Origin of the sequence: Cellvibrio sp. UBA7671 (assembly GCA_002483145.1) — a bacterium.
Lineage (GTDB): Bacteria > Pseudomonadota > Gammaproteobacteria > Pseudomonadales > Cellvibrionaceae > Cellvibrio > Cellvibrio fibrivorans.
On sequence record DLHJ01000002.1, the window covers coordinates 346,029 to 403,699 of the forward strand.

The following is a 57,671-nucleotide window of genomic DNA, read 5'->3' on the forward strand; positions in this document are numbered from 1 at the left end:
GCGCGTTCAACGGCTTCGGTTAATAACTCGGCGAGTTTAACGGTGCCGCCGGTGCGGGTTTTGAAGGGTTTTCCATCGCTGCCCATCATGGTGCCGAACGCCAAATGCTCAAGGCTTACTGTTTCATCCACAAATTTTGCTTTGCGTGACAGGGTAAATACTTGTTGCATATGCAGCGATTGGCGCGCATCAATAAAATACATAATGCGATTGGCTTTCAGTGTGTTCACGCGATAGCGCAGTGCGGCCAAATCGGTTGTTGCATACAAAAACCCGCCGCCTTGCTTTTGGATAATCATCGGCGATGGATTGCCTTCTTTGTCGGCGAGTTCTTGCAGGAATACGACTTGCGCGCCGTCACTCTCAACCGCGAGGCCTTGGTCTTGCAATTCTTTTACAACAGGCGCGAGATCGTTGTTGTAAAAACTCTCGCCGCGAACATCAGTGTCTTTCAGTGTGACGTTGAGCTGTTGGTAAATTTCGGTGCTGTGATGCAGGGAAATGGTTTTGAATTGTTCCCAGAGCTTTAACATTTGCGCATCGCCGGATTGCAAGCGCACAACATACTCGCGCGCTTTATTGGCAAAGGTTTCGTTGTCATCAAAATGTTTTTTGGCTTGCTGGTAAAACACTTCCAAATCTTTGAGTGCCATGGCTTCATCGCCTTTGGCTCCCAATTGTTCTTCCAACTCGGCGATCAGCATACCGAATTGTGTGCCCCAATCGCCCACGTGGTTTTGGCGGATGACATTGTGCCCTTGGAACTCGAGCAAGCGGGCGAGGGAGTCACCGATGATGGTGGAGCGCAAATGGCCGACATGCATTTCTTTGGCGAGGTTGGGGCCGGAATAGTCAATTACCACATTTTGTGGTGCGGCGACTTGTTCAACTTGCAGGCGCGCATCGCTTTGCGCTTTAGCGATCTGCTCACCCAGCCATTCGGGGTTGAGGTCGATGTTGATAAAACCGGGGCCGGCGATTTCTACTTTTTCAGCGATTCCGGCCAGATCCAGTGCGGCGACAATTTTGGCCGCCAGTTCGCGCGGGTTAGTGCCCATGGCTTTGGCTGCGCCCATCGCGCAGTTGGCTTGGTAATCGCCAAAACCGGCTTTTTTACCGGGGGCAATCAGGGCGGGCAGGTCGGTGGGTACGCCCACTGTTGCCATGGCATTGAGGACTTTTTGGTTCAGTAATTCACGGATATTCATAGGGTAAATTCGGTCGCTGCAGCTAAATACGGAAGGTGGCGAATTGTACCCGCCGAGGGTGGGTGATGCCATCTTTTATAGGCTTGTGACTGCTCACCAGCGCAGGCTGGATGAGTTTGTCTATACTCATACGACTCTTGAATCCAACCCTGTATCTGTACTTTCCACTTCTGCCCAAGAAGGATCCGATAATGATAACTAGCCCGATTCCCCAGATTCTTGCCCAGCTCGATAGCCGTGTCTTGACACTGAGTTTTAATCGCCCCGAGCGCAAAAATGCCCTGACGCTCGCCATGTATGGCGCGCTAGCCGATTTGATTAAAGCGGCTGATGCGGATAACGAGGTGCGCGTTTTAGTATTGACCGGCACCGACGAATTTTTTACCAGCGGCAACGACCTGATGGATTTTATGAATGAACCGGAAATTCATGATAACCATCCGGTAGTGCGTTTTATGGAGGCTTTGCGCCACTGTGGCAAACCGGTAGTTGCTGTGGTGCGCGGCCATGCCGTCGGCATTGGTACCACCATGCTCTTGCATTGCGATCTGGTTTACGCCGCTGATGATGCGCGTATGCAGTTGCCTTTTGTGAATTTGGGATTGTGCCCGGAATACGCGAGTAGCTATTTGGTGCCGCGGTTGGTGGGACAACAAAAAGCAGCGGAATTGTTTTTACTGGGCGAACCCTTCTCTGGTGCCGATGCAGCTGCATTAGGATTAGTGACCAAAGCCGTTCCCTGGGATGAATTGACGGAGTATTCGCGTGCGAAAATTGCGCGCCTCGCCTCGCAGCCGCCGGGTGCTGTGCGGCGCACCAAAGCCCTGCTGCGCGCGGCAACCAATGTTGCGGTGGATGCATCCTTAAGTACTGAATATGCCGGGTTTGCTGCAGGTTTGGCATCCGACGAATGCAAAGAATCTGTCACCGCATTTTTTGAAAAACGCGCACCAGATTTTTCACGTTTTTAATCTTAGTAAAACAGCTGGGAAAAATAATATGAGCATGCCCTTTGATTTTAAAAATAAAAATGTCCTTGTTGTTGGCGGTACCAGCGGCATTAATCGCGGTATTGCAGAAACCTTTGCCAAAGCAGGAGCCTGTGTCGCCGTCGTGAGTCGTGCTCAGGAAAAAGTGAATGATACAATTCAATCGCTAAAAGCCTGTGGTGCTGCTGGTGCACGCGGATTTGCGGCCGATGTACGCGAAGCTGAAGCGATAAAAAATGGCGTTGCCGAAATCGCAGCCGCTTGGGGAAAATTGGATGTGGTGGTGTCAGGTGCAGCGGGAAATTTTCCAGCGCTCGCGATGGGCATGTCGCCTAATGGTTTTCGCTCGGTCATCGAAATTGATTTGCTCGGTACATTTCATGTGATGCAAGCGGTGTATCCGCATCTGCAAAAACCGGGTGCATCGATTATCAATATATCGGCGCCGCAAGCAGAAGTACCCATGGCAGGGCAGAGCCATGTGTGTGCGGCTAAAGCTGGTGTAGATATGATTACACGCACCCTGTGTTTGGAATGGGGCGCAGAAGGCGTTCGTATCAATTCAATTATTCCTGGCCCGATTGATAACACTGAAGGTATGAAACGTTTGGCGCCGAATGAAGCGATTCGCGCCGCGGTAAAAAAATCTGTGCCTCTGCAACGCATGGGTTCAACGGATGATATTGCCAATGCCTGTTTATTTTTAGCATCCGATTTTGCCAGTTATATCACCGGCGCCGTCATTCCTGTTGATGGTGGGTGGGCGCAGGGTGGGGCGGCTTTAGTAGGTGCAGGATTGGCAGATATGTTAAAAGCGATGCCAAAATAAAATTACTTTTCACAACTATTTTCCATAGGCGAAAACTCCCCGAGATAACCGGCAGAAATTGCAGGCTACTTCGCAATTCTGCTGGTTGAATAAATTCTAAATCGATTGCGTCTTTCTTCTTATCAATGCAAGCTGTTGCGCGCCCATAATAAAATTTACTAAGATAAATTGGTTGCCATTCCTATCCTAACAATAATTATCAGGCGTTCTGTTTAAGCATCAATATATTTTTATTTGACGGTGAGAGAGCCGGGTCTCGAGCAGCGCGCCATGTTATTGGGTTACCCAATAATGTTTGGCTTGCTGGTATGTGACCTTTTAAAAATAACATACCGATCAATCATCAGCTGTTTTCAAAAGGAAATGCTATGAAAAACTGTTCCCCGAAAAAGCGTTCACTGATAATAAAATCGTTAGTCGCCGCTGTCGCTATGCTTTCCTCTGCTGCCTTCGCGTTGTCTCCTGCTGTTAACCCGTGGAGTATTCAGGGTGGAAAATTACTAGACCCTAATGGTAAGCCATTTATTTTTCGTGGCGTTACTATTGAGCATGCATTGGCTCCTGAAAAGACAGTGCAAGCAATTAAAGATGTTGCCGCATTAGGTGCTAATGCCGTGCAAGTGGAAATTAATGCGAATCTCTATAATCAAGCGACATTGATTACGGGTAATCAGTTGAGCGAAATTATCCAGGCATGTAAAGCTAACAAAGTAATTTGTGTCTTAGAGCCAAATGATGTCGCTGGTTATCCGGATTTTGCTAATGCAGGTATCCCCTCTACGGCGACAAGCTTTTGGGCTTGGCCAGGTATTCGTGAGGCAATACTTGGCCAACAAAGTTACATCATTCTTGGCTTTGGTAATCAGTATCTATCCCCTATGAGTTCGTCTGAATATATTGCACGCATGCAGTCTTATCTCAGTGATTTTGGCCAAGGGTCTTTGCGTAGTTTTGTGATAATGATTGACGGTAGTGGTTGGGGGCAGGATCAGAATAAGGGGATGTTGGAGTTTGCGAAACAATATACAAACAACGGTATCTATGGGCCTAAAATTCTTTATTCGGTAGAAATGTTTGACGCTTACACAACCCCTGAGGCTGTGCAGGATTATATTGCCAATTTTGCACAAATTGGTGCGCCCCTGGTTGTTGGTGGTTTCGCTCCCACCTCTTATTATCATCCAAATAACACATCTCCTCGTCCTGCTGTCGTTTATGATCTGCCGGAAGATGCTGTGATGCATTATGCCGAACAATATGGTGCGGGTTATTTTGGTTGGAGTTGGAGTGGTAACCAGAACCCGGCATTAGATCTTGCCAATAATTGGGATGTAAATAATTTAACGGCTTGGGGAAATTTACTTTTTAACGGTGCCAACGGTATTAAATCAACGGCTAAACCTGCATCGATTTTTGTTAATTCCAGTAGTTCGTCGTCCAGTAGCAGCTCAATCGCTAATCAAAATCCTCTTGCAGTACTTGAGGGTGGTGTTCAGCAGGTACGTTGCGGTTATGTTAATGCAGAATTGTCTGCAGCCAACTCGTCTGATCCTGATGGAGATACGTTAACTTATGAATGGGAGGTTTATAATCCCTATTCAGCTACTAATAGTTATTTTTCTGGCCCAACGCTGGCTTATGGAATGCGTCCTGTCACGAATTATCGTTTCACTGTGACCGTGCGTGATGGTAAAGGTGGAGTAAGTACTGCAACTAAAACACTGTCGCATTCATACTCGGATAATTGCATCAGCTCAAGTTCAAGTTCGTCGATAATTAGGTCATCAAGTTCTTCTATTAAGCCATCCAGCTCGTCTGTACCATCGAGCGTATCGTCGAGTTCAATTAGACCTTCCAGCCTCTCCAGTTCTTCGCGCAGCTCCTCAAGCTCTCTGGCGCCTACTGCTATTTGCAGTTACGTTGTGAATAGCCAATGGCAGAACGGGTTTACGGCGGCGATTCGCATTAAAAACACCGGTGCACGCGCGATTAATCGTTGGTCGATCAATTGGCAATACACCGATGGTTCCAAGGTGACTAATTTATGGAATGCCCAGCTGTGGGATAGCGGAATTCCCGGTAGTTATGCAGCGGGTAATTTGGATTGGAATGCCATTATTCAGCCTGGTCAGACGGTAGAGTTTGGTTTCCAGGGAACCAAGCCTCCTAGCGCGGCTCAGGTTCCTGTAGTGCGCGGTAGCCCTTGTCTATAAATTAAAAAAGCCCCGCGAGCAGCGGGGCTTTTTTCAAAAAAATCCTTTGTTGTGTTAATAAATTTGTTAGTGAATTTATTAATGGTGTTGTTAGGGATTTAAAAGTCCAATATGTCATCGTCTTCCAATTCAACCCGGGTAGCTAAAAATACCCCATTGGATTGGGCTACATTCACTTCCACGCGTTTTCCAACTGCCTGTGCAAAAAAAGTATTGGCGCTGATTCTGGTGCGGCTTGCATCGCGGAATTCGGTGTTCTCATCAGTGGTAATAGTGCGCCCAAAAAGCGTAAAAGTATTAACCCCAATACTGATTACCAGCCCCTCAAATTCGCGTTCAAACATTGCTTCATCTGTTTCTTCACGTTCAATTTTGGTGGCGATAAATCCGGTGTCGGTTGAATAACCGGTAATCTCCAGATAATCGCCCACTTGGATTGCGCCGAGGTTAAAGCGTTTCACATTGCTGCGGCCTTTATCCTCATAGCGCGTGTTAATTGTGGTTTGGATGCGCGTGCCATCCAGCTCCAATTGGCCGGTGACTATGCCAATGTTATTGGTAATTTGCAGGCTGGTAACCGTACCGCTGAGTTTGTTGTTGCTGCGCGGTTCAAATTCAATTTTTTCCGCAACTAATTTTCCGGTGCTATCGAGTTTACCTTTGGCTTCTATTTTAGCGCCGATCATCAGGCTGGTTGCACTGCCATTTTCATAGCGGGTTTGGGCGTTGGTGGTAATGCGTGTGCCTGCCACATCAAAATCGGTCATAGAAACAAAACGGGTCACAAAACCTTCAACATCTGCATTTTTTATTGAATTGGAAAACTGGGTGTTGAGTTTGGTAATGCGTGTGGCTTGTAATCTTTTACCTGTGTCCAGCATCCCCATAGCGGTTACCAACATCCCGTTTTGCAGGCGGTTGTTATCAACATTGGTTAATTGTGCTGCAGCAAAACTGACCTGTTGTTGGTTGAGTTTAAATGTGTTGTTGTTTTCATCCAGTTCGCGCACAAAGCCCAGTAGCTGGATTTGGTTTGCGCTAATTGCATCAATGCGGGTGGCGCTGATGCTGCCATCAATAGCCTGCGAACCACTCACAAGAATTTTATTTCCTATCGCTAAACCTGTGATGTTGTTAGGGCTAATGGTTGCATCAAAAATAGTGTTGTTGGTGATGTGCACCTGTTGCCCGAGTAGCACCAGATTATTGCTGGCAAGGTCAATTTGTTCGATGGTGCCAACCAGTGTCGGAGTAAATTCAATTTTGTCAGCCGTAGCCAAGCCATCGGCGGCGATGCTGCCGATAATTCGCACTTGATAACCTACGCGCAGGTTATCTTCCATTGCGGTTTCGCCATTGACCAGTATGTGCGCTTTGTCGGAGTTGTAGCGCAGGCCATTCACAATCACACTGCCAAAACCATCGATAGTGCCGTTAGTGGTGGTGGCAACGGGTTCACCACTACCATCAATACCGGCAGTCTGGCTGCCGCTGGAATTGCCGCAGCCTGATAGCGAGAGTGTCAGGCTGATAATAAATCCTATCAGATAAGTTGCGCGCAACATTATTTGTCTTCCTCATTGCTGGCATCCTCATTGGCTTCAGGCTCAATGGGATTGCTGAATAAATAAGTGCCCACACCTAAACGCAGGTGCGGGGTATTTTTGTCTGGATTGCTGTGTTCGTGTGCGCTGAGCCAAGCGTCAATTTTTTCTAAAAATGCCTGGCCCTCTTGCTCCACAAATTCGCGAAATGCGGCAGCTGTTTCCACGGGCATCAGCGCATTGCTTGCGCGTCGTTCAAAACGCAGTGGCTGCTGTTTCTGCTGGTTGGCTTTGTAAAGGTTGTGATGCAAGGTTGCCCCCATATCATGGAGCACACTACCGGCGCGCAAGAGTGCGCCCGGGTCAGATTGCGCTGGTACAAAATAGCGTTTGGTGGCGATAACTTTGTGTTCACTGGTATCTAGATTGCCATCAACATCTGCAACTACACCCACGCGCTTTAATTCTTTTAATAGTGCGCTTGCAGGCAGGTCGCCACCGTAACGGCGGGCGAGGGCCGCAAAACTGTGCCGGTCTCCGTCAATCGTCAATGCCAGTGGATGATGATCTGCAGTGCTAAAGTCCGGGTCTTGATGCCATGCGGAAAGCAGGCGTGTCAGGCGGTCCTGGTGCTGTTGGTTTTGTTCACTTTGTTCATTGTTTTGCCAGGCATCTTTAATGCGCGCAACTTCTTTGCGGTCGATGCCGGTGAGCATGGCAACACGTGAGAGATTAGTGTGGCGGCCGCGAATACCGAATTCTTCTGAGGCGACCTGAACGTAGAGTTGTTTGCAAATTGACGCGAGTTCTTTGTGAGTGACACCGTTGCGCAGTAGAATTCCGATAATCGGTTGCATAAGTTGCCGACAGGCGGAGAGTACGGTGTCTTTGGTGGTTGTCATACAGGCTTCCGAAAAAATCGCATTTCAGTGTTTCCACAGAGTTGTTAATTGTTCAGTTGCGAAATTTAACAGAAATATATCTTTCTAGCGAAAAAGCCCCGTGTGTCCCAATAGCAGAACACACAGGGAATGCTTAGACCTTAATCTTCAAGTTCAATTTTCAATGCAGTGGCTACACCGTTCATCGTTAGTGCTTTCACTTCAATTGTGGCGCCCAAGGCGGTGGAGAAAAAATCCTCAAGATTAGCGAAGCCTTCAAGGTGCGTCAGAGTGTTCACTTGAATTATTTGGCCAGCAACGGTAATGCTGCTATCCCCTACGGCCTCAACAATTCCTTCCACTTCCAGTTTCCAATCATTGTCACCAAAGGCGTGGGGGTTGTGACGTTCAACACGGGTGGCGATATTGCGCTCAGGGGCAGTTGCTGTAGCAGGGACTTTGTAGCCGCGGATGTGCAGGGTATCGCCAGTTGCCAAATCTTCCAGATCAAAGAAGCGCACTTTGTTGCGGCTGCGGTCGTTGAAGCTGGTATCGCTAGTCACTTCGAAAAGAATGCCGTTGACAGTGAACGTTTGGGCGGTCAGATCAATAGCCTCAACCAAACCTTTGTGGCTAATTTTTGCCTTGTAATTGAGTTTTATTTTTTTTGCGACCAAGTTTTGTTCTGCATCCAGTGCTCCATAAACTTTTACCTGAATGCCATCGATTAAATCGCTCACACTGCCGCCATCAAATCGAGTGTTGGCAGTGATGAGCACCTTGGTATCGTCGAGCGTGAAGCTGGTACCGGTAACCAGTTCTGACACCAATCCACTGAGGGTAATGCCCGTGTGATTTTTAAAATCATCATGGTGTTTAAAGCCCAGGCAGCTAGGGTGAACATTTCCGACTGCTACAAATACATCGCCGCTAAAACTGCCGATGACACGTACTTTTAACCCATTTACCAGGGTTTTATCGGGCAGGGGGGAGAGTGTTGCTTTGCTGTAATCCACCAATGTTCCGTTAAGGGTAAATGTCATGGCTGCGGTGTCCAGGTTTGCAATTTCCCCGGAGAGTTGGAATTTGTTGTTGGCGAGCCCATTTTTTACATCGATACGTGTTGCCACCAAAACGCCATCCGTATTGAGTTGGCCACTGACTTTGATCACCTTGCCAACAGCCAATAGCTCGAGGCTCAGATCGTCATCAAAGAACGTATCGGCTGTCACCAGTATGGTTTGGTCAAGGGCAACCAGGCTGCCTGCAACCAGGTCGATACTGGTAATAGGGCCGACCAATTGCGCCTCGCCTTCCAATTTTGTTGCTGTGCCGTGGATGCCATCGCTGCCTACCTTGCCGGTGATCCGCACTATCTGGCCAACTTCCAGATCAGATTCAACCAATGTTTCTCCATCGACCACTATCTCGGCGTCTTTCACATCGTAATGTACGCCATTCACTATCACGCTGCCGAAACCCGTCACCATACCTTGGGCAATCTCGCCACTGGCAACACTATTGTTGGTGCCGGTATTGTCAGTGCTTGCGCTGCCGCCACCGCCACCACAGGCGGCCAGTAGCAAGCTGATTAACAGGGGGGAAACCAGTTTGTAGTTCATGATTATTACCTCTCAGTAGCGGCCATTGTTAATGACCTTTTGACTTAAATTTTCCATATTTGGTATTTTTTATACCAATTATGGCAATTTTATCGCTGGATAAAAAAATCTAATGTGCGATAGGTCAAGCTTTTGTAAAGCCGGAACAATTCAAGCAGCAATGCGCTTGCAATCGGAAACGGTGAAAAAACAGGTAAAACAAACCACCAGGCCCGTGTTGCGGGCCTGGTGGTTTGGGCGGGAGTGGAGATTAAAGTGGGGGATTAATGGTTGATGCGGACTAAAAACATTTTTGGCCAGTTTTTGCCGGTAATCCAGAATGCTTGCCGTTTTTCGTCCCAGGCAATGCCGTTTAAAACCTGTTCGCTGTTCTTTAATGCTAATGCATGCTTGAGCTGACTGAGGTTTAACTCGCCGACAACCTCGCCCGTGGCCGGATCAATTTTAACAATGCGGTCGTCGTGCCAGATATTGGCCCAGATAAAGCCTTGTGCAAATTCCAGTTCGTTGAGTTTGCTTACCGCTAGATCATCGTTGGAAACCTTTAGCGTTTTTATAACAGCAAAGGTGTCTGTGTTATGAAAATATAGTGTGTCGCTGCCATCGCTCCGGATCAGTTGTTTACCATCACTGGTCAAACCCCAGCCTTCGCCTTGGTAGCTAATACTTTTTTGATAATTGAGCGTGGCTTTGTCGTAGACCAGCAGGGTTTGTTCCTGCCATGTCAGCAGATAAAGTTTGTCGCCCAACAGTGCCAGGCCCTCGGCAAAATAGCGCGAGGGGACTACTTGTTTTTTGGTAAAGGGTGCCGATATTTTTGCCCAGGTACCGGCTGGTTCTGCGATGGGGTAGGTCACTAGTAGCGATTGATTGTACAGCCCGCTGCTCTCATAAAAGTGATCACCATCGACTAATAAACCTTGGGTGAACAACGTGGGTTTATGGGTGCGCTCGGCGAGTACTTCAAATGTAATCGGGGTTGCCGCGCAGGCTGTTGCCGGCAGCAGGTTCGCTATAAAAAATAGGCTGGTGCACAATAGTGCGCAGATAAACTGGTTCACTCGTTAATCCATCGTTATTAAAAGGCTCCAATCATGAAGCGTTTGCGTTCGTTTGTCAGCATCACCCTGATCGGTGGATTTATGGTAATCCTGCCGATTGCGATCTTTTTATGGTTGGTGGAATGGCTGTTGGGTGTGGTGCGTTCGATTATCCAACCGCTGAGCCATTGGTTGGTTGAGCAAACGGCATTTACCAATCACATGGCCGATGTGCTGGGTGTTCTCTTACTGCTCTGCGCGTTTTTTCTGATCGGTTTGTTTATTAAAACCAGTGTGGGCGAGTGGGTACATGATCAGTTGGATGAATGGCTAACACGCCTTGCCCCGGGTTACAAAACGATCCGTGAAGTGGTTTCGCAATTGTTAGGTGGTGAGGGCAATACCTCGTTGTTAAAAGGTGAAGTGTGCCGCGCCTATTTGATGGGCCGCGCGGCGGGGGTATCGGTAACCGCAATCGTCACGGCGAAACATGCCAATGGTGATTACACGGTATACGCACCAACTGCACCCATCCCCACATCCGGTTTTGTCTATCACTTGTCGGCCGAGTGTGTAGATTTATTGCCGCACGTGAGCGTGGAGGAGGCGATGCGCACCGTGATTGCCTGCGGCAGTGGCTCGCAGGTGATTTCAGAGATACCGCCGAATGCGGCCAAATTGGAATATACCAATAACGAAAAAGGCCATTAATTGGCCTTTTTCGTTTGGATACTGAATGTCGACGGCTACTTTTTCTTGGGTGTTTTTGCTTTGGCTGGTGCCTTTCCGGGTTTGGATCCTTCTGTTTTTTCTGCTGTAACCGCTTTGCCTGCTTTGGCGGGTTTATCCCCCCGGGTGGAAATAAGCGAGACTTCAACAGGCGGTAGTTTAGGGCTTTCGCCGCGCTCTCTGCTCTCAACATAACTCAGTGCATCAGTCACCGCTTGGCTGACTTTGCGTTCGATCTCCACCATATCTTGCGGCGACATAAAAAAAGTCATATCCACATCGTGGCGGATATAGCGCGGCGGCAAGCGGTTCAACGCAACACAGGCTACGTCAGCGAGGAAATCCCGGTCGCCCTGTTGGACTCGCTCGCTCTGGTCGTGCACTTCCTGCACTACCAACCGCTCGTAATAGTTATGCAGAAAATCGACTTCATCGTCCAAAATATAGGCGCGGTTGGTCAGCATGGCGTTACCTCTCATTAGGGAATGTTTAGGAGTATAGACAATTACCGGTAAAGCACACTGAGTAACGTTATTCACCGAGACTAACACGCGACAGCCCCAGATGTTTGCCCTAAGGTTGCGACATCACCTTCACTGTCCTAAAGGAGTTTATGATGGCTAACACGAATCCCCAGCAGCGCGTTGTAATTGGCGCTTTTATATTGATCATCGGCTTGATAGCCTTAATCGATAAACTGAATATTTTTGAATCCCTGCATTTCTTCCAATTCTGGCCCACGGTATTTATTGCCGTTGGTATTCTGAAAATACTCCATTCCAAGGGGCGCTCCAGTATTTTTATCGGCGGTGGTTTGATTTTTGTGGGCGTGGTGTTGACGTTGAAACATCTCGGTCTTCTGAATATCAACTTGTGGGACTGGTGGCCGGCGATATTGATCGCAGTCGGTGCTTACATCATGTTTAAAGATAAGGGGCGGGGCGGCTCAATGGTATTTGGATCTGGTGAACAGGCCTCATCAGATAATTCCTGCCTCGACATCAGTGTCGTGATGGGTGGTAACAAAACGATTAGCAATTCACAAGATTTTAAAGGCGGCGATATTACGGCGGTGATGGGCGGCGTTGAATTGGATTTGCGTGGTGCGTCAATCAGTTCGGATGCCGTTCTTAACCTCTGGGCGACTTGGGGCGGGATTGTGATCAAGGTGCCTGAAGATTGGAGTGTTATTAATCGTGGTACTGCATTGATGGGCGCGATTGAAGATAAAACGATTTCTCCCGCTGGTGCAACCAAGCGCCTGATAGTCACCGGAACGGCGATTATGGGCGGTGTTGAAATCAAAAATTAATAACACATTACTATGCATCCTATTTTATCCCAACCGCGCCGACTGCTCTGGTATGTTCTTGCTTGGATTGTTCCGGGCATTCTATTGGCATGGACATTAGTTGCTGAGAATTCCGTTGCATGGAGCAGCGCGCTATTTTTTGCGTTGCCTGCGGTGCACTTTTATGGATTTATTCTCACCTCCTCCTACTTCGTGTGTCGTTCATTACCCATTCGTCAGCGCACCGCATTAAGAGTTGTATCTGTGTTTGGCTGTGCATCCTTGCTGTCATCACTGTTATGGATACTACTGTGCGTGTTCTGGAGCAAAATTATTGGCGATGCAACCGGGTACCCTGATGGCGTGTTAATCGATCGTCAGTTGACGAGTTTATTGTTTGTGGCGGCGCTGTTGTTGTATCTGGTGTCGCTGCTGGCGCACGATGTTTTTATCGCCTTTGAAAATATCCGCAGCGCAGAGCGCCAACAAATTGCCAGCCAATTGCTCGCGCGCGATGCTGAGTTACAAATGCTGCGCAGCCAAATTAATCCCCACTTTTTATTTAATAGTCTCAACTCTATCAGCGCGCTTACGTCTATTAATGCGGCTGCTGCGCGCGATATGGCGATAGAGTTGGGTACTTTTTATCGCAAAACTTTAGCTATATCTGCGCGGCAACAAATCAACCTTGGCGAAGAAGTTGAACTCTGCAAACATTTCCTGAAGATTGAAAAAATTCGTTTTGGGCAAAAATTACAAGTTAGCTGGGAGATTGATCCGGCAGCATTGACTGCGCAGGTGCCAGCTATGTTTTTGCAGCCGCTGTTGGAGAATGCGATTAAGCACGGCATATGTAATCTCAGTGATGGCGGTGTTGTTCAGATTAAAAGTGTTATTGAAAATAGTTGGTTGCATATTGCAATTAGCAATCCTGTTGATCCCGAATCGCCCAGTGTGATTGGCACCGCAACCGGGCTTAAAAATTTCAAGGCACGCATACACAGCCTTTATCAGGAAAAATCGCGCATTAGCTGGTATAAGGCGCACAATAATTTTTATCTTGATATGATAATTCCTTTTGAGCCGGTCATGGCTGGGAGCCGTAATGATTAAAACTCTGCAGTTATTAATTGTGGATGACGAACCATTAGCGCGAGCATTGACGCGTGAATATTTGGCCAAACACAAAGATATCAACATCATCGGCGAAGCTACCAATGGCCTGGAAGCGGTCGATGCTATTAATAGGCTTGCGCCAGATTTGGTTTTGCTGGACATCTTTATGCCCAAGCTCAACGGGCTGGAAGTGTTGGAGTTAACCGGACGCACTAGCGGTGTGATTTTCACTACCGCTTACGATCAATACGCACTGAAGGCATTTGATCTGCATGCAGTGGATTATCTGCTAAAACCTTTTTCGCAGGCACGTTTTGATGAAGCTATTGTGCGCGCACGAAAGCTACTGGATGCAACACCTGCCAATATCTCTGAGTTAATTGCCGACGCCAAACTGGAGCGTATTGTAGTACGCGACCGTGGCCAGGTTCATATTATTCCACTGGCGGAAGTGGAGTACATAGAAGCGCAAGATGATTACATCAGTATTTACTGGAATGGAAAATCCATAATGAAAACCCAGAGCTTATCAGCATTGGAGGCACAGCTTGATAGTCAGGAGTTTGTGCGCATTCATCGCTCCGTTATTGCCAAGCTCAGTGCGGTGAAATCTTTGGAGCGTATCAGTAAGGATGCACAAGTAGCGGTGTTGCATAGCGGTGTCAAATTACCTGTTAGCCGCGCAGGCTACGAACGACTAAAAGTGTTTGTGTCTCAGCCTTAGCGTTTGTTTTTGATCAGGTCTCGAATTAAAAAGCGCGCTGGATTTAATGCATTGGCAAGCTCGCGCGGCAGTGGTAGTACTTCTTGGTTAATCTGCGACGCCAGCAATTCTGCGCTCAGTGGCGTATAGGCAAGGCCGCGTGAACCGTGGCCAATATTAATAAACAAACCCGGGTGATAAGCCCCTGTTTTATGAATCGCAGCGCGCGCGTTTTTGCGCAGCGGGGCAAAGTCTTCCAACATGGTTTGTTCATTGGGCACAGCACCTACCAATGGTAGGTAATCGGGTAGAGTGCAGCGAAATGCAACGCGCCCGTGCAAATTCTCTACTTCCATGTTTTCCCACTCATCCAATAATTCCGGTAAAGGCGAGCGCAAATTTTCCAGGTTGTTGCGATGGTCTTCTGCGCGCAGCTCGCGTGTATCGTCTTTTAAATTAAAGGTCGCGCCTGTGCAATGTAGGCCATTTACCGCGGGGGCAATGTAGCCCTCACTGCAGACGAGGGTTTTTAGTGCGCTGCTTGCGGCTGTTTGTGGAAGATAAGTAATTTGCCCACGGATAGATTTAATTGGCAAGGGTTGTGTAGCCGCAAACGATTTTGCATCGGTAGCATTGGCGATAATCACCACTGGTGCACGCAATTCAGGGTTGTTATTGATTTGCCAATTACTGTCAACGTGCTCCAAGGCCAGCGCGGCGCAATCAGTGATCACCCGAATGGCGGTATGATCCGTTAAACTTTCACAAAGTTTGCGTGGATTAATCCAGCCAGCTTTGGGAAAGTGCAATGCACTTTGGTTAAGCGTCACACCTGCAATAGCCGTCGCTTGTGCTGCATTTACAAACTCTACTAACTCTTCAGTGGCGGAAAATTTGTCGCGCAGCTGTTCGTGCAATTGCTGTTCGGATTCGCAATGCGCCAGTTGCAATACACCGCATTGCTCACCTATCGCATTCCAACGCGAGCGATAAAATTGCTGCGCAAATTGCAGTGCATGCAAATTAAATTCTGCTTGTGCTTCATTTTTGGGAGATAGTTTTGCGTAGAGCACACCTTGCGGATTACCAGACGCCTCTTGCGCAAGTCCCGCGTGGCGCTCTACCAGGGTAATTTTCCAGCCGCGTTCAACCAATGCGCGCGCGCTGGTACAGCCGGCCAAACCGCCGCCAATAATTAAGGCATGTTTCTCTGTTGGGGGCGTGGCAGCAACATCAATAGTCCAGGGTACGGGATAGGGTGAATAACTGCGCGGTTGCACTGAGTCCTGATAATCAACCAAAGGCTCTTGTTCCATTCGGGCTTTTACCATCTCGCGCTTGCGTCCAAAGCCGGGTACTTTCTGGATGTTAAATCCTGCGAACTTTAATCCTTGTTTAACAATCGCCGCCGCACTAAAGGTTGCTGCTGTTGTGCCCGCGTGACTAAGTTGGCGTATCGCTGTAAATAATTCATCGCTCCACATCTGTGGGTTTTTTGAAGGGGCAAACCCATCTAAAAACCAGGCATCGATTTTCGCGCAATAATTGGCGAACGCGGGATGAGTCGTGGCGAGTAGTTGGGTAAGACCTGCAGCGGCGTCGTTGATAATCAGTGTGAGTTTGATGCGGCCATACATAAAACTCAGGCGATGAAAACCAGTGCTGACAAAAACCGGATAAGCATCGATCAGTTGTTCAGTAAATTCACCCAGTTCCGGCCAGAGCGCCAAGGCGCGTTGTAAATCCAGTTTGGTGAGCGGGAATTTTTCTACGCTGACAAAATGCAATTGTGCGTCCGCAGGTGCAGCGGTTAACCACAATTGCCAGGCAGCTAAAAAATTTAATCCTGAGCCAAAACCGGTTTCGGCAATAGTGAAATGTTCACCGGCATTAAGTTGCTGCCAGCGTTCATGTAATTGGTTGTGCTGCAAAAAAACATGGCGGGTTTCTTCCAATCCATTCGCGCGGGAAAAATACACATCGCCAAAAGTGCTGGAGACGGGTTGGCCATCTTCATCCCATTGTAGTTGTGCATGGTCGATATGCGTTGAATCACTCACAAACCAAACTCGTCAACTATTTGCGTGCACCATTGTTGAATGCGTGCATCACTCAATTGAAATTCGGTTTCATCGTCCAGCGCGAGGCCCACAAAATACTGCTCATCCGGTGTGAGCGCTTTGGATGCTTCAAATACATAGCCCGCGCGTGGCCAATAACCGCAGGGCGTTGCGCCGCGGTGGACTAATTTACTGTGCAAGTAGCCCATGGCATCCAAAAACCATTCCGGGTAACCCACTTGGTCGCCCAGGCCGTAGATGGCAATTTTTTTGCCGCTGAAATCGAGCGAATCCAATTCATCCCAAATTTCTTCCCAATCTTCTTGCAGTTCACCGTAGTCCCAGGTGGGAATACCAAAAATCAGGTAATCATAAAATTGGGTTTGGATAATCGGGGTATCGGCGATATTAAAAAAATCCACGCGCTCTTCGCCGAGCAGGTTGTGGAGTGTTTTGCAGATTTTTTCGCCTGCCATTTCGGTGTAGCAGGTAGAGCTACCGTAAAACAGGCCGATGGTTTTGGTTTCACTCATATTCGATTACTTAGGATTAATCAGTACATCTAATCAGTTGCATTAATTCAGCTAAATCAGCTTCGCCCAATCTTGCACCCAGTCACGCGCCAGTGTCGCTGCATCATCGCCGCTGCTCGCGTCCAACACCAAGGGTTCACCAATGCGCTGAGCACCAAGGTCTTCAAAGGCGGCATCCAGCATGCGCCCGCCCTCGTTAAAGGTGGTGTAGCTACTATCGCCCAGATTCACCACGCCGTAACGGCGCCCTGCAATACGTGGGTAATCGCGGCTCAGGTGTAAGTACAGTGGTTGGATGTTGTCGGGTAATTCACCTGAGCCAGTGTTGGAGTGGCACAACAGGATAACTTCGTCCGGGTCGCGCGCCAGATCTTCTGCGCGCGCGTAGGTATTCAAGCTGACGTCATGGCCGAGCTTGCCCAGCGCTTCCCTCAGGATTTCAGCAACTTCTTCGGCACCGCCATAGACGCTGCCGATAAAAATCTGGATTTTGCTCATGGGTTCTTCTCTTCTTTTTATAGCCAGTGGATAGGCAGCCGTTAAAGTGCGCCAGCATAACCCAATTGGCGCCAGGCTTCATAAACCATCACCGCTACGGCGTTGGATAAGTTCATGCTTCTACTATTCGCGGCCATAGGAATGCGCAGTACCTGATTGGCAGGCAGTGATTCCCGAATACTTGCCGGTAATCCGCGGGTTTCAGGGCCGAACAATAAGTAATCACCGGGCTGGAATTGTGCATCGCTGTGGCAGTGGGTGCCTTTGGTACTGAGTGCAAAAATCCGCCTTGGTTTCTCCTTATCCAAGAACGCATCCCAGCCCTTATGCAGGTTTAACTCCTGTATTTCCGGATAGTCCATGCCGGCGCGATTTACGCTTTTTTCATCCAATTTAAAACCCAGCGGCTCGATTAAATGAAGCTGGCAACCGGTATTGGCGGCGAGCCGGATAATGTTTCCTGTGTTAGGGGGGATTTCCGGCTCAAAAAGAACTATGTGCAGCATTTGGCGTTTTGTACCTTTATGGTCTATGTTCTTTGTTAAAGGTTATGTTTGCGACGTCAATTATAAGCAAGAGTTATTAGCTGTCCTGCACAATATTTTCGTCCGGCTGAACTTACTGTGAGGCACGACTTTCGGTCAGACATCAATAGTGGCAGCACGATTATCGCAGAAACCAGTATTCGAGAGCCCCGATTTGAAACAGCTTGTGGAAAAAGTAACCCGCATTTTGCGCGGAGCAAAACGCCAGAATCAGGTCATAGGCGTGGACTTTAGCACCGCAGGGGTTGCTTTTGCCCACATCCAGCGCCCGGCGACCCAACAACCTTATTTGGTTAATTGCGATTTCATTCCTGCCGAAAACGGCATTGAATCAGCTGATCTCTTGCGCACCCGTTTACTCAAGCTGGGGTTACTGGGTATTCCCTGCAATTTGGTGATGAGCCCTGGGAGTTATCAATTAATTTTGGGTGAAGCGCCCAAAGTTCCTGCAGAAGAATTGGCTGAGGCATTGCGCTGGCGCATTAAAGATTTGGTGCAGTTCCCGATTGCCGAAGCGATTGTTGATGCGTTTTTGTTGCCGGAAGACAGTGCGCGTGGCACCAGCCGTATGGCCTACACGGTGGCAGCCCAACGTAAAAATATTGAAGCAGCAGTGGCTGCAACAAAAGCTACCGGGCTGCAATTAAAAAACATCGATATCCCCGAACTGGTATTGCGCAACTTGGCAGAGGCCTGCTGTGACACTAAACGCGGAGTGGCTATCGTAAAGCTGCAGCAGGGCGGTGGTAGCTTGCAAATCATTCGTGAAGGCAATTTGTATTTGTCCCGACAATTTTCTCTCTCTTATAACGCCGGTTTGCTCGATGATTTACCTGGCGAAGCGCTAGTGTTGGAGCTGCAGCGCTCACTGGATTACTTCGAGCGACAAATGCGCCAAGTTCCCCCCAGCCACATTTATCTCTGTGGCGAAAATGTTACTGCGGATAAATTAACGCCTGAAATTCGCAATGCACTCGCTGTCACCATTAATCTGCTTGATCTCAATAGCGGTGTACAAGTTGCAGGTGCAATTCCCGACCATATCCTATCGCTCTCGCTGTGTGCGATAGGTGCGGCATTGCGCCAAGACCAAGTGGGGCAGGGCTGATATGCAACAGATCAACCTATACCTGCCGGAATTCCAACCCAACCGCGAACCCCTACGCAGCGTGCAAATGTTGTGGGGTTTGGGGTTATTTGTGGTGTTGTTAATGATTGTCAGTGCGCTGAGTGCCAATGCAAACCGTGAGCGAGAGCTTGCTCTCGAACAAAGCCGCGCACAATTACAACAATTGAAAGAACAAATTACCCAATTAGAACAGCAGCGTCCGCGCAACAATTTAGCAGAGTTGGATGGGCAAATTGTGCAATTAACTGACGAGCTTGATCGGCGCGGACAAATTTTCAATGTCATCGCCAATAAAAACCTGGGCAATAACACCGGTTTTTCTGCACACCTGCACGCGTTGGGGCGGCAATCCCTGGATACGGTAAGCCTCTCGGTTTTTTCCTTGCAGCAGGGCGGTAATTACGCTGAGTTTGCGGGAAAAACCCGCGCGGCTGACCAGATTCCTCTCTACATCCAGCGTTTGCGCAGCGAGCCCGTTTTTACCCAGGCAGCTTTCGGGGTGCTGAATATTGAACCCGTACAAAACAACCAAGGGTTGTTCGATTTCTCACTCGCTAAACAACCGGTGGCATCAGGCAAAGACCCTGAAGCTAAAACGGCTGTGCAAATGTTGCTCGAATTGAATGAAAAAGCGCGAGGTGCACGCTAATGCCACCGGCCATTAACAACCTATTGGAAAAAATTGATAGCCGTGTACTGCGCGAGCGAGTGCTGATTTTTCTTACGCTATTGGCGTTGATTTTTTTACTGTGGAATTTTTTAGTCCAAGCCAGATTTGATCGCGAGCGCAATTTTCTACAAGCAGAGGCCACAAAAATTGCCAGTGAACAACAAACGTTGCAAACACAAATGAACACTCTGGCGATGGCTATGGCAAGTGATCCTGCAATCGCCAAAACCAACATCATTCAAAAACTCAATACAGATATTGCTTCCGTTGAAGCGCGTTTGTCTAATTTGTCGCAGGGTCTGATCAGTGCAGAGCAATTGCCCAAAGTATTAGAAGAAGTGCTGCTGCGCACCTCCAGTGTAAAACTTCTACAAGTGCGCACCTTGGCGGCAACTGAGTTGCAGTTAGCAGCGCCAGTACAGGATACAAACACTGAGGGTAAGCCAGCTTCCGGTGGGACCGGGGTGTATAAGCATGGAGTGTTAATCCGTGTTGCAGGAAGCTATTCACAGTTAATTCAATTGATGACGGAAATAGAAGCGCTGCAATGGAAATTTTATTGGGAGTCACTGGATTACACCGTTAAGCAATATCCGAATGCGGAGATTGATATTCGCGTGTTTACCCTGAGTTCAGAGGAGGGGCTGTTAGGTGTATAAAATCATCGCAAGTTCCTTATGTCTGTTGTTGCTCAGTGCCCGAGTATTGGCGAATGACGTCAGTGCGTTGGATGTGCGCGATCCAACCACACCTTTAGGGCATGTTGCCGCTACTGCAAACGCGAGTGGTGTGCAGCAATTTGCATTGAATTCCATATTAATTAGCACGCAGCGTAAATTGGCCATTATTAATGGCAGCACCTTGCGCGAAGGGCAAACCGTGCCGGGCACTGGCAATGTAAAAGTGCAGCGAATTTCGGCTCAGGCCGTTGTCCTGCAACAGGCTGATCAAACCTGGGTGCTGCGGTTATCCCCCAGCATTATGAAGCGGCATTAATCGATTGAACAAAATAACTGAGGCAGTGACGATGTTCACCAACCCAAAAAAAATATCCTGTTTGATGCTGGCAACATTCATATTGAATGCTTGTAGCTCAACAGGTACCAGTGATAAACGTCTGGCTACTGAAAATGCAATGGATCAAGTAGTTGAACAGCAACGCGAGCAAAACGCCGTAGCTAAAACTGTACCGCCAGAAGTGAATAAAGCACTGCTCGATAATCAAACCCTCGCCTCTGGTGGTTTGGCAAAAACTAACTACGAACGCTTTGATGTTTCGGTGCGCAATGTTGCAGCGAAAGATTTCTTCCTCGGTTTGGTAAGCGGCACTGGCGTCAATGTGGTTGTTCATCCTGATGTGGACGGCAGTGTGACGCTCGATTTAAATAATGTGACGGTCGATGATGTGCTGCGTGTTACACGCGATATTTATGGCTATGAGTACAAAAAAGATCGCGGTATTTACACCATTTACGCCAATGCCATGCGCACAGAAGTGTTCCAGATTAATTATTTGGATGTGCAGCGTGTAGGTGTGTCTGATACGAGTGTGATGATTGGCCGTGCGCAAAGTTCAGGCAACGGTGGTAATAACTCGAATTCCAATTCAGGTGGTGGCGGTAACAGCGCTAATGAAAATGCCAATCTGCTTGGCATGATTGAAAATGCGGGCCAGGGTAAAGAGAGTGGCGGTGGCTCAGCGCTCACACCGGGCTCACGTGTACAAACGTTAAATCGCACCGATTTTTGGTCATCACTGGAAAAAACAGTGGTGTCGATTATTGGTGGCGAAACAGAAGATCGGTCGGTCATGATTACCCCGCAGGCTGGTATGGTCGTTGTGAAAGCTATGCCTCATGAACTGAGCGCAGTGCGCGATTTCCTGGAACGCTCTGAATTAAGTGTAAAGCGACAAGTCATCCTTGAAGCAAAAATCCTGGAAGTTCGTTTAAGTGAAGGATTTGAAGCGGGCGTTAATTGGGGGGCGATTAGCGGACAAATTTCTGCGGCAAAAAATCTTCGCGATGGTTTTCCGCTCAATACCGATGGATCAGCACCGGTAGACGAATTTCGAGCAATTAATATTACCCGCACCTATATCGATGCCAATGGTGTTTTGCAAAGCCAAACTATCCCATCGCGCGAGGCAATTGGTGGAACTGTCGCTGGCTTAATTCAAGTAACGGATATTACTAAGTTGCTATCGCTGTTGGAAACGCAGGGGAGTGTGCAAGTGCTTTCAAGTCCGCGTGTTTCTACGGTGAACAATCAAAAAGCAGTTATCCGCGTGGGGTCCGACGAATATTTTGTTACCGGCATTTCCAGCAACCAGACATCCAATGCAGCGACAACAACTAATACGCCGAATATCGAACTCTCATCATTTTTCAGCGGTATATCGCTGGATGTCACACCGCAAATTTCCGAAACCGGTGAAGTTATTTTGCACATCCACCCGGTTGTGAGTGAAGTGACTGACCAGCAAAAAGTATTTACGGTCGGCGATCAGGAATTTGCCCTGCCATTGGCTCTGCGTGGAGTGCGTGAATCAGACAGTATTGTTAAGGCCGCTAATGGGCAGGTAATTGTATTAGGTGGGTTGATGACTGAATCCAGTAATAATGTCGATGGCAAGCGCCCATTGCTGGGGGATATCCCGGGAATAAATGCCCTGTTTCGCACCAAGAACAAAAGCAAATCAAAAACCGAGCTGGTAATTTTGCTGCGCCCCATTGTTGTCGATGATAAAACCTGGGACGCACAGCTCAATGAGGCTCAGAGTAATATGCAACGCATGGGCGATGCATACCGCAACCAGTAAATATCATTTTTAGCGAGTAGAAATAAATCGCAAACATTCAGTGTTTGCATGAGAGGCTTCCCATGTATCGTCAACATTTCGGATTACAGGAGCATCCCTTCTCGTTAACACCGGATACACAATTTTATTTCAACAGTCAAAGCCATCGCGAAGTATTGAGCACACTGTTGCTTGCACTGCGCCACAGTGAAGGGTTTATTAAAATTGTCGGTGAGGTGGGTACCGGCAAAACATTATTGAGCCGAAAATTACTGGCTAGCCTGGGCGAAAATTACATTACTGCCTATATTCCCAATCCGTTTCTCACTCCCGATGAACTTAAATGGTTTTTGGCAGAGGAGATCGGCATAGCTTATTCCCCCGAAATCCCCTCCTACCAATTATTAAAAGATATCAATCTGCGTCTGGTCGAACTTGCGCAGCAAAAGCGGCAAGTCGTATTGATTGTGGATGAGGCGCAGGCGATGCCGCGCGAAACGATTGAAGCGCTGCGCTTACTGACTAATCTTGAAACTGAAAAAAGTAAATTGTTGCAAGTGGTGTTGTTCGGGCAACCGGAATTGGATGAGTTGCTGGATCGCCCGGATTTGCGCCAGCTTAAGCAGCGCATTGTCTTCTCTGAATACTTGCAAACAATTCCGCGCGGGAGCTTGCCGGATTATCTCGCTTATCGTTTAAGCTCCGCCGGTTATCGCGGCGCTTCGTTATTTTCCTATTCTGCAACCTCACTCTTATATAAAGCGTCTGGTGGTGTGCCGCGTTTGATTAATGTGATGGCACACAAGGCCATGCTTGCGGCCTATGGCCAAGCGGCCAACCGAGTTAACCGTAGCCATATGGTGCGGGCGATTACAGATACTGCCGAAAGCCGCTCACTCGGCCGATGGTTAGCGCGGCGCGATTACTGGCTCTGGCCGATGTTGGCCGCTAGCGCAGCAGCGGCAATTGTATTGGCTCCAGGTTTGTTGGGGGGCATGTGATGAGCTTGCTTAACGATATGCTGCGGGATTTATCCCATCAGCAGACAACAGTAGAAACAGCGGCAACTGCGAATCAGGCAGCATTGGATTTTAATGCGCAAGAACAGCGCGAATTATTTTATAACACCCGTGCAGTAAAACCTTTACCGCGTACCCTGGTGCCGAGTTTGGTTGTGTTTGTATTGGTGTTGGCAATACTGGTGCTGTGGAAATTGAATTTTTTTTCGCAGACAACTACGGACACCACAGCTACTCCATCTGCTACCGATCAAACGATTGTTGAACCAGCCCCGGTGAAGCAAATTGAATCCACCACTGTAGAGCAAACAACACAGCAGGTAACCAGCGCAGCAGAACCAGTCCCTGAAGCTATTGATAGCCGCTCAGTTGCGCCGGAACTGGGTGAGCGAATTGCCGCATTGGAATCGGCCATTACCAATTTATCTGTGGTGGTTGCCAATGCAAATAATCAACCGGTCAACCAATCTACCAATGTCGAAACAGCGCCAAATGAGCCATTGGTGCCAGTTGAACAAACAGACGCATTAATTTCTGCAGAAGCGCCGGAATCCGTCAGTATCCAGGAGCCATTTGCAACTGCAGCCACAGAACCTGTTGCAGAATCTTTAGCGATACCCCCGCTTGAGGAGCGTGAGCCGCAATTATCGATTGCACCGAATGTTAAATGGATAGATCAACAGCAGGCGCAACAGGCCAATCAGTTAGTGGTGCAAGGCCAAGTGGATATCGCCATAGCAAAACTACAAAATTTTATCGCGACTGCCAATCAACCGCGTGAATCTGTAAAAACCTTGCTGGATATTTTTGCTACGCAAGAGAACACCGGTGCTATGCAGGCATTGGTTGCACAAGCCGATTATTTATCGGTGGTTGAGCAGACTTTTTATGAGGCGAAGATAGCTTCTATCCAGCAGCAGGATGCACGGGCAATCCAATTATTGGAAGCACATTTGGGTGAGGCTGAGCGCAACGAAAATTATCGCGCATTGCTTGCGGGTTTATATCAGCGCACAGGTATGCATTTAGAGGCCGCCAATCACTACCGCCGTTTGCTCAGTGTGTTTGATGATAAACCTGCCTATTGGTTAGGTTTTGCGCTGGCGCAAGATGCGCTTAATAAACCGCAGGTAGCTGTACAAGCCTATCAGCGTGTAAATCAATATGCCGACTTGCAGCCGCAAGTGCGCACTTATGTCCAGCAGCGCATTGCTGCTTTGCAGCAGTAACAACTGGTTAAAAACCTATGACTAATACATTTACACAAAAACGTATTCGTATCGGCGATTTGCTTGTCGAGAAAAATATGATTTCTGAATCCCAATTGCAGCACGCCTTGCAAGAGCAAAAGCTGACCGGCCGTAAGCTGGGTGCCACTTTGGTAGAGTTGGGTTATGTAGAAGAAAATGCGCTGCTGAGTTTGTTATCCGCACAGCTCAATATTCCTTTTGTGGAATTAAAACAATTCCGGTTTGATCGCCAGTTGGTACAAAAATTACCGGAGACAAGTGCGCGCCGCTACCGGGTGATGCTATTGCGCGAGGATATGGACGGCTTGTTATTGGGTATGGCCGACCCTACCGATATTTTTTGCCTGGATGAGTTGCAGCGTATCCTACAAAAAAATATTAAACCGGCGGTAGTGCGTGAATCGGAATTGCTGGATATTCTTGATATCGCTTACACCCGCGCCAGCGAAATTGCGACCCTTGCTGGTGAGCTGGATGAGGAGTTGCAAGAATCCGCATTGGATTTGGCTGATTTCGCGGTAGACGCAACCGACAGTGAAGCACCTGTAGTAAAACTCCTGCAAAAAATATTTGAAGAGGCGATCAATACCAAAGCTTCGGATATCCATATCGAACCCGATGAAAAAGTATTGCGTATCCGCAACCGTATCGACGGTGTACTGCTTGAGCAGGTAATGAATGAAAAGCGTATCGCATCAGCTTTGGTAGTGCGTTTGAAATTAATGTCGGGCATGGATATTTCAGAAAAGCGCTTGCCGCAAGACGGCCGTTTTAACTTGAAAGTAAAACACCACAATATTGATGTGCGTATTTCCACTATGCCGGTGCAGTTTGGTGAATCGGTGGTAATGCGCTTGCTTGACCAGACCGATGGTGTGCGCCCGTTAAATAATGTGGGCATGCCCCCGCATTTAATTGATCGCTTCCGCAAAGCGATTACACGCCCGCACGGCTTGGTATTGGTAACGGGGCCTACCGGTAGCGGTAAAACCACAACGCTCTATGGTGCCTTGTCTGAATTAAATAAACCCGAGAAAAAAATCATCACCGTAGAAGATCCGGTTGAATACCGTTTGCCGCGTATTAGCCAGGTGCAACTGCATGAAAAAATCGGTTTAAATTTCGCAAGTGTGCTGCGTGCAACCTTGCGGCAAGACCCGGATATTTTATTGGTGGGCGAGATCCGCGATGCAGAGTCAGCGGAGATTGCGCTGCGTGCATCCATGACTGGCCATATGGTGTTATCGACCTTGCACACCAACGATGCAGTGACATCGGCCTTGCGTTTGATGGATATAGGTGTCGATGGCTATTTGGTAGCGACCGCACTTAAGGCAATTGTTGCACAGCGGTTGGTGCGCCGCATTTGCACAAGCTGCATCCAGCCCTATACACCCGATGCCAATGAACAACAGTTGCTGGCGACTATTGGTAAGGGGCGCGATTTTAGCAATGTTCCGTTTAAACAGGGTGCAGGTTGCCCGCATTGCCACAACACGGGTTATCGCGGGCGCATCGGTATTTTTGAAATGTTGGAATTAAACCAGGCGATGGCAGAAGCGTTGCGCATGAACGACATCAACGGATTTACCCGCGCCGCTTACGCAGTTCCCAATTTTGTTACGCTCAGCGAAGCGGCATTAGGTTATGCAATAGAAGGCACTACAACACTCGAAGAAGTGATGACTATTTCAGCGCAAATTGATGATGTCTAAAGCATCAGGTAATAAATAACAATGGCGATTTATGAGTTCAAAGGCCGCAATGTTGAAGGCCGTTTGATTACCGGACAGTTGGATGCATCCAGCCAGGATGCTGCCGTCAATCAATTGCTCGGGCGTGGGGTAACACCGGTCGAAGTAAAAGAGTTTATCGAGCAATTGAGTTTGTCTGAGCGTTTTGCACGCGCCACTAATCGCGGGCGCGTGGAAACCGTCGAACTGATTATGTTTTGCCGCCAAATGCACACCATTACCCGTGCAGGGATTCCCTTGGTAAAAGGCTTGCGTGGTTTATCGGCATCCTTGCGCAATTATGCGTTCCAGCAAGCGTTGAACGATATTGTGGAACGCTTGGAAGCGGGGGTTGAGCTGTCTACTGCAATGCGTGCCCACCCCAAAATATTTAATAATTTATTTGTCAGTTTGGTGAGTGTGGGGGAAAACTCCGGGCGATTGGATTTGGTGTTCAAGCAGTTGAGTGAATACATGGAGCGCGATCTGGCGACCATGAAAAGTATCAAAACTGCACTTCGTTATCCTTCGTTTGTATTGATTGCAATCACGATTGCCATTGCGGTCATTAACATAAAAGTTATTCCCGCATTTGCCGGTATGTTTGCCAAATTTGGTGCGCAGTTACCACTGCCAACTCGCATACTTATTGGTGTCTCTGACTTTTTTGTCAATTATTGGATGTATGTGTTTGCCATGATCGCGGCAGTCATTGCCTGGACTTATCACTATGTAAATACACCAGAAGGCAGCCGTGTTTGGGGGCGCAAAAAGCTACGCTTGATTGTGGTGGGCGATATTATCGAGCGTGCATCCCTCGCGCGTTATGCCCGTTCATTTGGTTTGATGTTGAATGCAGGGTTGCCGCTCTCCAATGCCTTGGAGTTGAGCGCGCGTGCTGTGGATAACCCTTACCTCGGCGATAAAATTCGAGGTATACGCGCTGGTGTCGAACGGGGTGAAGGTTTGTTCCAAACCCATCTGATCAGCGGCATGTTCACGCCGCTGGTATTGCAGATGATTTCCGTGGGGGAGGAGAGTGGCCAAGTGGATGCTCTGCTGGCTGAAGTTGCTGCCTTTTATGAAAGTGAAGTGGAATACGATGTTAAACAACTGAGCGACCGGATCGAGCCAATCATGATTGTGATTATGGCCGGTTTCGTCACCGTACTTGCGTTGGGTATTTTCCTGCCCATGTGGGATATGTATAGCATTCAAAAGTGAGGCGCTTTTGATCCAGAGTTACCAGCATGGGCGATTCGAGTTTTTTGTTGCCGTAATCGTTATCGCGATTATCGCCCTTGCCGCGCTCGGTCGTTATACCTTAATAGCTGAGGATGCGCGAATTTTGAGGCTGGAAATTATATCCCACCATTTTATGACGGGTGCCGCCAATGCGCGCATTCAATATCTAGTAACCAATATTGTCGATAAAAGGAGTGAACAAGAACCGCTAGCCCATTCCGGGCAATCACTTTATTTTTCGGAGCAGGGCTGGCCGGTATCGGTTGCTGGCCCAGTTACCGAAGATTATCAAGTGACCGATGAAGATTGTTATCAGTTATGGCAGCAGCTATTACAAAACCCCGCACCCATTGCCAAGGGGGAAGCTGTAAAAAGCCGCTGGGACTATCGCGTATTTGCCAATGCTAATAACTGTCGCTACGAATTTACCGATGGATCTGCTTATTTTGATTATTACCCTTTAGATGGCAGGTTAATGTTCATTCCAACAGGTCATTAACGCTTAAATATTAATTAGTTTATAAACTGGCGTTCTTGAGAGTTTTAGCTATATTTTGTTTTAACCACATGAGTTTTTGTTCGTAAATACCATAGGCATTTTCGAACCCCAAGGATGTCCAACCTACAAGGCTGGGCTTTATTCAGCCAGCCACACAATGTTTAATGTTTTTTTTAATGGCGCGGAGTCTTGTTTATGAAACAGCAATCTGGTTTTACGTTGATCGAGTTAATTGCGGTAATTGTAATTTTGGGGATTTTGGCTGCGACGGCATTGCCGAGATTTGTAGATTTATCGGATGCGGCAGAGCAGGCAGCTGTTGATGGCGTGGCTGGTGCATTGGCTAGTGCGGCGGCATTGAATCATGCAAACAATATTGCTAATGATGCAGGTCTTCCAACGCAGACTGCTTTAGTCTCCGTGGCTGCGTGCCCTGATGTGGCAGGTGCCCTTGAAGGTGGGTTGCCTTCAGCCGATTATGTCATCACACCTGCAACAGCTATTGCCGAAGGCGCGACCGGGGCATGCGTCGTTACCTTTCAAGGTAGAACCGCCAACTTTACTGCCTATGGCGTTACACCTTAATCTTATAAATCGTAACCATGAAAGTGCATGAAAAATACTCTCCGAGGATTTACATTAATTGAACTAGTTACTGTAATGATTCTGGTAGGAATTTTATCGATTACTCTTTTCACCCGGTTAGGTTCTGCAGGTACAGCAGCAATACAATCAGGCCGCGATGATCTCATCGCGGCCTTATTTTTTGCTCAACAACAAGCAATGATGCGTAGCAATATTTCTGTAGTGCTCACCGCAAACTCTGTAAGCGTCAATGAAAATAATACCCCCATCGCCGTCAGTAACGATTTTTATCCGTTGACGATGCCAGCGGGTGTGAGCCTGCCAGCACTGACATTGAATTACGATAAATTAGGCCGTACTACTGCGACACAAATAGTCCTGACCGGTTCAGGCAATAGCAGCGGTGTTACTGCAACCATTCAAGTTGATGCCAGTGGTTATGCTTATGCGCAATAAATTGCTAATGCATCGCATTCGAATATCAGGTGTTAGCTTGATTGAGATGATTGTTTTTATTGTGGTGGTGAGTATTGCATTGCTGGCGTTGGTGGGTGTTTATCGTCAAGCCACTATCACCAATGTTGATCCGATAATTCGTACTCAGGCGTTGGAAGCCGCACAATCGCTGTTGGATGAAATTCTTTCGCTGAGATATTCTGAAAACACACCCACTGGCGGAATTCCCGCGTGTACTGCGTGTGATGATACGCCCGATGCTAACATGAACGATGTAGATGATTACCGCAATTGGAACGATGCACCTTACGCGGGCTATACGCGTGCCGTTACTGTTGAAACTAATGCGGCGAATTCTATCAAACTCATTACCGTTCGAGTTGCCACGCCGACGGGTGAAACCATTTTGTTAGCGGCTGAGCGAGCGAATTTTTAGTGAAACATTATTTGCTAAAAGCAAAAGGAATTTTACTCACTCCAGGAATCCGCTCGTCAGGTTTTACACTGATCGAATTAATCACGGTTATTGTTCTCCTTTCCATTCTTTCCACTATCGGAACTGGCTTTGTGGTGAAAACTACAGAGGCTTATCAGCGCACCCAAAACCGAGCTTTAATAGTTAATACCTCACGCCAGGCATTGGAGCGGATGACACGACAGTTGCGAATTGCATTACCTTATTCAGTGCGCGTAACCAATGGTGGTAATTGCCTTGAGTTTATGCCGATTGCAGCCGGTGGAAATTATTTTGATCCTGTTCCCGATAATGAAAACCTTGCGGCGCCACGTAACAGTATTCCTGCTTCACCTGTCCCAGTTCCTGCTGATTTTGGAACTCCCATTTTTGTGACTATAGGCGCTATGTCGGCCGCTGAAATATATGGCACTACGGCGGTATCCCGCGAGGGTTATGCCGGGGGTAATATTACCTTGAGTGCCGCCAAACGTTGGCAGCGGAATTCTATCAATAGGCGTTATTACTTACTGGATAATCCCCAAGCGTTTTGTGTGGTGAGTAATGTGCTTCGTTTTTATCAGGGTATTGATGTTGCTAGCGCAAATGTGGATGTGACTGGTGCAAGCGATATTATTGCGCGTAATGTTTCTGCTACTGTTCCTTTTACTTTGGCTGCAGGTACTGAAAACCGCAACACTGCCATTATAATTTCACTGGATTTTTCCAGCGGTGGTGAAACGATTAACTTTACACAGAGGGTGCTAATTCGCAATGTGCCCTAATCAATTTCCGGACTCATCTTATCGTGACCAGCGCGGGTTTTTATTGCCATTGGCATTATTTATTTTGGTGGTTATGGGTGTTTTGGCATTAACTATTTCACGTACAGCGACGCAAACCAATACGTCCACTATTCAGGAATTCATTAATATCCAATCATTTTATGCTGCTGAGAGTGGTGCGCAACGTGGTATGCAGGCGTTATTTCTAACAACGGCCAATCGCCAGGCAACCGATCAAGCTTGCGTTAACATGGCGATCAATCAGAATTTTGCCAATATAGATGGTCTTCAGGCATGCACTGCCACTGTGATTTGTACTTGTATCTATCAGAATAACAGCGCTTGCGCTCCCGCTGTAGGTACTAATTATTTGCAGACATCGGCTGTTGGTGTAACAAGAAGTTTTTACACAATCAGAAGCGTTGGCACCTGCGGACCGGGCGATCATTATCGCGCGGTCCGTACTATTGAAGTCGGCGCTTTCCGGGAGCAGTAATAAATGCGCATAACATTTTATTTATCCCGATATCTAGTGAATCAAAAAATACAATGGATCGTCTTGTTATGGTCAATTGTGTTTCCATCAATTGTGAATGCTGCGACTTATAATCTCACGTCAGGTTCTTATCCTCCATGTAGTACGAGTTGGAGTGTTTCAGGCACTACCTACACCTGTAATGGTAATGGGCGAGTGACTTTGGCATCGGGTGATATCCTGACATCCAATACCACCATTACCATTTCTGCTAACAACGGTTTTTCGCTGAATAACAACACAATTGGGTCCAGTAGCAACCGTATCAACCTCACGTCTACTTACGGCTCTCATGACGCTTCTGCTACTACGACTATTTGGGGCAACTTGACTAGTAGTGGCGCAGTTACGCTGGTTGGCACCACAGTTAATGGCACGGTCACCACCAATGGTGATATTAATTTAACCGGTGGTGGTGTAACCGGGTTGGTGAGGAGTAACAACAATACCATCACCACTAATGGCACGAATTTAGGTGGTGGTGCGACTGCACAATCCGGTATGTCAATTACGGGTGGAACTTTAGCCGGAAACTTTGTGATGACCTCGAACAATCCACTCACGTTATCGGGAGTGGCAATGACGAGCGGCAGTATTTCCGGAGCTAGTACTGTGACTATTCAAAACGGCAGTGTGTTGGGTTCAGGCTCCTCGTCAATCAGTATCAGTAGTACGAGTGGAGCGATTACGGTTAATAATTCTGTTGTGTATGGGAGTTTAACGGCCCCAAATTATTCAACAGTAAATGTGACCAACGGCGGAGCTGTATATGGCACCTGCTCACCGGGTTCAACACCGGCAAATGCATGTGGCTCCGCACCGCCATCGCCGATGAATTGCCCGGCCGGGGTATCCAGCGGAATAACAGGAAATTATTACAACAACCGCACACTCACCGAGCCTTCAACTGCGACACGCAGTGATGCACCGATTGATTTTAATTGGGCCACTGCTGCACCGGGGCCAAGCGGTATTAGCGCCGATAATTTTTCTACTCGATGGACCGGGTATGTACGTGTTACTCAATCGGGTTCGTATCGTTTTCAGACGGTATCTGATGACGGCGTACGTTTGTATGTGAATGGTAATTTGGTGATTGATCGCTGGAATGATCATTCGGCAGCAACGGACACAACGGTTGATATCCCTTTAGTTGCAGGTAGCGCTTATACCTTGGTATTGGAATATTACGAAGCTGGTGGTGATGCAGTTATACGTTTGAATTGGCGATTGCCTGGGGCAAGTTCTTATGTCGCTATTCCCGGTGGCCCATTACCGGCTATGGGGGCGGGTTTATATGAGTGCGCGCCAGTTACCACACCGCCAGTAGCATCATGCCCTACAACCTTAACGGCAGGTATTACGGGCGATTATTTCAATAATCAATCGCTGACTGCGCCTGTGACCAGCAGAAGATCTGATGGCCCCATTAATTTTGACTGGGGCACTGGTGCTCCCGGGCCCACCGGTATTGGTGCCAATGCTTTTTCTGTTCGATGGGACGGCTACGTGCATGTTACGCAGTCGGGTGTTCACCGATTCCAAACCAATTCCGATGATGGTGTGCGATTGACAGTGAACGGTGTTTTACTAATTGATCAATGGAATGATCATGCTGCAACAATACATACGTCTGCTGCAGTGAATTTGGTTGCAGGCAATAGTTATCCCATTAAATTGGAATATTACGAAAATGGCGGCTTTGCAGTAGCGCAATTGCGATGGCAAACGCCGGGCAGTGGATCTTATGTGGATATTCCTCGCGGTACGGGTTCTTCATCAATATCGGCGGCTGGGCTTTATGAGTGCGTTACAACACCGGCCTCTTATTTAATTAATCACAATGCAACTGGAATTACTTGCGCTGCAGAGGCGGTGACTGTGTCTGCACGGAATTCATTGGGTGTTGTTTACAATCCGCCAGCCGGCACCCTGGTTACCCTCAGTACAACTCCTGCAACAGGTGTTTGGGTTGGTGGAAATACCTTTACGTTCACGGGTAACGAATCCAGTTTTACAAAATATTTGCGACAGACAACGCCGGGTACTTTAACGATTAAGGCTGAGAGCGCAACAGCATCGAATACATCAACAATTACGTTTGTTGATACCGTATTGCGGATTGCACTTAATTCGGCACTCGCTGATATTCCTACGCAAGTTGCCAGTGTAAATGGCAGTGCGATTGCAAAGGTGATTAGTACCAACCCAAAAACAGGTGTATGTGAAGCGATAGTTGCATCAAGAACGCTTCAAACAGGATTAGGATTTACCTGTAATAATCCAACCTCTTGTGTAGGCAGCCAAACCTTTAACGTGAATGGGGCACAGATCGCTGCCAACAATAATGCTGTTGCGGTTACTTACAATAATGTGAATTTGACGTTCAATGCGAATGGCGAGGCACCCATGACAATTAATTATTCTGACGTTGGTCAGGTTACATTGCATGGTCGATTAAAAATTGACGCATCTGGAAATAATCCGGAGTTAACAATATCAGCTAGTAGCAACCCATTTGTGGTTAAACCTTACACCTTAGCTGTAACCTCGGTTGCTCAGACAGCCTCACCATTTAAGCCTAATCCTGCTGGTACCAGCGATCCTACAAAAGGTTTTATTCCAGCGGGGGAAAAATTCACAGTAAATGTGCAAGCGCGTAATGCATTAGGTGCAACTACTCCGAATTTCGGGAATGAAATTCTTGTAAGTGGGTTATCTGTGGAGCGGAACAAAATTCAATTGCAAATGGGATGCCCAGAGCGGGATGATGTCAGTGATCCTGCGTGTGTAGTCAGAAAACCAGACTACCCTACAGGTGGTGTTTCCGGTCAGCTTATCATTGGTGATGATCTTAATGGCGATAATATTGTCGATGTTCCTTTTCCGTATGGCGCACTGTCCGCCGGTGCGACAATTCCAAGGATATGGAATGAAGTGGGGAGTTTCAGATTAGAGCCCAGCCTCTCAGGTACGGGATACTTGGGACAGGGCAATGTACCCTACATCACACCGAGCGGCGTCATTGGACGTTTCTATCCGGATAGATTTGAACTCACTCCATCACCCATTGTGAATAGTTGTGGCACAAATTTTAGTTATATGGAACATCCCAATATTCGAGTTGCCTTTTCCGCAAGGGCATTAAATGTTGCTGATGAGGCTGTGCAAAATTACGATAATCAGAATTTTAATTTTATAACGGCAGATGTTGAGCACGTTTTAAAAGATTTGAATGCAGTCCTGGATGCTTCAGCGGACATAAGTAATCGCCTCAGTGTACAAAATGTAGCTGAGTGGAGTGGCGGGCAATTAACGTTCAGTGATCCGGCTGTGATGTTTCAACGCGCTAGAAATCCTTCCAATAATGTATTGGTTGAAGCGCCTTTTAATAATAGCTTGCAGCTGGGTGTTAAATTGCTATCGAGTGATCCCGTCGCACAAGATGAGGATATGCAAGCAAATGAGGTTGACCCATGTTCTCCGAATTGTGATGCACATTCATTAGGTGTATTTAATGATATGCGGTTTGGTCGCTTGCGTTTGGATAGTGCTTTCGGATCGGGTGTTGCCGACTTGCCTGTCACATTTATTACTGAATATTGGACGGGTAGTTTTTGGGCCAAAAATACAGCTGACTCTTGTACTGCAATTACACGAAATAATATTTTATATGATGTTACTGAAACGCCAATCAGTACCAATGGGAATTTGAATGTTTCTTTGGTTGGTGGAACAACGACAGGTATATATGCATCTATAAATGCTACTTCGGTAAATTTTAACTCCGGTGATGCGCGACACAGATTCGCTGCACCTGGTGATGAAGTGGAAGATTCATTTCCTGTGCGTGTTAACTTGGCCTCTTATCCATGGCTGACAGCTGACTGGAATCAGGCGAACAATGTACCCTCAAATGAACAGTGTAATCCTCTGCCGCCCACTTTGCCTGATACTGATTGCAGCCTCAGGGCAACGATTGGTTTTGGACAATACCGCGGCCATGACCGTGTAATTTATTGGCGTGAAAGATTTTAATTGAGTTTAAAATTTATTTATGGAAATGACCATCACTACTCCAAGTTTATTATTCCCTGCAATTTCATTATTGATGCTGGCCTACACCAATCGTTTTGTGACTCTTGCGAATGTGATTCGTCAATTAAGCAATTTGGAAAATGCACCTAGTCGCGACATTGTAATTCGCCAAATTGAAAATTTGCGTATCCGTATGACGGTAATCCGGTTGATGCAGGCATTTGGTGTGTTGTCATTTGTGTTTTGTACGCTGTCGATGTTTTCTCTATTGCTGTCTTTTCTTTCGGCGGGAATGTATTTGTTCGCTATCAGTCTGATTTTGTTGGTGATCTCGCTATTGTTTTCATTTTATGAGGTCAATATTTCTACTACAGCAATCAACATCGAATTGGAAAAGTTTGATGAGGAGCTGAAAAAGCGAAAGCACTGATGGCTAACAATGGCATAAATGCTATGAACAGGGGCCACAAGTGTGGCCCCTGTTGTTAGTGGTGGCGCAGATCTAACTATTGCGTTCGGTTGATGACTCTAATCGGATATCCACCGCCAGCTCATCAGCAATCTTATCCAGATAGTCGTAGAGCTCATTCATATCGACCGACTTGGGGACTTCAATGATTCCCGTGGCCTCAAATAGCGGCTCTCCAGACCATGGCATGCTTGAACACGCCGTTTCCAGCTCGCCCATGTTAATATGGCGGGCGGCAAAAGCCTGGGCGATTTCCCGTACAATGCCAGGCCTGTCATTGCCTACGACGCTGAAGCTGAATTCGCGGCAGTCCGGTTTTGTAGTGTTTACCGCATTTTCAATGACGATCTTAAAGCCTTTATCAGCCAATTCGCCCAAAGCTGTACGTAATTCGTTCTGGTGGGTATCCGCCACTGCGATCTGAAGGATTCCAGCAAATTTACCTGCGAGTTGCGCCATACGGCTTTCCAGCCAGTTGCCGTGGTGCTCGCTGATGGTTTGGGCGAGTTGTTCAACGACACCGGGGCGATCATCGCAGAGGACAGTTAAAACCAATTGTGTATTCACGGTGATTCCTTATTGTTTGGATTGAACAGTTAAACAGGATTGATAAGCGAAGATTACTCCGCTTGCTGCTGCTGAACAAGTCAGGTCTGGTATCACTGGGTTCTCCTCACAAAACCGATAGAAAGAGACACAGATGATTATTCCTTATGAACAATTATCGAGCGATGCTTTACAAGGATTAATTGAAGAATTTATTACACGTGAGGGAACCGATTATGGCATTGAAGAAATATCGCTCAGTACCAAAGTTGAACAAATTAAACAGCAATTGAAGCGCCGCGATATTGTAGTGGTGTTTGATACTACTACAGAAACGGTGAGTATTTTGTCGCGCCGTGATGCTGAACTTATGGAGCAATAGTGCTCCGTTATATTTAAACGCGTATCTGCGTAACGGGAAAATTGTGAATCATTTATTTTTACATTGTCGTGCGGGTTTTGAAAAAGAGTGTGCGGCAGAAATTACTGATCTGGCTGGTGAGCTGGGTATTTATGGCTACAGCAAAACCAAAGATGGTAGCGCTTATGTGGTATTCATTACCCAAGAGCCGAATGGTGCAGATTTAATCACCAAGCAGCTGCGTTTTACAAAATTGATTTTTGCGCGCCAGTGGTTTGTCAGTGCAGGTTTGATTGATGACTTGCCCGTCGCTGATCGCGTCACACCTTTACTGGCAGCGGCGGAGGCATTGCCACGTACCAGCGAATTGGTGATAGAAACCGTCGATACAAATGAGGGTAAAGAACTCTCTGGGTTAAGTAAAAAATTTACCGCGCCGTTTGAGAAAGCATTAAAAGCCAATAAAGTATTTCAGCCAAGTAGCCACATGCGTTTGCATCTGGTGTTTATCACCGGTACACAAGCCTATTTAGGTGTGATTCCTGCGTACAATTCATCGCCGTGGCCAACGGGTATTGCACGGTTGCGTTTGCCCAAAGAAGCGCCCAGCCGTGCAACCTTAAAATTGGAAGAGGCTTGGCATCACTTTATTCCTGCAGAAGATTGGGATACGCGTCTAGCCTCTGGCATGCGCGCCGTTGACTTGGGTGCTGCGCCGGGTGGCTGGACCTGGCAATTGGTGCAGCGTGGAATGTATGTGGAGGCAGTCGATAACGGTCCAATGGATAAAAACTTGTTAGAGACAGGGCAGGTCTTGCATATTTTGACGGATGGTTTTTTATATGAGCCGAAAAAACCGGTGCATTGGTTGGTATGCGATATCGTTGATAAACCTGCGCGTGTAACGAGTATGGTAATTAGTTGGTTCACGAAAGCCAATTGTCGTGAAGCTGTATTTAATTTGAAATTACCTATGAAGCAGCGCTATCTTGAAGTGAAAAAATGTGAAGAGCGTATTCGTACTGCATTGGAAAAAGCGGGTTTTAAAGTTGAAATCCAATTCAAGCAACTGTATCACGATAGAGAAGAGGTAACTGGTCATTTGCGCGTTTCTTAAGCGCGCAGTCATTCTCTAAAATTAATGGTATGACGTACGGTCGTTTTGATCTGCCGAAGTATGTGCAAGCACCCATTCTGTGAGCTGCACCCAGTCTTCAATCAAGGTGCGCATTAGCGTCATATGGCTTGGAGGTAAATCATTTTGTTTGAGTGCCTCTTCGCCAATGTCGGTTAACACAGATACTATTTTTCCAATGGTGTGCGCTTTTAGCGACGCTAATACTTCGGAGTTGAGTAGCATTTCACCTGTGTAGGCAGACTGTAAATCTTCGTAGGATACAGTGGCAGTATTATCGATAGTTTGTTTTACAGCATGTGCCAGCAAAGGATGATTGTTTCGCAAAAGACGAAACGTTAGCTCCAACGCTTGGCGACTAAAAAAATCGGTGGGCATATAATCGCTTATAGATATCCGAGACATCGAACCAGGTTCCTCGGTAGTTAACTTTTTTCCTGAATGTTTTTCCGTTGACCTAATGATAGCAATCGCTTGGCTATTTGCCGAAAAGTTTATAGACGATTTAAAACTATGAATGACACAATTGATAAAAGTTTGGATGCTTCAGGTTTGCTTTGCCCTGAGCCGGTGATGATGTTGCATAAAGTGATGCGTGAAGCTGCTATTGGAAATCTTGTTGAGGTGATTGCAACTGATCCATCAACACTGCGCGATATTCCCAAATTCTGTTTATTTCTTGGTCACGATTTGATCGAGCAAAAAGAAACAGAACAGCAGTATTTTTTTTATATTCGTAAAAACTAAAAATTATTTTTTACGATTTTTTAGTTATATCTTTTGAAGCATCCAAAAAATAACGCCGCACGAGCGGCGTTATTTGCAAAGGTGCAGGAAAATAAAAATTACTGTATTCCATCAACCAGCATGGAAATCGCAGCCATAGCTTCGGGGTCTTCTGCTTTGATTTTGTTGGCAATCTGGTGTTGGAAGAAGTAGCGAAAAGATTCGCTGGCCTGGGCCTCGTACAAAGAATCATCACCCGGCAACACCGGCGTGCTAACTACTTTGGCTGGATCGCTAATCATGGCGTAAACACTGCCATCAAAATGCAGGCTCCAACTCACGACTTCTACCAATGATAAACGCTTGCTATCCGGCACGGCCAATACGGCATGTGTACCAATAGTATCGGGTAGTTCCTGGATTACATCATCACCACTGTCGCACTGAACTTCGTAATACTCCGCTGCGGTTTCCAGCTCAATGATCTTGTGCATGGGCGCCTCGAAGAAAAGCTCGTCAATGCCCGGATCATAATACCCTTCCCAATGGCCATTTAAGGGGTCGCATAAGTCAGGGCAGGGCACTATGTCATTGAGCCACGGCACCAAGCCAACTACTTCGCCGTTAGCGCGTAAGCCCCAACAAAGGATTTTTAGGCTGTAGAGTTTTTCGGAGCTGGTATCGTTGGAATAGAGCATTTCCAATCCGTCCAATTCAGGAGCCAGGCGGATAAAACGCTCATCGTGAAGGGCCGAATAGGTTTTCCTGGTGAAGAGATCAACCACATTATCCATGTTGTGGCCAGTGTCCGAGATCTTCATAATACCACCCCCTAATGTGAGGCAGAGCCTGATTTGAAAACCAGGTGCCGAACGATGGTTTTAACGTCACCATCACTATATAAAGTATATGCTAAATCCCCAAAGCACAACTGCTATGGGCAACTTTTTTATTCCATAGATTTATCTGTAGCTTGGTTTTACCGCAGATAAGGTCTATAGAAGCCATTTTTCGAACCTAAGCGAGTTGTTATGAGAATAGTTGCGGATGAAAACATCCCGCTGGTGAATGCATTTTTTGGCCATATGGGTGAGGTAGTCTGTTTGCCGGGCCGCACTATGACAGCGGCTGATGTCCGTGATGCAGATGCCTTGATTGTGCGTTCGGTTACCAAAGTAAACCCCGCTTTGCTAGAGGGTAGTAAGGTTAAATTTGTGGGTACTTGCACTATTGGTGTTGATCATTTGGATCAAGCCTATTTGGATGCGCATGGAATCAAATGGTCCAGCGCCCCAGGCTGCAATGCCAATTCAGTGGTTGAGTTTGTTTATGCCGCACTTTGCCATTTGGATATCAATTGGCTGCCAGTAAAGTTCGGCATTATCGGCTGCGGCAATGTGGGTGGCTTGCTCTACAAACGGCTTAAAGCACAGGGCGTTGATGTGCGCTGTTATGATCCCAATCTGACGCTTGCACAAAATCCTGATCTTACTAGTCTTGAAGAGGTATTGGCATGCGATGTAATCAGTATGCATACCCCTTTAGTTACTACCGGGCCACATCCAAGTTTTCATTTATTGGGGCGTAAAGAGTTACTGCAATTGAAACCTGATGCGGTATTAATTAATTGTGGGCGTGGGCCGGTGATTGATAATCAGGCTTTGTTGGATGTGTTAACTGAGCGCAATGATTTACGTGCTGTATTGGATGTGTGGGAACCTGAGCCGGATATATCGCTGGAATTACTTAATCATGTATTGCTCGGCAGCCCGCATATCGCTGGTTACAGTTACGATGGAAAATTAAACGGCACTGAGATGATTTATTATGCGCTCTGCCGTCATCTCGATAAATCCCCGCAATCGTCACTCACTGCATTGGTGCCACCATTGGCAAGTAATCAATTGCGTATCGATGATGATATCGACAAAGACAATAATATTTTTAACATCGTCAAAGAATTGATAAAACAGGTTTACGATATCGCCGCAGACGACGCGCGTTTGCGCTCGCTCGCATCACAGGCATTCGCAGGTGAAGTGGTTTTTGGTCAAGGTTTTGATGGCTTGCGCAAGCATTATCCTATCCGCCGTGAATTTCATAATTACCAAGTGCATTTGGAAAATATCTCTGATACCAATAAAAAATGGTTGCAGGTATTAGGATTTCACTGTGTTTAAACTCGGTTTAATTATTAATCCTTATGCTGGTTTAGGTGGCAGTGTCGGCTTAAAGGGTTCCGATGGTGATGATATTCGCACAGAAGCCATTGCGCGCGGCGCTGAACCGCGTGCATTGCAGCGTATGGAGCGCGCACTGCAGGTGATTGCTAATTTTCGTGAGCAAGTAGCGATTTTTTGTTTTGCTGGCGATATGGGGGAAAGCAGTGCCCGCGCATCTGGTTTTATTGTCCATATTGTCGGTGCCGCGCAACATGAGCCTAGCAGTGCGCAAGATACTTGCGCTGCAGCTAAGGTACTTATGCAACAACATGTTGATTTGATTTTATTTGCCGGTGGCGATGGCACTGCGCGATTGATTGCTGATGTGGTGGGTACATCACAACCGGTATTGGGTGTTCCTTGTGGTGTGAAAATGCATTCGGGTGTTTACGCCAATGCACCTGAAGCTGCAGGTGAAATCCTCAAGCAATTGTTAACCGGAACACTAGTTAATATTGTTGAGCGCGATGTAAAAGATATTGATGAAGACGCGTTTCGTAATGGCCAGGTGCGTGCACGCTTTTACGGCACTTTATTGGTGCCGGAAGATTCGCAATTTCTGCAACAAGTCAAAAATGCTGGTACCGAGCGCGATGAATTGGCGCAACTGGATGTTGCCCAAGGAATGATTGAGCAGCTGCAACCCGATACACTGTATTTGGTCGGCCCAGGTTCAACGACACATCTTTTTTTACAAGAGTTAGGCATTGACGGTAGCTTATTAGGTGTGGATTTATTGTTGAATAATGAACTGATCGCCAAGGATGTAAGCGCTGCACAAATTGCTGTCCAGCTTGATCAATTTTCCGGTTCGGTCAAAATGATCATTACCGCTATCGGTGGGCAGGGTCATATCCTTGGGCGTGGCAACCAGCAATTTACTCCAGCGATTTTGCGTCGCATTGGCAAAGATAATATCCATATTATTGCCGCGCGCGGAAAAATTCTGGCGCTCAATGGCCGTCCACTATTAGTAGATACCAATGACCCCGAATTGGATGTTGCGTTCGGTGGTTATCGCCCGGTTATTGTCGGGTATCGCGAGACCATTATGTATCCCGTAGGTTATTCCGTAGAAGGCGAACATTAATGCAGATTATTGTTGAGCGCCTTACCTTGCTCGCTGAAAAAATTCGTATCCAAACTGAAATTGATAGTTACCGTGTATTTCATGGCCGTGGTCGCGCATTTCCTGGCTTGGAATTTGTGACAGTTGATTTTTTTCAGCCCGCTATTTTGGTAACTCTTTTTGTTGAACCACCTGAGCAGTGGTTGGATGAATTAATTGCACAGATACGCCCTTTGTTTGCATCGCTTCAATCTGTGTTAGTAGTACAGCGCCGTTACATACCTAATGTACCGAGTGAAATTGTCTGGGGGGAATTGCCTGAGTCGATTTATGCGCGCCGTGGGAGTTCACTGTTTAACTTGCACCTTGCCCAGCAGCAAAACTCTGGTTTCTTTTTGGATATGGAGTCGGGCAGGCAGTGGGTGGAGCAGCATGCAGCAGGTAAGCGGGTACTGAATTTATTTGCGTATACCTGTGCTTTTTCGGTTGTTGCTATTACCGCTGGTGCAGAGAAAGTCGTTAACGTAGATATGAGTAGTGCCGCCTTGAATCTAGGTCGTGCCAACCATCAGCTCAACAATCTCGCGAAAAGTAAAAGTGAATTTGTTGCTGAGAATATCCTGAAATCCTGGAGTCGTGTTAAAAAGCCCGGCCCTTATGATCTGGTGATTATTGATCCGCCGTCTTACCAAAAAGGCAGTTTTATTGCGGAAAGAGATTACGCAAAAGTTATTCGTCGTTTGCCGGAATTGATGCCCGCAGGTGGGTTAGTGCTGGCCTGTTTAAATGCACCGGAATTGAGAGAAGGCTTTTTAAAACAGCAGTTTGTTGAGCAGTGTCCGCAAGCGGAATTTATCGAACGGGTAAAACCGCATGCAGATTTCCCCGATATAGACCCAGAGCAGCAACTAAAGCTCTTGGTGTACCGAGTTCCTCCATCAGCTGCCTGAACATAAAAAAACCAGCGCAAGGCTGGTTTTTTTATGTGTGTTTTTTGAAATGTTGAAAAAAATTATTGCGAGTAACGGGATAAGAAATTACCGAAGCGATGAATTGCTTTGGTCAAATCATCTTCACGGGGCAAAAACACAATGCGGAAGTGATCGCGGTTCGGCCAGTTAAACGCGGTGCCCTGAACCAACAATACTTTTTCCTGCAACAAGAAATCCAGGATCATTTGCTGGTCGTCTTTGATCTTGTACATGTTCAAATCCAATTTTGGGAACAAGTACAAAGCGCCTTTGGGTTTTACGCAGGACAAACCGGGAATATCGGCCATGGCTTTTAAGGCAGTATCACGCTGATCACGCAGGCGGCCGCCAGGAATAATCAATTCGTTAATACTCTGGTAACCACCTAATGCCGTTTGTACGGCGTACATGGCGGGAACGTTAGCGCAGAGGCGCATTGAGGAGAGCATCTCCAAGCCTTCAATGTAGCTACGTGCGCGATGTTTTGCTCCGCTAATGACCATCCAGCCAGAGCGGAAACCTGCCAGACGGTAGGCTTTTGATAAACCATTAAAGCTTACGCAGAGTACGTCCTGAGCCAGTTTGCCCATAGGGATAAATTCGGCATCGTCGTACAGGATTTTGCTGTAAATTTCGTCCGCAAAAATAATCAGGTTGTGGCGACGGGCCAATTCCACAATCGCTTCCAATACATCCTGGCTGTAAACCGCACCGGTTGGATTATTGGGGTTGATCACCACAATTCCGCGGGTCTTATCGGTGATTTTGCTTTCGATATCGGCGAGGTCCGGGAACCAGTCAGATTGCTCATCGCACAAATAATGACGAGCTTTACCGCCAGCAAGATTTACAGCAGCAGTCCAAAGTGGATAATCCGGTGCGGGCACCAGGACTTCATCGCCATTATTCAGCAGTGCCTGCATGGCCATCACGATCAATTCGCTCGCGCCATTGCCGAGGAAAATATCTTCGATTTCAACGCCGGGTACTTCCAGGCGCTGGCATTCGTGCATGATGGCTTTGCGCGCGGCAAACAGGCCTTTGGATGCGGTGTAACCTTCGGCATTGGCGAGGTTGCGGATGACATCCTGAATAATTTCATCAGGTGCCGAGAAACCAAACGGGGCAGGGTTGCCGATGTTCAGTTTCAGAATACGGTGGCCTTCTTCTTCGAGGCGATAGGCGTGGTCCAATACCGGGCCGCGTATGTCGTAACAGACTCCATTGAGTTTGTCGGATTTCTTAATCGGGTTCATTTGCAGTAAGATGCCTTGATTGCGGTCGTGCGTGATTGCGGTTGAAAAACACTCGAATAATCGACCTTAACTAGTTGATCTGTCAAGGAAATCCTTATGGCTGATAACGAAAACCTGACCGACGCCGAATGGCGGGAAAAATTAACCCCTGAGCAGTACCGGATTTGCCGGGAAAAGGGCACCGAGCGCCCCTTTACCGGTGAATATTGGCAGGAGTTCAGTGCGGGCGATTATCGCTGCCGCTGCTGTGGCGAGCTCTTGTTTGATGCTGATACCAAGTTTGATGCCGGGTGCGGTTGGCCAAGCTTTTATGCTCCGGTCAATAAAACGGCAATCCGGGAAAATATGGATACCAGCCATTACATGGTGCGTACCGAGGTGGTTTGCCGCAAATGCGATTGCCATCTTGGCCATGTGTTTACCGATGGGCCAGCGCCGACCGGTTTACGTTACTGCATCAACTCAGCATCAATTCTCTTCTCTCCTGATGAAAAATAATGCAACGGCAGCTGTGATTAATAACCGGCTGCCGTTCTGTTTTTCTTGCACAATTGCGCCTAAAGGTTTGATTTTGTAAACAAATGTTAAACTTGCAGGATCCTTCTGGTTGCCGTTTATCCTTTACCGACATCTGTGCGTAATAGGCTGCAACGTCAAACCGCCGTGTTACTTATTTTCTTTGGCAGCGCCGCAAAATCACTCAAATAAAGGCGATGCTTTACTTCCAGGGAGATTTTATGAATCCACATCCGCATGCTTCGCTACGCGGTTCGCAATGCTTATTAAATAGTTTGCGCATCTTTGTATTTGGCTCCTTTGCTTTTGTTGCCAGCGCCTATGCGCAACCTCCAGCAGATAGGCCTGTCGAGGTCATAGTACAAGCCGCGAGTATCAAGAGTTTGGCAACCACTATTGAAGCACTCGGGACTCTGCGCGCAAACGAGGCGATTACGCTGACCCCTAATGATACGAAGAAAGTGACGCGGATTAATTTTGAGGACGGCCAGCGCGTTGAAAAAGGTCAGGTACTGGTGGAGATGACCAGTCGAGAAGAATCAGCGCTGTTAGAAGAGGCGCGCTTTAATGCCGATGAGGCCAAAAAACAACTCGACCGTGTGCAAGAGCTAGCTAAACGCGGCGCCGCTTCCCAATCGCTGCTGGATCAACGCGTGCGAGAATTTGAGTCGGCGCGTGCGCGCTACAATGCAACTGAATCGCGCTTGAAAGATTTGGTGTTGCTAGCGCCTTTCTCAGGTGTAGTTGGTTTGCGCGAAGTGAGTGTCGGTGCATTGGTTTCACCTGGAGACCAAATTACCACCTTGAATGACGATTCAAAAATGAAACTGGATTTCACCGTGCCCGGAGTTTATTTGCGCAGCTTGTCACCGGGTTTGCCGATCATTGCAAAGAGCCGTGATTTAGGTAACAAGGTTTTTGAAGGTGAAGTTTTCAGCATTGATAACCAAATCGATGAAGTAACCCGCTCAATCAAGGTGCGTGCACTGCTTGATAATAAAGACCACGAGTTAAAGCAAGGTATGTTGATGTTGGTCGATTTAAAAGCTGCATCGCGCGACGCGTTAATTATTTCCGAATCCGCTTTAGTGCCGCTGGGCAGTAATAATTTCGTATTTGTGCTGGACGAAACAGGAGGCATTGTTGAACGCCGCCAAATTACCATTGGCGAGCGTCTTGCGGGATCGGTAGAGGTGTTAAGTGGCTTGAATGCGGGTGATAAATTAGTGACCCATGGTTTACAAAAAGTTCGTCCCGGGCAAAAAGTAAAAGTATTGGCAGAGGAAAAACCTGATGCCGAACAAACAGGAGAAGGTACACACCTTTCCGATTTAATCAAACAAAAAAATAACTGAGGGTAACCTGCGATGATGCTCTCGGATATTTCCATTAAGCGGCCGGTATTTGCCTCGGTCATTTCAATTTTATTAATTGCGTTTGGCATAGTGGCGTTTGACCGCCTGACTCTGCGTGAATATCCCAATATTGATCCCCCCGTTGTTTCTATTCGCACGAATTATCCCGGCGCCGCGGCGAGTATTGTTGAAACGCGAATTACCAAGGTGATTGAAGATCGCATCTCGGGCGTTGAAGGTATTCGCTTTATCGAATCTTCCAGTGAGAACGGTATCTCTAACATAGTGGTGCAATTTGATACTGGCCACAATATGGATTCTGCAGCCAATGATATTCGCGACCGCGTCAACGGTGCATTAGGAAATTTACCGGATGAGGCTGATCCGCCTGAAGTTCAAAAAGTCAGTTCCGATGAAGATGTGATTCTCTGGTTTAATTTGGCCGGCGAAAATATGACGATGCCGGAACTATCGGATTATGCGCAGCGCTACTTAATTGACCGCTTTTCGGTGATTGACGGTGTTGCTCGAGTGCGTATTGGTGGCGAGCAGCGTTACGCTATGCGTTTATGGTTGGACAGACGCGAACTCGCCGCACGCAATCTAACGGTGAATGATGTTGAATCCGCATTGCGCGCCGAAAATATTGAATTACCGGCGGGTAGTATTGAATCGCTGGAGCGGCAATTTACGGTGCGTATGGCACGCTCCTATCGCACGGTAGATCAATTTAGTCAGTTGGTTGTTAAGCGCGGCGATGATGGGCATTTAATTCGCTTGGGTGATGTTGCCAAAGTCGAGAAGGGTACCGAAGAGGATCGCACCTTATTTCGCGGTAACGGTGTTACACAAGTCGGTATCGGGATTGTGAAGCAATCCACTGCAAATACCATCGATGTGGCGCGCGGTGCAAAAGAAGAGCGTGACCGCATCAACGCGATTTTGCCCAAAGGTATGAGCCTTGAAGACAGTTACGACAGCTCTATTTTTGTTGAGCGCGCAATTCACGAAGTTTACATCACACTCGGTATTGCAATCGCTTTGGTTGTGTTGGTGATTTATTTATTTCTGGGTAGCATCCGCGCGATGTTGGTGCCTGCTGTCGCAGTACCCGTTTCAATTATCGCGACCTTTACTGTACTTGCAGTCATGGGGTTCTCAGTAAATATGCTGACCTTGCTGGCGCTGGTGCTCGCAATTGGTTTGGTGGTTGATGATGCGATTGTAGTGCTGGAAAATATCGTACGCCATATAGAAGAAAAAGGTAAAACACCTTTGCTTGCTGCTTATGATGGTGCACGTGAAGTAGGCTTTGCTGTTATTGCAACGACGCTGGTGCTGATTGCCATTTTCGTTCCGATCGTATTTTTAAAAGGCGATATCGGGCGTTTATTTTCCGAGTTTGCCATTACTATGGCCGCGGCTGTTGGCTTCTCTGCATTAATCGCACTCACGCTTTCGCCCATGCTCGCCTCCAAAATGCTGGTGCGCAATGAAAATAAAAATAACTTTGTTGCGTCGATTGATCGGGGAATGTCGCGTATGCGCCTGCGCTATCAGCATGCCATCCGCGCTTGTTTGCGCCGTGCAAAATTAATCATTGTGAGTTTCGCATTATTGTTGTTGGGGACGTTTTTTCTTGCTCAACAAATCCCCTCCGAATATGCGCCACGTGAGGATCGCGGTACTTTTTTTGTGATGGTGAATGGCCCTGAGGGTGCCAGTTACGCCTACATGGAAGAGTACATGACCGAAATTGAAAGCCGTATGATGAAATATGTAGAGGCGGGAGAAATCAATCGGTTAATGGTACGTGCTCCACGCGGTTTTGGTGCGGTAGAAAGTTTTAACTCGGGCATGATTATCGCGGTGATGAATGATTGGAGCGAGCGCCGCGGTGCATTTGTGGTGATGGATGAAATTCGTCAAAAGCTTGCGGATTTACCCGGTGTAACCGCAGCGCCTGTAATGCGCCAAGGCTTTGGTTCGCAGGCGACTAAACCCGTGCAGTTTGTGCTGGGTGGTGGAACTTATGAGGAGTTGGCTAAATGGCGCGATATCTTATTAGAGAAACTGGAAAAAAATAATCCAGGCTTAACGGGTATCGATTGGGATTACAAAGAAACCAAACCGCAAGTCGAGGTGCTGATTGATACCAATCGCGCTGCAGATTTGGGCGTGAGCGTAAATAATATTGGTCGTACGCTTGAAGCTATGTTGGGGTCGCGTCGTGCAACCACTTACATTGATGACGGCGAAGAATACGATGTGATTATGCAGGGCGAACGCGACGAGCAGCGCACAACGACCAGCTTGCAAAATATGTACGTTCGCTCAGAGCGCTCGGGTGAATTAATTCCGCTATCGAATCTGGTTACCTTGAAAGAAGTTGCCGATGCCAGCCGCTTGAATCGCTATAACCGTATGCGCTCGCTCACGATCGAAGCTAACCTTGCTGATGGTCTTGCCTTGGGTGATGCGCTTAATCACCTAAATGGTCTGGTGCGCGAGCATCTGCCATCGACCGCTGTTGTGGATTACAAAGGCCTATCGCGCGATTTCCAGACGGCAGGGGGGTCGATCATGTTTATTTTCTTGCTGGGAATATTAATTACCTTTTTGGTATTGGCAGCCCAGTTTGAAAGCTACGTGCACCCGTTTGTGATTATGCTCACCGTACCACTGGCGATACTGGGTGGAATGCTGGGGCTTTATTTGACAGGCAGTAGTTTTAATCTCTACTCGCAAATCGGTTTGTTGATGCTGATAGGGTTGGCGGCAAAAAATGGCATTCTGATCGTGGAATTCGCCAACCAATTGCGCGATCGCGGCGTGGAATTTACCGAGGCATTGTTGGAGGCATCCTCTGCGCGTTTGCGTCCAATTTTAATGACCAGCCTTACTGCAGTGGCGGGCGCAATTCCGTTGGTGATTTCATCTGGCGCTGGTTCAGAAACACGTTTTGTTATTGGTGTGGTAGTGATCTCCGGTGTGCTGGTCGCAACTTTTCTTACACTTTTTTTAGTTCCTGTGGCCTACAGTTTACTTGCGCGCAATACAGGTTCACCCGGTGATGTAGAGCGTGAGTTGTTGCAAGATCAAGCTCGTTACACCGGAGCTGATGATGAATAAGTTGCAAGCGGCTATAAAATTATTGCTGCTTCCCGCCGCACTGGTGTTGGGTGCCTGTGCCGTCTCGCCAGTAGGAGTATCGACTGATGCTTCGATATGGAATATCAATTCGCTAAGTCGGATTGGCGGTTCGTCGGCCCAGGTTTTGGGTAATCCTCAAGTTGTGAATACCGCTCTGGGCACTGCGGTGCGTTTTGATGGTGATGGCGACCGGTTGTTGGTGGATGCAAATCCTTTGGGTGATGCGAACGAATTTACCATCGAGATTATTTTCAATCCAGCGGATGCTTACCCGAATAATCTTGAGCCGCGTTTTTTTCATATTGAATCGCGCGATAATCCTAATCGTCGCGTCACAATCGAATTGCGATTGAATGAAAAAAAGCAGTGGTATTTGGATGCGTATATCAAATCGGAAAAATCACAATTTACGTTGATTGATCCAACCAAAGTTCACCCCATTGGGGAGTGGGCGCACGCAGCGATAACGTTTAAAAATCGCGAGTTTGTTTCCTACGTAAACGGACAGAAAGAGTTGGTAGGGCAGGTGGACTATTTGCCGATTGCCAGCAATGCCAAAACGTCGATTGGCGCGCGCATGAATCAAGTACATTGGTTTAAAGGGGATATTGCGCAAGCGCGAATCACCAGGCGCGCTTTATCACCGGCTGAATTTCTGAAAGTGCCGTCCCGATAATGTGTATCGGCTCTATATGCAAGAGCCGATATTTTTTCACATCATTAATGGTTATGCGGTGTACCTTGGTTGTTAGCGTAGTTGGGATCTACATCGGCCGGATGTATAGCGTCGCTCACTGATGTGTCTGCTTTAAACAACAATTGGCTCGACGCAACCCAACCTTTATTGCCATGTGCTTGGATAACGTAGTGACCATCCGGTGTATCCAACCCGCCCACTGTTAATTGTTCTCCACGCGTAAAACTCACGCTGTATTTTTGTCCGTCATCACCTTGAATGTGGCCATGCCAGCTGATGCTGTTGTAATCGTGCTTCTCTACTTTATCGATAGTCACTTTATAATCTTTGGCATTTTCATCTACGCGGACATTGACCTGGTCACCGGGCATTAATGTTTCAATTTTTAAACTATCCAATTCGATAAATTGACGGCCATCGGTAAATTCTTCTGGCTGCAATGGCAGTTCGCGGGGAATGTCTTCCGTTGGCGTCCAACTGCTAGTGCGATTGACTGCAGCAGCAACTTCACTATTGGAAAATTGCTGATTAGGCCTGCGTTGTTGCATAGCCGCCAAGCGCTCTTGTAGTTCAGGCGCGATTGTCTGTTCATCCGCTGATGATGCACTTGAGGAGTTCTGTGCTGTGCGTTGATTTTTTAACTGACTATCATCATCAACAACACTAGGGGACGATTTTTGTATGGTTACCGCCGGGTCGATAATATTTGTCGGCGCATCTTCTAATGGTTGGGCAAAAAAATACACGACGCTCATTACAATCCCGCCAGCAATTACTGTTTTTAGCCAAAAATGTCGTTGGGTTTGCATAACTCTCTCGCTCATTATTGTTGTGGTGAGAATATAAATCGCGGAATAGGCATCAGGAATCGATGCCTATTCCACGTGTACAAGCTTGCGTTAGCGTTTGATACGAATCCAGTTAATATTCCATCCGCCGGTTTTGGCAAACACGCCAAAATTATAAGTGCCTGCATTCATATTGACGGTTTGTGTAACGGTGGTCCAATTTTGCCAACCGCCGGTTGCCGGTATGGCTACTTCACCCAACAGAATTCCACCACCATTTAAATCGGCTGAGAGTCTGCCGCCACTTGGGCTCGCAACACGGTATTCAATCGTGTAGGTGCCGGTCGTTGGAATGGCGATATTGCTGTAAGCCATCCAATCATTTGCTTCAATCCAACCCACATTTTGGCCACCGCCGGTATCGGTAGTAGCTTCAGTTTGCACACCGTTGTTAGCAAAATAATTTTCAGCCTGGATCAAAATATTAACGCCGCCGCTCGCCGCCACGACAATCGAACTGGCAGTATCGTTAAATCCTTCATTCACCAGACAGTTGTCATCGCCGGTTTTGGTAACAGAGTTACCGCTGAAATTATCGTTTTGATAGAGCGTAATACTGTGACCCGCTTGAACGCGGAGCGATGAAATATCATCGTTGATAATGCCGCGCGCTTGCAATTGACTCAGTGTGTACCTGCCAACTGGTAAGCCAACGTTGTAGCCACCGTAGTCGCAATGCTGTGAAACTTGTACCGGACCAGAAGCACCTGCGGTTGGGCGGAAGCCTGCAATTTCGTCGCGGACATTGTGAATAGCCAGTGCGCCGTAAGCTTCATTGGCTTGCCCCACGGCTATACCACAGGGTAGTCCGCGGCAGGTGAGATTGGGGTTGGAGAAACGATTGACGCGCGTAGTATTGAATACGCCTTCGTAGGCCATGATATCGACGAATACGTTATCCACCCCGTATCCAACGCCATAACGGAAACGTGCACCTGATTGGTCACCCTGTTTGCGGGAGTGATTCAATCCCATGTTGTGCCCCAGCTCATGCGCCATGACGATAGGGCCGCAACCCGGTGCTGTAACGTTCCATGTCCAGTTTTTATCGACAGCCACGTAGCCAACACCACAAGCGCCTTTTTGGTGAAGTTGGGATACAAAGTCTGCTCCCAATTGGTCGCGCAGGGCGATGGCGGCACTGTTAAGGCGGAGGTTGCCCAATACCGCACCCATGTCGGCGCCCGCTTGCTCCATTTCACGCACACCGACCAAACGTAGTTGCACGTCGATCTGGCTGTCGGCATAAGCCGCATTCATTTGATTTACCCAACTGTTCATTGCAGTTTGTGGATCGCCACCAAAATAGTTTTTGGAGAAATTATCGTAGAGGACCAGTAAATCAACGGTGGCCGCTTGTGCGGTGCTAGCAAGTGCACAGCTTGTGATGCCGGCAAACAACAAATGCCTGGCGGTATTTTTTACGCGATGAAAGTTCATTGCATTTCCTCTCAATTATTGTGTGATGAGTCTATCAATGCGAAATAAATCCGATACCTCAATCGCCCATTGATCGGGTAAGTCGAATTTTTAGGGAGGCATGGAATATTTTTATCGTGATATCAGCTTAAAAAAACAATACAACCATGCGTACAGCGAGGCCAAGTTAACACTCATGCTTGAAGGGTCGTTGCAACCTGCGTCACAGCGTTTTAAAGGTGCCAGTTAATAATTAAAGTGGGAATTCTTCTGGAGAGGTTCGATTTTTTTCAACCGAATGCCACTTTATGAAGTGGTACAAAAAGCCGATTTTTTATGCGTGAGTGCACACAATAAGCGGACTTTGCACAACAATTTATTGCGACCAAAACACACTAGGTTTGAGCACTGAGATTTCGGGAATCCTTGTCGAAGTGAATGGCGGAGAAAAAAATAAGTACGACTTTTCACATCAGAAGAGAAGTGTGCGCTAGTCGAAGCTATTGTGGATTCTATCTGGGGGGGCGGATGACAAAGTGCCCCCTCGATAATTCGAGGGGGCACAGATAAGGTGGGTTTACACTTTCACAGTGGCTTTCAGGAAGCTCACAATATCGTTCACCGGAATTTCCTGTTTCTCCGCATCGCGACGCCCTTTGTATTCGATGCTGCCGGCCTCCAGCCCGCGATCGCCAATCACAATGCGATGTGGGATACCCATCAAGTCGGTATCTGCCAGCATGGTTCCGAGACGTGCCTTGTCTTCATCCATCAACAAGACATCCAAGCCTGCCTCTTGCAGTTGTGTATAAAGCTCTTCGCATTTGGCGGCAACAGCTGGGGATTTCTGCATGTTGATCGGCACTATGGCGATATGGAAAGGTGCAATGGAATCTGCCCAGATAATACCGTTTTCATCAAAATTCTGTTCGATGGCCGAGGCGACAACGCGAGTTACGCCAATACCATAACAACCCATAATCATGGTTTGCTCTTTACCGTTGACATCCAAGACCTTGGCTTTCATCGCTTCAGAATATTTAGTACCGAGTTGGAATATGTGGCCAACTTCAATACCGCGTTTAATTTCCAATGTGCCTTTACCGCAAGGGCTTGGGTCACCGGTCACTACATTGCGGATATCGGCAACCAGCGGTGCAGTCGCGTCGCGTTCCCAATTTACACCCGTCAGGTGGAAGCCATCTTTATTGGCACCGCAGACAAAATCCGAGAGGTGCGCAGCGGAGTGGTCAACAATCACGGCGATCTTCAGATCGACTGGACCCAGTGAACCTACGCCAACACCCAACTCCGCTTTGATGCGCGCTTCAGGTGCCAGTGTCAGTGGTGATGCGATACCGGTTAATTTCTCTGCTTTGATCTCGTTGAGTTCGTGGTCGCCACGTAATACCAGCGCTACCAGCGGCTGAGTTTTATCTTCGCGTACTTCACCCAGCACGATCAGGGTTTTTACCGTTTGTTGCGGGCGGACTTTCAGGAACTCACAGACTTCATCGATACTGTGTTTGCCTGGTGTTGCGACTTCCTGCATCACGTGTTGCGCGGCGGCGCGTGGTGTTGAAGGTGGCAGGGCTTCGGCTTTTTCGATATTGGCTGCATAGTCGCTGGCGTTACTGAACGCGATATCGTCTTCACCGCTATCGGCCAATACATGGAATTCATGGGAGAAGGCGCCACCGATTGAGCCGGTATCAGCCAATACCGGGCGGAATTGCAAACCCAAACGGGTGAAGATATTGCAGTAGGTTGCATGCATCACATCGTAAGTTTCTTGCAGGGACTCAGTGCTGGTGTGGAAGGAATAAGCATCCTTCATGATAAATTCGCGCGAGCGCATTACACCAAAACGTGGACGAATTTCGTCGCGGAATTTGGTTTGGATTTGGTAAAAATTCGCCGGTAATTGTTTATAGCTTCTGATCTCATTGCGGATCAAATCGGTAATCACTTCCTCATGGGTTGGGCCGAGGCAGAAGGGGCGGTCATGGCGGTCAGTCATGCGCAGTAATTCGGGCCCGTATTGCTGCCAGCGACCCGACTCTTCCCACAACTCTGCGGGTTGTACTACCGGCATCAATACTTCCATGGCACCGGACTTATTCATCTCTTCACGCACAATTTTTTCGACCTTGCGCAGCACACGCAAACCCATTGGCAACCAGTTATAGAGGCCTGAGGCCATTTTGCGGATCATGCCCGCGCGCAGCATCAATTGATGGCTGATAACTTCCGCATCTGAAGGTGTTTCTTTAAGTGTGGCAATTAAAAATCGGCTGGAACGCATAGTTATGACTTCTTGGTAGCTATAATGGGTTTCAAAGCCGCTTATTCTACGGCGGTTGGAGATATTGGTATAGCGCCTCGGGTGCTCCAGTGTCTATCTCTTGTCAAATAAAAGAAGGAAGGCACCATGTTTGAACTTCATCCTCGTCTTGCCCAAGACTCTATCGTTATCGGTGAATTTGATTTATCACTACTGCTGCTAAGCCGTGATGCTAATTATCCCTGGTGCATTTTGGTGCCCAAGCGCGAGGACGTGTATGAGATACATCACTTGGCAGAAGATGAGCAGCTGCAGTTGATTCGGGAGTCTTGTCGTTTGTCAGAGGTGATGACCAGCGTGTTTGATGCCGACAAAATGAATGTGGCGGCACTTGGCAACGTGGTGCGCCAGCTCCATATTCATCATATTGCTCGCTTTACCGACGACCCGGCATGGCCTCAACCGATTTGGGGTAAGCTCCCCGCAAAAGAATACACGGCGGATGAATTTGCTGAGCGCATCAAGCGCTTGCAAAATGCATTGGTGGGCGAAGGGTTTAGGGTTTTATAGATTGATTTGAGTATCAATAAAAAGCCCCGCTGTTGCGGGGCTTTTTGTGCAAGAAGCAGCGAGTATTTAAACAGCCATTTCTTTCAGTTTTTTCAGCGGGCGCACTTTTACAGAGGTGCTCGCTGGTTTGGCTTTGAACATCACTTCTTCGCCAGTGAAGGGGTTGATACCTTTGCGTGCTTTAGTGGCGGGCTTCTTAACGGTGGTAATTTTCAACAGGCCAGGGAATACGAATTCGCCCACGCCTTTCTTCTTGATGTGGCCTTCGATAATGTTGGTCAACTCGTCTAATACTGCTTGAACTTGTTTTTTGCTCAGTTCGGTTGAGTCAGCAATTTGTTGCAACATTTGGGTTTTGTTTTGGCGTTCAGCAATCGGCTTAACAACAGCGGGAGCAGCTTTAACAGCAGGTGCTTTTTTAGCAGCGGCTTTTGGTGCTGGTGCTTTTTTAGCGGCAGCTTTTGGTGCGGCTTTAGGGGCAGCAGCTTTAGCAGCAGGTGCTTTTTTAGCTGGAGCAGCTTTAGGGGCAGCAGGTTTTTTGGCGGCCATATTGGTTTCCTTCTATTTATTGATGAGTGGGTATGCTTATCTTTTGAACAAAGATGCTCGTGTAGTAATAGCGTAGTAACTAACTATAGTCACTACGTATAGCAACAACGTGAATTGCAGAGTCTGGTTGATCCTGGCAATACTCGTACAACAACTTTTATAACAAAAAGCCCTGCATTTGTAGGCTTAAACGGGCCTAAACGCGGATTGACGCTATATATATAGGATAAAAAAGTAATCGGCAACAAAAAATACGCTGCTTTTCCGGCAAAAACTGCTTTTTTTACGCGTTGTGAAGTTTGGCAACAGTTTTTATGGGTATTACCGGGGGGTAGGGCTTGCAGCTTAAATGTGCAGCACTTGGAATTCAGGCTCAAGTTCGCCATATTGCCAGAGGTAATTGAATTCCTCGCGCAAGGACTTTATTTCACTGGCGGCGGCACTATTAAAAAAACCGCGATACAGTGCATCGTCGTTTTTATAGAGTAGCTTGTCAGTATCACCCAGCATAAAACCCATTTCTTTATTGTTGGGCTCAACGGTCATTTTACGCACGAGGATTTTGGATGAAAGTCGCTGCGCAAGCCGCACAAGCAAGTGCCCGGTTTCGATCGCGGGTTTGGTATCTTTAATCAATATTTGCATTTGTGCATTGCGACTGGAACGCACAAAGTCTGATAAGTGCTGTACGCATTCTGGTGTGGCGTAGACAAGTGCATCCAGGTCGCGTGTGAGAATGGCGATTGAACGGCGACTTTGCGTGATCAATTGTTCGCTATAAGTGCGAAAATCCGAAATTCCATCCAACAGCCACAGCGTATCACTTGCTGATGATTGTTCAGCCATTTTATTGCTCCTTTAGTGCGGTAGATACATACGGACATGAGGTATTCCTGCATCCATAAATTCATGTCCTTCTGCAATAAAACCCAATGCTTCGTAAAAATGGCGGCGTTCAGTCTGCGCGTGTAAATAAATGTGATTCGCGGGCGCTGTTTTTTTGCAATAAGCGATTACAAACTGCATCAATTGATGGCCGATACCTTGGTTGCGAAAAGATTCGAGAATGGCAACCCGACCGATGTGATACAGATTATTTATGCCCGATGTCTCGTGCAATAATCGGGCACAACCTATGGCCTCGTCAGTTGCCGATAAGGCTAAAAAATGCATCGCTTGCTCATCCAATCCATCCCACTCATCTGCTGCAGAAACCTGTTGTTCGTGCATAAAAACATCGGTTCGGATTTTAGTTAAATCCGCTTTATGTTGCTGCCAGCTGGTGGGAATAATTGTGATCAGCATGCTATTCATCGACCAATAAGGTTTCCTGATTGACCAGTTGGGTAATTGCCGCGCGGTTTTGTGGATCTTGCACTAACTCTTTGAGTTCGCGCCAACTAATCTCCACTTCTTTACACACTAACTCAGCCAGCTCGCGCGAACAGCAAATCGCTTCGCCATCGGCAAATAATAAAGTACCCTTAGCATCGCTGTGGAAAGCGAGGCGAGCCGATGGGTGGCGCCAGAGCAATTCGCCATCAGCGAGGGCTGATTGCCACTCATCGGCATCGATATCCATCGGCTCTTCGTCGGTGTGATCCAGATATTTACGCTCAGTCATAAATTTTCCGAACCAATGGGCGATATTTTCTGCGGTTAAATGTTGTTGCAAAATTTTCTGTACTTGCGCGATAGCTTCAGCACCAATCTCGCCAGGATTATTCTGCAATTTCAAATCCGGGTCGCTAAAGCGCAAATCATCGGCAATAGACAATGCAACCTCCTGGCCGACCTCCGAAATAATATCGGCATGGCTGGGTGCGCGGAAACCGATTGAGTAGGTCATGCAGTCATCGCCTTGCGCATTGCCCCAGTGGGCAATCCCGGGCGGTATATAAAGCATATCGCCCGGTTCAACTACCCATTCGTCAGTAGTGTGGAATTCGCTCAGGATTTTTAAGCGGGTACCTTCAATACGCGGTGAATCGTTATCGCACATCTGACCGATTTTCCAATGGCGTTTCCCCAAACCTTGCAGTAAAAATACATCGTAATAATCAAAGTGTGGACCGACACCGCCCTTATCCGGTGCATAGCTGATCATAATGTCATCCAGACGCCAGTTGGGAATAAAACGAAATGCATCGAGCATTTGGTTTACTTCCGGCACATATTGATCGGCTGCTTGAACTAATAATGTCCAATGACTTTCTGGTAATGTCTCGAAAGTTTTTTCATCGAATGGACCGTTACGCAATTCCCAGGGCGTCGCACCTTTTTCCAATACGATGCGCGATTCAACTTCCTCTTCCAAAGCCAAGCCTGCTAATTCATCGGGCGAAAGTGGAGACTCAAAACCGGGAAAAGCATTGCGTATAAGCAGCGGTTTTTTTTGCCAGTAATCGCGCAGAAATTCTTCGATGGGCATAGCGCCGAGATGGGTAAGTGGTGCGGTCATTTTTATTACCTGAAAATAAAATGGGAATCAAAATAAGAAAGGGCTCTTGAAGAGCCCTTTATTTT

General features: G+C 47.4%; 56 protein-coding genes (1 of these 56 only partly in view). 35 read left to right on the forward strand and 21 right to left on the reverse strand.

Features of this window, described 5'->3' with window-relative positions:
• A protein-coding gene (gene argS, locus B4E62_RS01920; protein WP_331350838.1) for an arginine--tRNA ligase crosses the window boundary here: on the reverse strand, positions 1 to 1,208 show its 5' portion. The gene continues 532 nt to the left of window position 1, outside the view; only the first 1,208 of its 1,740 coding nucleotides appear in the window; it begins with the start codon at positions 1,206 to 1,208; the stop codon falls past the left edge of the window.
• A 191-nt stretch (positions 1,209 to 1,399) separates the two neighbouring features.
• On the opposite strand from argS, the gene B4E62_RS01925 reads away from it, so the two are divergent.
• The 3 genes from B4E62_RS01925 (at position 1,400) to B4E62_RS01935 (ending at position 5,239) form a co-directional block, all read left to right on the forward strand.
• Positions 1,400 to 2,179 (forward strand): enoyl-CoA hydratase, encoded by a 780-nt coding sequence (locus B4E62_RS01925; RefSeq protein WP_331350839.1) that lies wholly within the window; start codon positions 1,400 to 1,402, stop codon positions 2,177 to 2,179.
• A 28-nt stretch (positions 2,180 to 2,207) separates the two neighbouring features.
• Complete coding sequence (locus B4E62_RS01930) at positions 2,208 to 3,026, forward strand: SDR family oxidoreductase (protein WP_331350840.1); 819 nt, start codon at positions 2,208 to 2,210, stop codon at positions 3,024 to 3,026.
• 368 nt (positions 3,027 to 3,394) lie between these two features.
• Complete coding sequence (locus B4E62_RS01935; RefSeq protein WP_331350841.1) at positions 3,395 to 5,239, forward strand: cellulose binding domain-containing protein; 1,845 nt, start codon at positions 3,395 to 3,397, stop codon at positions 5,237 to 5,239.
• 98 nt (positions 5,240 to 5,337) lie between these two features.
• Here the strand turns inward: B4E62_RS01935 and B4E62_RS01940 are convergent, their stop codons facing one another.
• From B4E62_RS01940 to B4E62_RS01955, 4 genes are all read right to left on the reverse strand, one after another.
• On the reverse strand, positions 5,338 to 6,804 hold the full coding sequence (locus B4E62_RS01940; protein WP_331350842.1) for a DUF5666 domain-containing protein: 1,467 nt from the start codon (positions 6,802 to 6,804) through the stop codon (positions 5,338 to 5,340).
• Positions 6,804 to 7,685 carry a DUF6502 family protein gene (locus B4E62_RS01945; RefSeq protein WP_331350843.1) on the reverse strand — a complete coding sequence of 294 codons (882 nt, stop codon included), beginning with the start codon at positions 7,683 to 7,685 and terminating at the stop codon, positions 6,804 to 6,806. Before B4E62_RS01945 ends, B4E62_RS01940 begins: the two co-directional genes overlap by 1 nt.
• Before the next feature lie 140 nt (positions 7,686 to 7,825).
• Positions 7,826 to 9,286, reverse strand: a complete 1,461-nt coding sequence (locus B4E62_RS01950) for a DUF5666 domain-containing protein (RefSeq protein ID WP_331350844.1) — start codon at positions 9,284 to 9,286, stop codon at positions 7,826 to 7,828.
• Between the two features lie 263 nt (positions 9,287 to 9,549).
• Positions 9,550 to 10,347 carry a glutaminyl-peptide cyclotransferase gene (locus tag B4E62_RS01955; RefSeq protein ID WP_310072199.1) on the reverse strand — a complete coding sequence of 266 codons (798 nt, stop codon included), beginning with the start codon at positions 10,345 to 10,347 and terminating at the stop codon, positions 9,550 to 9,552.
• A 33-nt stretch (positions 10,348 to 10,380) separates the two neighbouring features.
• On the opposite strand from B4E62_RS01955, the gene B4E62_RS01960 reads away from it, so the two are divergent.
• Complete coding sequence (locus tag B4E62_RS01960; RefSeq protein ID WP_310072201.1) at positions 10,381 to 11,037, forward strand: DUF502 domain-containing protein; 657 nt, start codon at positions 10,381 to 10,383, stop codon at positions 11,035 to 11,037.
• A 35-nt stretch (positions 11,038 to 11,072) separates the two neighbouring features.
• On the opposite strand, the gene B4E62_RS01965 is transcribed toward B4E62_RS01960, so the two are convergent.
• On the reverse strand, positions 11,073 to 11,519 hold the full coding sequence (locus tag B4E62_RS01965; RefSeq protein WP_331350845.1) for a late competence development ComFB family protein: 447 nt from the start codon (positions 11,517 to 11,519) through the stop codon (positions 11,073 to 11,075).
• Between the two features lie 149 nt (positions 11,520 to 11,668).
• Between B4E62_RS01965 and B4E62_RS01970 the strand changes: the two genes are divergently transcribed.
• Genes B4E62_RS01970 through B4E62_RS01980 form a run of 3 tightly spaced genes read left to right on the forward strand, consistent with a single transcriptional unit; the run spans position 11,669 to position 14,186 of the window.
• On the forward strand, positions 11,669 to 12,367 hold the full coding sequence (locus B4E62_RS01970) for a LiaI-LiaF-like domain-containing protein (RefSeq protein WP_331350846.1): 699 nt from the start codon (positions 11,669 to 11,671) through the stop codon (positions 12,365 to 12,367).
• Between the two features lie 12 nt (positions 12,368 to 12,379).
• On the forward strand, positions 12,380 to 13,459 hold the full coding sequence (locus B4E62_RS01975; RefSeq protein ID WP_331350847.1) for a sensor histidine kinase: 1,080 nt from the start codon (positions 12,380 to 12,382) through the stop codon (positions 13,457 to 13,459).
• Entirely contained in the window at positions 13,452 to 14,186 is a 735-nt protein-coding gene (locus B4E62_RS01980) for a LytR/AlgR family response regulator transcription factor (protein WP_331350848.1), read from the forward strand. Before B4E62_RS01975 ends, B4E62_RS01980 begins: the two co-directional genes overlap by 8 nt.
• On the opposite strand, the gene mnmC is transcribed toward B4E62_RS01980, so the two are convergent.
• The 4 genes from mnmC to trmL are packed head-to-tail and all read right to left on the reverse strand — an operon-like array spanning position 14,183 to position 17,762.
• Positions 14,183 to 16,225 (reverse strand): bifunctional tRNA (5-methylaminomethyl-2-thiouridine)(34)-methyltransferase MnmD/FAD-dependent 5-carboxymethylaminomethyl-2-thiouridine(34) oxidoreductase MnmC, encoded by a 2,043-nt coding sequence (gene mnmC / locus B4E62_RS01985; protein WP_331350849.1) that lies wholly within the window; start codon positions 16,223 to 16,225, stop codon positions 14,183 to 14,185. The genes B4E62_RS01980 and mnmC overlap by 4 nt on opposite strands.
• Positions 16,222 to 16,758: a flavodoxin FldB gene (gene fldB, locus B4E62_RS01990; protein WP_310072212.1), complete on the reverse strand. Its 537-nt coding sequence runs from the start codon at positions 16,756 to 16,758 to the stop codon at positions 16,222 to 16,224. Before fldB ends, mnmC begins: the two co-directional genes overlap by 4 nt.
• A 51-nt stretch (positions 16,759 to 16,809) precedes the next feature.
• On the reverse strand, positions 16,810 to 17,256 hold the full coding sequence (locus tag B4E62_RS01995) for a flavodoxin domain-containing protein (RefSeq protein ID WP_331350850.1): 447 nt from the start codon (positions 17,254 to 17,256) through the stop codon (positions 16,810 to 16,812).
• Positions 17,257 to 17,297: 41 nt separating this feature from the next.
• Positions 17,298 to 17,762: a tRNA (uridine(34)/cytosine(34)/5-carboxymethylaminomethyluridine(34)-2'-O)-methyltransferase TrmL gene (gene trmL, locus B4E62_RS02000; protein ID WP_331350851.1), complete on the reverse strand. Its 465-nt coding sequence runs from the start codon at positions 17,760 to 17,762 to the stop codon at positions 17,298 to 17,300.
• Between the two features lie 193 nt (positions 17,763 to 17,955).
• Here trmL and pilM point away from each other — a divergent pair, with 193 nt between their 5' ends.
• From pilM to B4E62_RS02085, 17 genes are all read left to right on the forward strand, one after another.
• Positions 17,956 to 18,909 carry an MSHA biogenesis protein MshI gene (gene pilM, locus B4E62_RS02005; protein ID WP_310072217.1) on the forward strand — a complete coding sequence of 318 codons (954 nt, stop codon included), beginning with the start codon at positions 17,956 to 17,958 and terminating at the stop codon, positions 18,907 to 18,909.
• 1 nt (position 18,910) lies between these two features.
• A complete protein-coding gene (locus B4E62_RS02010; protein WP_331350852.1) occupies positions 18,911 to 19,579 on the forward strand; it encodes an MSHA biogenesis protein MshI in 669 nt (222 codons plus the stop codon).
• Positions 19,579 to 20,259, forward strand: a complete 681-nt coding sequence (locus B4E62_RS02015) for an MSHA biogenesis protein MshJ (protein ID WP_310072220.1) — start codon at positions 19,579 to 19,581, stop codon at positions 20,257 to 20,259. Before B4E62_RS02010 ends, B4E62_RS02015 begins: the two co-directional genes overlap by 1 nt.
• Positions 20,252 to 20,596, forward strand: coding sequence for a hypothetical protein (locus tag B4E62_RS02020; RefSeq protein ID WP_310072222.1), 345 nt, complete (start codon positions 20,252 to 20,254; stop codon positions 20,594 to 20,596). The genes B4E62_RS02015 and B4E62_RS02020 overlap by 8 nt, the downstream gene beginning before the upstream one ends.
• A gap of 31 nt (positions 20,597 to 20,627) precedes the next feature.
• Positions 20,628 to 22,421 (forward strand): pilus (MSHA type) biogenesis protein MshL, encoded by a 1,794-nt coding sequence (gene mshL / locus B4E62_RS02025; RefSeq protein ID WP_331350853.1) that lies wholly within the window; start codon positions 20,628 to 20,630, stop codon positions 22,419 to 22,421.
• A 62-nt stretch (positions 22,422 to 22,483) separates the two neighbouring features.
• Positions 22,484 to 23,401: an ExeA family protein gene (locus tag B4E62_RS02030; protein ID WP_331350854.1), complete on the forward strand. Its 918-nt coding sequence runs from the start codon at positions 22,484 to 22,486 to the stop codon at positions 23,399 to 23,401.
• The gene (locus tag B4E62_RS02035) at positions 23,401 to 24,648 is read left to right on the forward strand and encodes a hypothetical protein (RefSeq protein WP_331350855.1); all 1,248 of its coding nucleotides are present in this window, start codon (positions 23,401 to 23,403) and stop codon (positions 24,646 to 24,648) included. The genes B4E62_RS02030 and B4E62_RS02035 overlap by 1 nt, the downstream gene beginning before the upstream one ends.
• Before the next feature lie 17 nt (positions 24,649 to 24,665).
• Positions 24,666 to 26,384 carry a GspE/PulE family protein gene (locus B4E62_RS02040; protein ID WP_331350856.1) on the forward strand — a complete coding sequence of 573 codons (1,719 nt, stop codon included), beginning with the start codon at positions 24,666 to 24,668 and terminating at the stop codon, positions 26,382 to 26,384.
• A gap of 21 nt (positions 26,385 to 26,405) precedes the next feature.
• A complete protein-coding gene (locus B4E62_RS02045; protein ID WP_331350857.1) occupies positions 26,406 to 27,626 on the forward strand; it encodes a type II secretion system F family protein in 1,221 nt (406 codons plus the stop codon).
• A gap of 7 nt (positions 27,627 to 27,633) precedes the next feature.
• Positions 27,634 to 28,146, forward strand: coding sequence for a hypothetical protein (locus B4E62_RS02050; protein ID WP_331350858.1), 513 nt, complete (start codon positions 27,634 to 27,636; stop codon positions 28,144 to 28,146).
• A gap of 195 nt (positions 28,147 to 28,341) precedes the next feature.
• On the forward strand, positions 28,342 to 28,731 hold the full coding sequence (locus B4E62_RS02055) for a type II secretion system protein (protein ID WP_331350859.1): 390 nt from the start codon (positions 28,342 to 28,344) through the stop codon (positions 28,729 to 28,731).
• A gap of 27 nt (positions 28,732 to 28,758) precedes the next feature.
• The gene (locus B4E62_RS02060) at positions 28,759 to 29,187 is read left to right on the forward strand and encodes a type II secretion system protein (protein WP_331350860.1); all 429 of its coding nucleotides are present in this window, start codon (positions 28,759 to 28,761) and stop codon (positions 29,185 to 29,187) included.
• Positions 29,177 to 29,623: an MSHA biogenesis protein MshD gene (locus B4E62_RS02065; RefSeq protein ID WP_310072238.1), complete on the forward strand. Its 447-nt coding sequence runs from the start codon at positions 29,177 to 29,179 to the stop codon at positions 29,621 to 29,623. Before B4E62_RS02060 ends, B4E62_RS02065 begins: the two co-directional genes overlap by 11 nt.
• The gene (locus B4E62_RS02070; RefSeq protein WP_331350861.1) at positions 29,623 to 30,426 is read left to right on the forward strand and encodes a prepilin-type N-terminal cleavage/methylation domain-containing protein; all 804 of its coding nucleotides are present in this window, start codon (positions 29,623 to 29,625) and stop codon (positions 30,424 to 30,426) included. Before B4E62_RS02065 ends, B4E62_RS02070 begins: the two co-directional genes overlap by 1 nt.
• On the forward strand, positions 30,416 to 30,922 hold the full coding sequence (locus B4E62_RS02075) for a pilus assembly PilX N-terminal domain-containing protein (RefSeq protein WP_331350862.1): 507 nt from the start codon (positions 30,416 to 30,418) through the stop codon (positions 30,920 to 30,922). Before B4E62_RS02070 ends, B4E62_RS02075 begins: the two co-directional genes overlap by 11 nt.
• 36 nt (positions 30,923 to 30,958) lie before the next feature.
• A complete protein-coding gene (locus B4E62_RS02080) occupies positions 30,959 to 34,999 on the forward strand; it encodes a DUF6701 domain-containing protein (protein ID WP_331350863.1) in 4,041 nt (1,346 codons plus the stop codon).
• Between the two features lie 19 nt (positions 35,000 to 35,018).
• A complete protein-coding gene (locus tag B4E62_RS02085) occupies positions 35,019 to 35,429 on the forward strand; it encodes a DUF2721 domain-containing protein (RefSeq protein ID WP_331350864.1) in 411 nt (136 codons plus the stop codon).
• A 72-nt stretch (positions 35,430 to 35,501) separates the two neighbouring features.
• On the opposite strand, the gene B4E62_RS02090 is transcribed toward B4E62_RS02085, so the two are convergent.
• Positions 35,502 to 36,035, reverse strand: a complete 534-nt coding sequence (locus tag B4E62_RS02090; RefSeq protein ID WP_331350865.1) for a glycine cleavage system protein R — start codon at positions 36,033 to 36,035, stop codon at positions 35,502 to 35,504.
• 133 nt (positions 36,036 to 36,168) lie between these two features.
• On the opposite strand from B4E62_RS02090, the gene B4E62_RS02095 reads away from it, so the two are divergent.
• Complete coding sequence (locus B4E62_RS02095) at positions 36,169 to 36,396, forward strand: YheU family protein (protein WP_331350866.1); 228 nt, start codon at positions 36,169 to 36,171, stop codon at positions 36,394 to 36,396.
• Positions 36,397 to 36,439: 43 nt separating this feature from the next.
• On the forward strand, positions 36,440 to 37,492 hold the full coding sequence (gene rlmM, locus B4E62_RS02100) for a 23S rRNA (cytidine(2498)-2'-O)-methyltransferase RlmM (protein ID WP_331350867.1): 1,053 nt from the start codon (positions 36,440 to 36,442) through the stop codon (positions 37,490 to 37,492).
• Between the two features lie 21 nt (positions 37,493 to 37,513).
• Here the strand turns inward: rlmM and B4E62_RS02105 are convergent, their stop codons facing one another.
• Entirely contained in the window at positions 37,514 to 37,915 is a 402-nt protein-coding gene (locus B4E62_RS02105; protein WP_310072253.1) for a hypothetical protein, read from the reverse strand.
• 108 nt (positions 37,916 to 38,023) lie between these two features.
• Between B4E62_RS02105 and tusA the strand changes: the two genes are divergently transcribed.
• Positions 38,024 to 38,257 (forward strand): sulfurtransferase TusA, encoded by a 234-nt coding sequence (tusA, locus tag B4E62_RS02110; RefSeq protein ID WP_331350868.1) that lies wholly within the window; start codon positions 38,024 to 38,026, stop codon positions 38,255 to 38,257.
• A gap of 98 nt (positions 38,258 to 38,355) precedes the next feature.
• On the opposite strand, the gene B4E62_RS02115 is transcribed toward tusA, so the two are convergent.
• Positions 38,356 to 39,057, reverse strand: coding sequence for a hypothetical protein (locus B4E62_RS02115; RefSeq protein ID WP_331350869.1), 702 nt, complete (start codon positions 39,055 to 39,057; stop codon positions 38,356 to 38,358).
• A gap of 210 nt (positions 39,058 to 39,267) precedes the next feature.
• Here B4E62_RS02115 and B4E62_RS02120 point away from each other — a divergent pair, with 210 nt between their 5' ends.
• The 3 genes from B4E62_RS02120 to B4E62_RS02130 are packed head-to-tail and all read left to right on the forward strand — an operon-like array spanning position 39,268 to position 42,477.
• A complete protein-coding gene (locus B4E62_RS02120; protein ID WP_331350870.1) occupies positions 39,268 to 40,416 on the forward strand; it encodes a 4-phosphoerythronate dehydrogenase in 1,149 nt (382 codons plus the stop codon).
• The gene (locus B4E62_RS02125; protein WP_331350871.1) at positions 40,409 to 41,548 is read left to right on the forward strand and encodes an ATP-NAD kinase family protein; all 1,140 of its coding nucleotides are present in this window, start codon (positions 40,409 to 40,411) and stop codon (positions 41,546 to 41,548) included. Before B4E62_RS02120 ends, B4E62_RS02125 begins: the two co-directional genes overlap by 8 nt.
• Entirely contained in the window at positions 41,548 to 42,477 is a 930-nt protein-coding gene (locus B4E62_RS02130; protein ID WP_331350872.1) for a class I SAM-dependent methyltransferase, read from the forward strand. Before B4E62_RS02125 ends, B4E62_RS02130 begins: the two co-directional genes overlap by 1 nt.
• 62 nt (positions 42,478 to 42,539) lie before the next feature.
• On the opposite strand, the gene B4E62_RS02135 is transcribed toward B4E62_RS02130, so the two are convergent.
• Positions 42,540 to 43,754, reverse strand: coding sequence for a pyridoxal phosphate-dependent aminotransferase (locus B4E62_RS02135; protein ID WP_331350873.1), 1,215 nt, complete (start codon positions 43,752 to 43,754; stop codon positions 42,540 to 42,542).
• A 96-nt stretch (positions 43,755 to 43,850) separates the two neighbouring features.
• On the opposite strand from B4E62_RS02135, the gene msrB reads away from it, so the two are divergent.
• The 4 genes from msrB (at position 43,851) to B4E62_RS02155 (ending at position 49,454) form a co-directional block, all read left to right on the forward strand.
• Positions 43,851 to 44,252, forward strand: coding sequence for a peptide-methionine (R)-S-oxide reductase MsrB (gene msrB / locus B4E62_RS02140; protein WP_310072266.1), 402 nt, complete (start codon positions 43,851 to 43,853; stop codon positions 44,250 to 44,252).
• A gap of 239 nt (positions 44,253 to 44,491) precedes the next feature.
• Positions 44,492 to 45,625, forward strand: a complete 1,134-nt coding sequence (locus B4E62_RS02145; protein WP_331350874.1) for an efflux RND transporter periplasmic adaptor subunit — start codon at positions 44,492 to 44,494, stop codon at positions 45,623 to 45,625.
• Between the two features lie 12 nt (positions 45,626 to 45,637).
• Positions 45,638 to 48,757 carry an efflux RND transporter permease subunit gene (locus B4E62_RS02150; protein WP_310072270.1) on the forward strand — a complete coding sequence of 1,040 codons (3,120 nt, stop codon included), beginning with the start codon at positions 45,638 to 45,640 and terminating at the stop codon, positions 48,755 to 48,757.
• The gene (locus B4E62_RS02155) at positions 48,747 to 49,454 is read left to right on the forward strand and encodes a LamG domain-containing protein (RefSeq protein WP_331350875.1); all 708 of its coding nucleotides are present in this window, start codon (positions 48,747 to 48,749) and stop codon (positions 49,452 to 49,454) included. Before B4E62_RS02150 ends, B4E62_RS02155 begins: the two co-directional genes overlap by 11 nt.
• Positions 49,455 to 49,498: 44 nt before the next feature.
• Here B4E62_RS02155 and B4E62_RS02160 read toward each other — a convergent pair whose 3' ends face one another.
• The 3 genes from B4E62_RS02160 to B4E62_RS02170 form a co-directional block, all read right to left on the reverse strand.
• Positions 49,499 to 50,284 carry a hypothetical protein gene (locus tag B4E62_RS02160; protein ID WP_331350876.1) on the reverse strand — a complete coding sequence of 262 codons (786 nt, stop codon included), beginning with the start codon at positions 50,282 to 50,284 and terminating at the stop codon, positions 49,499 to 49,501.
• A gap of 90 nt (positions 50,285 to 50,374) precedes the next feature.
• Positions 50,375 to 51,763: a carbohydrate-binding protein gene (locus B4E62_RS02165; protein WP_331350877.1), complete on the reverse strand. Its 1,389-nt coding sequence runs from the start codon at positions 51,761 to 51,763 to the stop codon at positions 50,375 to 50,377.
• A 556-nt stretch (positions 51,764 to 52,319) separates the two neighbouring features.
• A complete protein-coding gene (locus B4E62_RS02170) occupies positions 52,320 to 54,047 on the reverse strand; it encodes a proline--tRNA ligase (RefSeq protein WP_331350878.1) in 1,728 nt (575 codons plus the stop codon).
• Between the two features lie 126 nt (positions 54,048 to 54,173).
• On the opposite strand from B4E62_RS02170, the gene B4E62_RS02175 reads away from it, so the two are divergent.
• Entirely contained in the window at positions 54,174 to 54,596 is a 423-nt protein-coding gene (locus B4E62_RS02175; RefSeq protein WP_310072281.1) for an HIT family protein, read from the forward strand.
• Positions 54,597 to 54,662: 66 nt separating this feature from the next.
• Here B4E62_RS02175 and B4E62_RS02180 read toward each other — a convergent pair whose 3' ends face one another.
• The 4 genes from B4E62_RS02180 to B4E62_RS02195 form a co-directional block, all read right to left on the reverse strand.
• Positions 54,663 to 55,145: an HU family DNA-binding protein gene (locus B4E62_RS02180; protein WP_310072283.1), complete on the reverse strand. Its 483-nt coding sequence runs from the start codon at positions 55,143 to 55,145 to the stop codon at positions 54,663 to 54,665.
• 345 nt (positions 55,146 to 55,490) lie between these two features.
• Positions 55,491 to 55,991, reverse strand: coding sequence for a hypothetical protein (locus B4E62_RS02185; RefSeq protein ID WP_310072285.1), 501 nt, complete (start codon positions 55,989 to 55,991; stop codon positions 55,491 to 55,493).
• A 12-nt stretch (positions 55,992 to 56,003) separates the two neighbouring features.
• Positions 56,004 to 56,450 carry a GNAT family N-acetyltransferase gene (locus B4E62_RS02190; RefSeq protein WP_331350879.1) on the reverse strand — a complete coding sequence of 149 codons (447 nt, stop codon included), beginning with the start codon at positions 56,448 to 56,450 and terminating at the stop codon, positions 56,004 to 56,006.
• Between the two features lies 1 nt (position 56,451).
• Positions 56,452 to 57,606 (reverse strand): cupin domain-containing protein, encoded by a 1,155-nt coding sequence (locus tag B4E62_RS02195; RefSeq protein WP_331350880.1) that lies wholly within the window; start codon positions 57,604 to 57,606, stop codon positions 56,452 to 56,454.
• Positions 57,607 to 57,671: the final 65 nt, after the last annotated feature.

Coding starts and splice junctions, on each gene's coding strand:
- B4E62_RS01925 (WP_331350839.1), top strand. CDS start 1,400: ATGATAACTAGCCCGATTCCCCAGATTCTTGCCCAGCTCGATAGCCGT.
- B4E62_RS01930 (WP_331350840.1), top strand. CDS start 2,208: ATGAGCATGCCCTTTGATTTTAAAAATAAAAATGTCCTTGTTGTTGGC.
- B4E62_RS01935 (WP_331350841.1), top strand. CDS start 3,395: ATGAAAAACTGTTCCCCGAAAAAGCGTTCACTGATAATAAAATCGTTA.
- B4E62_RS01940 (WP_331350842.1), bottom strand. CDS start 6,804: ATGTTGCGCGCAACTTATCTGATAGGATTTATTATCAGCCTGACACTC.
- B4E62_RS01945 (WP_331350843.1), bottom strand. CDS start 7,685: ATGACAACCACCAAAGACACCGTACTCTCCGCCTGTCGGCAACTTATG.
- B4E62_RS01950 (WP_331350844.1), bottom strand. CDS start 9,286: ATGAACTACAAACTGGTTTCCCCCCTGTTAATCAGCTTGCTACTGGCC.
- B4E62_RS01960 (WP_310072201.1), top strand. CDS start 10,381: ATGAAGCGTTTGCGTTCGTTTGTCAGCATCACCCTGATCGGTGGATTT.
- B4E62_RS01965 (WP_331350845.1), bottom strand. CDS start 11,519: ATGCTGACCAACCGCGCCTATATTTTGGACGATGAAGTCGATTTTCTG.
- B4E62_RS01970 (WP_331350846.1), top strand. CDS start 11,669: ATGATGGCTAACACGAATCCCCAGCAGCGCGTTGTAATTGGCGCTTTT.
- B4E62_RS01975 (WP_331350847.1), top strand. CDS start 12,380: ATGCATCCTATTTTATCCCAACCGCGCCGACTGCTCTGGTATGTTCTT.
- B4E62_RS01980 (WP_331350848.1), top strand. CDS start 13,452: ATGATTAAAACTCTGCAGTTATTAATTGTGGATGACGAACCATTAGCG.
- fldB (WP_310072212.1), bottom strand. CDS start 16,758: ATGAGTGAAACCAAAACCATCGGCCTGTTTTACGGTAGCTCTACCTGC.
- B4E62_RS01995 (WP_331350850.1), bottom strand. CDS start 17,256: ATGAGCAAAATCCAGATTTTTATCGGCAGCGTCTATGGCGGTGCCGAA.
- trmL (WP_331350851.1), bottom strand. CDS start 17,762: ATGCTGCACATAGTTCTTTTTGAGCCGGAAATCCCCCCTAACACAGGA.
- B4E62_RS02010 (WP_331350852.1), top strand. CDS start 18,911: ATGCAACAGATCAACCTATACCTGCCGGAATTCCAACCCAACCGCGAA.
- B4E62_RS02015 (WP_310072220.1), top strand. CDS start 19,579: ATGCCACCGGCCATTAACAACCTATTGGAAAAAATTGATAGCCGTGTA.
- mshL (WP_331350853.1), top strand. CDS start 20,628: ATGTTCACCAACCCAAAAAAAATATCCTGTTTGATGCTGGCAACATTC.
- B4E62_RS02030 (WP_331350854.1), top strand. CDS start 22,484: ATGTATCGTCAACATTTCGGATTACAGGAGCATCCCTTCTCGTTAACA.
- B4E62_RS02035 (WP_331350855.1), top strand. CDS start 23,401: ATGAGCTTGCTTAACGATATGCTGCGGGATTTATCCCATCAGCAGACA.
- B4E62_RS02040 (WP_331350856.1), top strand. CDS start 24,666: ATGACTAATACATTTACACAAAAACGTATTCGTATCGGCGATTTGCTT.
- B4E62_RS02045 (WP_331350857.1), top strand. CDS start 26,406: ATGGCGATTTATGAGTTCAAAGGCCGCAATGTTGAAGGCCGTTTGATT.
- B4E62_RS02055 (WP_331350859.1), top strand. CDS start 28,342: ATGAAACAGCAATCTGGTTTTACGTTGATCGAGTTAATTGCGGTAATT.
- B4E62_RS02060 (WP_331350860.1), top strand. CDS start 28,759: ATGAAAAATACTCTCCGAGGATTTACATTAATTGAACTAGTTACTGTA.
- B4E62_RS02065 (WP_310072238.1), top strand. CDS start 29,177: ATGCGCAATAAATTGCTAATGCATCGCATTCGAATATCAGGTGTTAGC.
- B4E62_RS02075 (WP_331350862.1), top strand. CDS start 30,416: ATGTGCCCTAATCAATTTCCGGACTCATCTTATCGTGACCAGCGCGGG.
- B4E62_RS02085 (WP_331350864.1), top strand. CDS start 35,019: ATGGAAATGACCATCACTACTCCAAGTTTATTATTCCCTGCAATTTCA.
- B4E62_RS02095 (WP_331350866.1), top strand. CDS start 36,169: ATGATTATTCCTTATGAACAATTATCGAGCGATGCTTTACAAGGATTA.
- B4E62_RS02105 (WP_310072253.1), bottom strand. CDS start 37,915: ATGTCTCGGATATCTATAAGCGATTATATGCCCACCGATTTTTTTAGT.
- tusA (WP_331350868.1), top strand. CDS start 38,024: ATGAATGACACAATTGATAAAAGTTTGGATGCTTCAGGTTTGCTTTGC.
- B4E62_RS02115 (WP_331350869.1), bottom strand. CDS start 39,057: ATGAAGATCTCGGACACTGGCCACAACATGGATAATGTGGTTGATCTC.
- B4E62_RS02120 (WP_331350870.1), top strand. CDS start 39,268: ATGAGAATAGTTGCGGATGAAAACATCCCGCTGGTGAATGCATTTTTT.
- B4E62_RS02130 (WP_331350872.1), top strand. CDS start 41,548: ATGCAGATTATTGTTGAGCGCCTTACCTTGCTCGCTGAAAAAATTCGT.
- B4E62_RS02135 (WP_331350873.1), bottom strand. CDS start 43,754: ATGAACCCGATTAAGAAATCCGACAAACTCAATGGAGTCTGTTACGAC.
- msrB (WP_310072266.1), top strand. CDS start 43,851: ATGGCTGATAACGAAAACCTGACCGACGCCGAATGGCGGGAAAAATTA.
- B4E62_RS02145 (WP_331350874.1), top strand. CDS start 44,492: ATGAATCCACATCCGCATGCTTCGCTACGCGGTTCGCAATGCTTATTA.
- B4E62_RS02150 (WP_310072270.1), top strand. CDS start 45,638: ATGATGCTCTCGGATATTTCCATTAAGCGGCCGGTATTTGCCTCGGTC.
- B4E62_RS02155 (WP_331350875.1), top strand. CDS start 48,747: ATGATGAATAAGTTGCAAGCGGCTATAAAATTATTGCTGCTTCCCGCC.
- B4E62_RS02160 (WP_331350876.1), bottom strand. CDS start 50,284: ATGCAAACCCAACGACATTTTTGGCTAAAAACAGTAATTGCTGGCGGG.
- B4E62_RS02165 (WP_331350877.1), bottom strand. CDS start 51,763: ATGAACTTTCATCGCGTAAAAAATACCGCCAGGCATTTGTTGTTTGCC.
- B4E62_RS02170 (WP_331350878.1), bottom strand. CDS start 54,047: ATGCGTTCCAGCCGATTTTTAATTGCCACACTTAAAGAAACACCTTCA.
- B4E62_RS02175 (WP_310072281.1), top strand. CDS start 54,174: ATGTTTGAACTTCATCCTCGTCTTGCCCAAGACTCTATCGTTATCGGT.
- B4E62_RS02180 (WP_310072283.1), bottom strand. CDS start 55,145: ATGGCCGCCAAAAAACCTGCTGCCCCTAAAGCTGCTCCAGCTAAAAAA.
- B4E62_RS02185 (WP_310072285.1), bottom strand. CDS start 55,991: ATGGCTGAACAATCATCAGCAAGTGATACGCTGTGGCTGTTGGATGGA.
- B4E62_RS02190 (WP_331350879.1), bottom strand. CDS start 56,450: ATGCTGATCACAATTATTCCCACCAGCTGGCAGCAACATAAAGCGGAT.
- B4E62_RS02195 (WP_331350880.1), bottom strand. CDS start 57,606: ATGACCGCACCACTTACCCATCTCGGCGCTATGCCCATCGAAGAATTT.